General features: G+C 42.8%; 46 protein-coding genes and 2 tRNA genes (1 of these 48 running past the window's edge). 20 read left to right on the forward strand and 28 right to left on the reverse strand.

Annotated elements, in window-relative coordinates; all coding sequences use genetic code 11:
• Positions 1-113: 113 nt before the first annotated feature.
• The 3 genes from A4S05_RS03065 to A4S05_RS03075 form a co-directional block, all read right to left on the reverse strand.
• The gene (locus A4S05_RS03065; protein ID WP_069068355.1) at positions 114-1,238 is read right to left on the reverse strand and encodes a site-2 protease family protein; all 1,125 of its coding nucleotides are present in this window, start codon (positions 1,236-1,238) and stop codon (positions 114-116) included.
• Positions 1,239-1,399: 161 nt separating this feature from the next.
• Positions 1,400-2,239 carry a sulfurtransferase gene (locus A4S05_RS03070; RefSeq protein ID WP_069068356.1) on the reverse strand — a complete coding sequence of 280 codons (840 nt, stop codon included), beginning with the start codon at positions 2,237-2,239 and terminating at the stop codon, positions 1,400-1,402.
• Positions 2,240-2,295: 56 nt separating this feature from the next.
• The gene (locus tag A4S05_RS03075) at positions 2,296-2,715 is read right to left on the reverse strand and encodes a DUF6220 domain-containing protein (RefSeq protein ID WP_069068403.1); all 420 of its coding nucleotides are present in this window, start codon (positions 2,713-2,715) and stop codon (positions 2,296-2,298) included.
• 606 nt (positions 2,716-3,321) lie between these two features.
• On the opposite strand from A4S05_RS03075, the gene A4S05_RS03080 reads away from it, so the two are divergent.
• Positions 3,322-3,984, forward strand: coding sequence for a LuxR C-terminal-related transcriptional regulator (locus tag A4S05_RS03080; RefSeq protein WP_069068357.1), 663 nt, complete (start codon positions 3,322-3,324; stop codon positions 3,982-3,984).
• Positions 3,985-4,434: 450 nt separating this feature from the next.
• Here the strand turns inward: A4S05_RS03080 and A4S05_RS03085 are convergent, their stop codons facing one another.
• From A4S05_RS03085 to A4S05_RS42950, 3 genes are all read right to left on the reverse strand, one after another.
• Positions 4,435-6,147: a putative bifunctional diguanylate cyclase/phosphodiesterase gene (locus tag A4S05_RS03085; RefSeq protein WP_069068358.1), complete on the reverse strand. Its 1,713-nt coding sequence runs from the start codon at positions 6,145-6,147 to the stop codon at positions 4,435-4,437.
• 384 nt (positions 6,148-6,531) lie between these two features.
• Positions 6,532-7,230: a 5'-methylthioadenosine/S-adenosylhomocysteine nucleosidase family protein gene (locus A4S05_RS03095; protein WP_069068360.1), complete on the reverse strand. Its 699-nt coding sequence runs from the start codon at positions 7,228-7,230 to the stop codon at positions 6,532-6,534.
• Between the two features lie 112 nt (positions 7,231-7,342).
• Positions 7,343-7,465 (reverse strand): hypothetical protein, encoded by a 123-nt coding sequence (locus tag A4S05_RS42950; protein ID WP_256090806.1) that lies wholly within the window; start codon positions 7,463-7,465, stop codon positions 7,343-7,345.
• Here A4S05_RS42950 and A4S05_RS03100 point away from each other — a divergent pair.
• The 10 genes from A4S05_RS03100 to A4S05_RS03145 all read left to right on the forward strand — a co-directional run bounded on the left by A4S05_RS03100 (position 7,435) and on the right by A4S05_RS03145 (position 18,719).
• Positions 7,435-10,209: an efflux RND transporter permease subunit gene (locus tag A4S05_RS03100; protein WP_069068361.1), complete on the forward strand. Its 2,775-nt coding sequence runs from the start codon at positions 7,435-7,437 to the stop codon at positions 10,207-10,209. The genes A4S05_RS42950 and A4S05_RS03100 overlap by 31 nt on opposite strands.
• Positions 10,209-11,192 carry a hopanoid-associated sugar epimerase gene (gene hpnA, locus A4S05_RS03105; protein ID WP_069068362.1) on the forward strand — a complete coding sequence of 328 codons (984 nt, stop codon included), beginning with the start codon at positions 10,209-10,211 and terminating at the stop codon, positions 11,190-11,192. Before A4S05_RS03100 ends, hpnA begins: the two co-directional genes overlap by 1 nt.
• 310 nt (positions 11,193-11,502) lie before the next feature.
• Complete coding sequence (hpnH, locus tag A4S05_RS03110; RefSeq protein WP_069068363.1) at positions 11,503-12,522, forward strand: adenosyl-hopene transferase HpnH; 1,020 nt, start codon at positions 11,503-11,505, stop codon at positions 12,520-12,522.
• A 1,024-nt stretch (positions 12,523-13,546) separates the two neighbouring features.
• Positions 13,547-14,068, forward strand: a complete 522-nt coding sequence (locus tag A4S05_RS03115) for a phycocyanin subunit beta (RefSeq protein WP_069068364.1) — start codon at positions 13,547-13,549, stop codon at positions 14,066-14,068.
• 93 nt (positions 14,069-14,161) lie between these two features.
• Positions 14,162-14,653 carry a phycocyanin subunit alpha gene (gene cpcA, locus A4S05_RS03120; protein WP_012411562.1) on the forward strand — a complete coding sequence of 164 codons (492 nt, stop codon included), beginning with the start codon at positions 14,162-14,164 and terminating at the stop codon, positions 14,651-14,653.
• Between the two features lie 163 nt (positions 14,654-14,816).
• On the forward strand, positions 14,817-15,629 hold the full coding sequence (locus A4S05_RS03125) for a phycobilisome linker polypeptide (protein WP_069068365.1): 813 nt from the start codon (positions 14,817-14,819) through the stop codon (positions 15,627-15,629).
• A 151-nt stretch (positions 15,630-15,780) separates the two neighbouring features.
• Entirely contained in the window at positions 15,781-16,650 is an 870-nt protein-coding gene (locus A4S05_RS03130; RefSeq protein ID WP_069068366.1) for a phycobilisome linker polypeptide, read from the forward strand.
• A 67-nt stretch (positions 16,651-16,717) separates the two neighbouring features.
• Positions 16,718-16,975 (forward strand): phycobilisome linker polypeptide, encoded by a 258-nt coding sequence (locus A4S05_RS03135; RefSeq protein WP_069068367.1) that lies wholly within the window; start codon positions 16,718-16,720, stop codon positions 16,973-16,975.
• A gap of 2 nt (positions 16,976-16,977) precedes the next feature.
• Complete coding sequence (locus tag A4S05_RS03140) at positions 16,978-17,823, forward strand: HEAT repeat domain-containing protein (protein WP_069068368.1); 846 nt, start codon at positions 16,978-16,980, stop codon at positions 17,821-17,823.
• Positions 17,824-17,993: 170 nt separating this feature from the next.
• Positions 17,994-18,719, forward strand: coding sequence for a HEAT repeat domain-containing protein (locus A4S05_RS03145; protein ID WP_069068369.1), 726 nt, complete (start codon positions 17,994-17,996; stop codon positions 18,717-18,719).
• A 118-nt stretch (positions 18,720-18,837) separates the two neighbouring features.
• Here the strand turns inward: A4S05_RS03145 and A4S05_RS03150 are convergent, their stop codons facing one another.
• On the reverse strand, positions 18,838-19,560 hold the full coding sequence (locus A4S05_RS03150; RefSeq protein ID WP_069068370.1) for a nuclease-related domain-containing protein: 723 nt from the start codon (positions 19,558-19,560) through the stop codon (positions 18,838-18,840).
• A 116-nt stretch (positions 19,561-19,676) separates the two neighbouring features.
• Positions 19,677-20,327, reverse strand: a complete 651-nt coding sequence (locus A4S05_RS03155; RefSeq protein WP_069068371.1) for an HD domain-containing protein — start codon at positions 20,325-20,327, stop codon at positions 19,677-19,679.
• 295 nt (positions 20,328-20,622) lie between these two features.
• On the opposite strand from A4S05_RS03155, the gene pruA reads away from it, so the two are divergent.
• Both pruA and A4S05_RS03165 read left to right on the forward strand, forming a co-directional pair.
• Positions 20,623-23,616 (forward strand): L-glutamate gamma-semialdehyde dehydrogenase, encoded by a 2,994-nt coding sequence (pruA, locus tag A4S05_RS03160; protein ID WP_069068372.1) that lies wholly within the window; start codon positions 20,623-20,625, stop codon positions 23,614-23,616.
• Between the two features lie 680 nt (positions 23,617-24,296).
• Positions 24,297-24,569: a hypothetical protein gene (locus tag A4S05_RS03165; protein ID WP_069068373.1), complete on the forward strand. Its 273-nt coding sequence runs from the start codon at positions 24,297-24,299 to the stop codon at positions 24,567-24,569.
• A gap of 222 nt (positions 24,570-24,791) precedes the next feature.
• Here the strand turns inward: A4S05_RS03165 and A4S05_RS03170 are convergent, their stop codons facing one another.
• The 5 genes from A4S05_RS03170 to A4S05_RS03190 form a co-directional block, all read right to left on the reverse strand.
• Entirely contained in the window at positions 24,792-25,001 is a 210-nt protein-coding gene (locus A4S05_RS03170) for a ribbon-helix-helix domain-containing protein (RefSeq protein ID WP_069068374.1), read from the reverse strand.
• Between the two features lie 621 nt (positions 25,002-25,622).
• A tRNA-Pro gene (locus A4S05_RS03175) sits at positions 25,623-25,696 on the reverse strand.
• Between the two features lie 50 nt (positions 25,697-25,746).
• A complete protein-coding gene (locus A4S05_RS03180; protein ID WP_069068375.1) occupies positions 25,747-26,112 on the reverse strand; it encodes a DUF1818 family protein in 366 nt (121 codons plus the stop codon).
• A 28-nt stretch (positions 26,113-26,140) separates the two neighbouring features.
• Positions 26,141-26,761, reverse strand: coding sequence for a hypothetical protein (locus A4S05_RS03185; protein WP_176726901.1), 621 nt, complete (start codon positions 26,759-26,761; stop codon positions 26,141-26,143).
• A 102-nt stretch (positions 26,762-26,863) separates the two neighbouring features.
• Positions 26,864-27,100, reverse strand: a complete 237-nt coding sequence (locus A4S05_RS03190; RefSeq protein WP_069068377.1) for a DNA-directed RNA polymerase subunit omega — start codon at positions 27,098-27,100, stop codon at positions 26,864-26,866.
• Between the two features lie 161 nt (positions 27,101-27,261).
• On the opposite strand from A4S05_RS03190, the gene A4S05_RS03195 reads away from it, so the two are divergent.
• The gene (locus tag A4S05_RS03195; protein ID WP_069068378.1) at positions 27,262-27,681 is read left to right on the forward strand and encodes a fasciclin domain-containing protein; all 420 of its coding nucleotides are present in this window, start codon (positions 27,262-27,264) and stop codon (positions 27,679-27,681) included.
• Between the two features lie 363 nt (positions 27,682-28,044).
• On the opposite strand, the gene A4S05_RS03200 is transcribed toward A4S05_RS03195, so the two are convergent.
• The gene (locus tag A4S05_RS03200; RefSeq protein ID WP_069068379.1) at positions 28,045-29,508 is read right to left on the reverse strand and encodes a glycoside hydrolase family 13 protein; all 1,464 of its coding nucleotides are present in this window, start codon (positions 29,506-29,508) and stop codon (positions 28,045-28,047) included.
• Between the two features lie 523 nt (positions 29,509-30,031).
• On the opposite strand from A4S05_RS03200, the gene A4S05_RS03205 reads away from it, so the two are divergent.
• The 5 genes from A4S05_RS03205 to A4S05_RS03225 all read left to right on the forward strand — a co-directional run bounded on the left by A4S05_RS03205 (position 30,032) and on the right by A4S05_RS03225 (position 35,410).
• Entirely contained in the window at positions 30,032-31,759 is a 1,728-nt protein-coding gene (locus A4S05_RS03205) for a S8 family peptidase (protein WP_069068380.1), read from the forward strand.
• 115 nt (positions 31,760-31,874) lie between these two features.
• Positions 31,875-32,174, forward strand: coding sequence for a hypothetical protein (locus tag A4S05_RS03210; RefSeq protein ID WP_069068381.1), 300 nt, complete (start codon positions 31,875-31,877; stop codon positions 32,172-32,174).
• Positions 32,175-32,400: 226 nt separating this feature from the next.
• Positions 32,401-33,690, forward strand: coding sequence for a glucose-1-phosphate adenylyltransferase (locus A4S05_RS03215; RefSeq protein WP_069068382.1), 1,290 nt, complete (start codon positions 32,401-32,403; stop codon positions 33,688-33,690).
• A gap of 83 nt (positions 33,691-33,773) precedes the next feature.
• Positions 33,774-34,283, forward strand: coding sequence for an AAA family ATPase (locus tag A4S05_RS03220; protein WP_069068383.1), 510 nt, complete (start codon positions 33,774-33,776; stop codon positions 34,281-34,283).
• Between the two features lie 119 nt (positions 34,284-34,402).
• The gene (locus tag A4S05_RS03225; protein WP_069068384.1) at positions 34,403-35,410 is read left to right on the forward strand and encodes a DnaJ C-terminal domain-containing protein; all 1,008 of its coding nucleotides are present in this window, start codon (positions 34,403-34,405) and stop codon (positions 35,408-35,410) included.
• 73 nt (positions 35,411-35,483) lie between these two features.
• Here the strand turns inward: A4S05_RS03225 and A4S05_RS03230 are convergent, their stop codons facing one another.
• The 3 genes from A4S05_RS03230 to A4S05_RS03240 form a co-directional block, all read right to left on the reverse strand.
• The gene (locus A4S05_RS03230) at positions 35,484-36,149 is read right to left on the reverse strand and encodes a glutathione S-transferase family protein (protein ID WP_069068385.1); all 666 of its coding nucleotides are present in this window, start codon (positions 36,147-36,149) and stop codon (positions 35,484-35,486) included.
• 182 nt (positions 36,150-36,331) lie between these two features.
• Positions 36,332-36,868 carry a peroxiredoxin family protein gene (locus tag A4S05_RS03235; RefSeq protein ID WP_069068386.1) on the reverse strand — a complete coding sequence of 179 codons (537 nt, stop codon included), beginning with the start codon at positions 36,866-36,868 and terminating at the stop codon, positions 36,332-36,334.
• Positions 36,869-37,070: 202 nt separating this feature from the next.
• Positions 37,071-37,682, reverse strand: coding sequence for a peroxiredoxin (locus tag A4S05_RS03240; RefSeq protein ID WP_069068387.1), 612 nt, complete (start codon positions 37,680-37,682; stop codon positions 37,071-37,073).
• Positions 37,683-37,813: 131 nt separating this feature from the next.
• On the opposite strand from A4S05_RS03240, the gene A4S05_RS03245 reads away from it, so the two are divergent.
• Positions 37,814-39,982 (forward strand): amylo-alpha-1,6-glucosidase, encoded by a 2,169-nt coding sequence (locus tag A4S05_RS03245; protein ID WP_069068388.1) that lies wholly within the window; start codon positions 37,814-37,816, stop codon positions 39,980-39,982.
• 69 nt (positions 39,983-40,051) lie between these two features.
• Here the strand turns inward: A4S05_RS03245 and A4S05_RS03250 are convergent.
• The 11 genes from A4S05_RS03250 to A4S05_RS03300 all read right to left on the reverse strand — a co-directional run.
• Positions 40,052-40,125, reverse strand: a tRNA-Met gene (locus A4S05_RS03250).
• A 166-nt stretch (positions 40,126-40,291) separates the two neighbouring features.
• Positions 40,292-42,586, reverse strand: coding sequence for a peptidoglycan DD-metalloendopeptidase family protein (locus A4S05_RS03255; RefSeq protein ID WP_069068389.1), 2,295 nt, complete (start codon positions 42,584-42,586; stop codon positions 40,292-40,294).
• Between the two features lie 800 nt (positions 42,587-43,386).
• Entirely contained in the window at positions 43,387-43,848 is a 462-nt protein-coding gene (locus A4S05_RS03260; RefSeq protein WP_069068390.1) for a tRNA (cytidine(34)-2'-O)-methyltransferase, read from the reverse strand.
• A gap of 419 nt (positions 43,849-44,267) precedes the next feature.
• Entirely contained in the window at positions 44,268-45,407 is a 1,140-nt protein-coding gene (gshA, locus tag A4S05_RS03265) for a glutamate--cysteine ligase (RefSeq protein WP_069068391.1), read from the reverse strand.
• 285 nt (positions 45,408-45,692) lie between these two features.
• Complete coding sequence (locus A4S05_RS03270) at positions 45,693-47,579, reverse strand: phospholipase D-like domain-containing protein (protein ID WP_256090805.1); 1,887 nt, start codon at positions 47,577-47,579, stop codon at positions 45,693-45,695.
• Positions 47,580-47,586: 7 nt separating this feature from the next.
• Complete coding sequence (locus A4S05_RS03275) at positions 47,587-48,465, reverse strand: bile acid:sodium symporter family protein (protein WP_069068393.1); 879 nt, start codon at positions 48,463-48,465, stop codon at positions 47,587-47,589.
• 55 nt (positions 48,466-48,520) lie between these two features.
• Positions 48,521-51,160 (reverse strand): carboxypeptidase-like regulatory domain-containing protein, encoded by a 2,640-nt coding sequence (locus A4S05_RS03280; protein ID WP_069068394.1) that lies wholly within the window; start codon positions 51,158-51,160, stop codon positions 48,521-48,523.
• Between the two features lie 204 nt (positions 51,161-51,364).
• The gene (locus tag A4S05_RS03285) at positions 51,365-52,192 is read right to left on the reverse strand and encodes a fimbrial biogenesis chaperone (RefSeq protein ID WP_069068395.1); all 828 of its coding nucleotides are present in this window, start codon (positions 52,190-52,192) and stop codon (positions 51,365-51,367) included.
• Positions 52,193-52,373: 181 nt separating this feature from the next.
• Complete coding sequence (locus A4S05_RS03290) at positions 52,374-52,847, reverse strand: hypothetical protein (protein ID WP_069068396.1); 474 nt, start codon at positions 52,845-52,847, stop codon at positions 52,374-52,376.
• A 60-nt stretch (positions 52,848-52,907) separates the two neighbouring features.
• A complete protein-coding gene (locus tag A4S05_RS03295; RefSeq protein ID WP_069068397.1) occupies positions 52,908-53,402 on the reverse strand; it encodes a hypothetical protein in 495 nt (164 codons plus the stop codon).
• A 424-nt stretch (positions 53,403-53,826) separates the two neighbouring features.
• Positions 53,827-57,671: the 3' portion of a translation initiation factor IF-2 N-terminal domain-containing protein gene (locus tag A4S05_RS03300; RefSeq protein ID WP_084226964.1), read on the reverse strand. 661 nt of this gene lie beyond the right edge of the window; the window shows 3,845 of its 4,506 coding nt (coding positions 662-4,506); the start codon falls outside the window, past its right edge — the gene reads right to left on this strand; its stop codon occupies positions 53,827-53,829.

A 57,671-nucleotide genomic window follows, 5' to 3' on the forward strand; every position in this document is an offset into this window, starting at 1 on the left:
ACCCTATACAAATCATTATTATTTTTCTCTCGTTGTATGAAACCACCCTGCCCTCCTCGCTTGCGGGGAGGGGGTGGGGTTCTTGTACCTCACTTAACCGAGAACTGCTATAACTATGCAGGGTTGGGTTGAGTTCGGTTTTGAAGTAGCTGGATAATTGCAGCTTTTTCTAAAATTCCAACTAGAACGCCATTTTCACGAATTACGGGAAGTACAGATAGCTTTTGTTGTTCGAGTAGTTGCATGACTTCCAGCAGAGGTTGATCGGATTGAACTGTGGTAGATTCAGTAATTGGTCGCATGACTTCCTTAACTTGAGTTTCTGACCACATTACTGTTGGGATGCTTCGTAAATTATCAACTGCGATCGCACCTACTAATTGTCCATCATCATCAGTCACTAAGAATCGATGCCAGTTTTGCCCACTGATGACTCGCTCATCGGCAAATTCTCTTAAGCTAAGACTACCAGATACAATCGGGCTGTCATGAGTTACAGCATCTTCGGCTGTCAAACCTGTGAGTTTTTCTTGCACTCTGGCAAATTGAGCCGCATTACCAGCATTTTGCAACAAGAAGAAGCCAATTAACAAATTCCAGATGTTACCGAAGTTGCCAAACAATAGTAGGGGAACTATACCTGAAAGAATTGCTACCCAACCAAAGATTTGCCCAACTCGACTAGCAAAGGTGACACCTTTATAAGGATTACCTGTAATTTTCCAAACGATGGCTTTCAGTATATTTCCGCCATCTAAAGGTAAGCCAGGAATCAGGTTAAATAGAGCTAATGCCAAGTTAACAGAAGCTAGAACACCAAGAATTGCAGCTAACGGCCCTGATGCAGTAGTAGTAACACCAATCGCTGTAACGATACCGCATAATAGTAAACTTACTAGAGGCCCTGCGATCGCAACCCAGAAAGCCTCACCTGGGGTTTTCGACTCTTTTTCTAAGCTCGCCAAACCGCCAAATATAAACAGTGTGATGGATTTGACATCAATACCCTGACGAATAGCAACGAAACTGTGGCCTAATTCATGGGCGACGACAGAGGCAAATAACATCAGCGCTGTCATCAATCCTAGTAGCAAAGCTAATCCCGCAGATAATTGGGGAAATTGTGCCGCCAGTCCACCGCTATAACTCCAAGTTACTAAACCCAGAACTAAAAACCAGGACGGATGGATATAGAAGGGAATTCCGAAGAGATTGCCAACGCGAATTGTGCCATTCATGTCGTTCACCTTTGATTTCAGCTTTGAGAAGTTCGTTTTCGTTCTTCTCGATGTCTCTAGTGTAACGAAAGGTTAAGATATTTTAATCTTCGTGACGGTAGTGGTGTCCGTCTGTAAAGGTGCGGTTATTGGTAATATTGGGATCATCCAACTAACTCTCACTACCTCTCGATCGCTACACCAGGCAGGCGACTCCACTCATTCCAAGAGCCATCGTAATTCCGAACATTCGGATAGCCCAATAAATACTTTAAGACAAACCAGGTATATCCAGAACGCCCGCCGATGGCACAGTAGGGAAACACTTCTTTATCAGCCGTAATCCCCTTACTGTGATAAAGATTTTTCAATTCGTTGAATGATTTAAAAGTTCCATCCTCGTTGAGAGTTAAGATATGCTCAAGATGGACTGCACCTGGAATATGTCCAGTACGTTCACCTTCTTTTGGTGGTTGATCGAAAAACCACTCACCACAGTATTCTTGAAGTGTTCGGACATCTAACAACACGCAATCGCTTCGACCAATTGATGCTTTAACTTCATCATGTAATACTCTCAGACTAGGATCAGTAGCTTTGGCACGGTAATCAGTAGCAGAAAACGTGGATAACTCAGTTGCTAGCGGACGACTTTCTGACTTCCATTTCTGATAGCCGCCATTGAAAACTTTTACATTTTTATGCCCAAAGACTTGTAACAACCAGAAAATCCAGGCTCCGGTTCCAGGATAACTGCCATAGGCAATCACTGTAGTGTCATTGGTGATGCCTGAACGTGCCATTAGCCTCTCAAAAGCGATCGCATCCCAATTCACCTTCAAATCAGGCAATAGTAAATCTCTAAAGAAGTTCCAGAAGACAGCACCAGGTATGTGAGCATTTTTGTATGGCTTTGGGCTGATATCCACTTCAATAATACGGACATTTGGATCGTGGAGATGATTTGCAAGCCACTGGGTATCAACGAGAACAGATGAAGATGAATCAGCGTATTGAGACACTTGTATTTCTCCTGTAATAGTGCGAAAAGAATTGAAAGTTATATTTACTCAGTAATTTATTCTTGGTTCTGGTTGGGAAATACGACGTGGGATGTTCGATGAATTAAGGTTATGGAAATAGAGAATAAGGAAAAGCCGATGAGTGGGTGAAACACTGCTAAAGGAAAAGAAGTCTTCAAGTGAATTGTGAGAAATTGCAGTCCCAGCAGTACTGGGATACTTGCTGTAAGGCTCTGGACTCTTGGGGGAAAGGGAATCAAAAACACCCATACCAACAAAATTAGCGAGAGTCCGCTATATCCTCGCACGAGCCAAATATGTAGATTCCACCAATCAGAGTTGTAAAAGTAAGCCATTCCAACACTGAATACTTGGGTTGCTAAACAGAGATTGAAAAACACTGCTGCGATCAAAAAACTGATTTGAATCCAGCGCCCGGATATCTGTGTATCATCAATGCCAGAATTTACAGTCATGGTTAAGTAATCCAAAAAAGCAAACAAATAGTCATTGGTCATTGATAAATGGCACTAAGTAAAGATACAGCCCTTGCTCTAACTGGTTCCCAGCCTAGAGGCCTACGGTGTACACACAAGTCCTAAAAACCTAGCTTGATAAGCATTTCCTCGTTCCCAGTCTCCGACTGGGAATGCATTCATTGAGTCTCTGACTCAATATCTGACTAGAGGCAGAGCCTCTAATCAGGCATTCCTATGCAGAGCATAGGAACGAGATAAACGAGATAAACGAGATAAACGAGAGAACAATGATGAGAAATTGATCTTTTTTCGACTTGTGTGTACACCGTAAGTCTAGAGGCTGGGAAACCATTCTGGGAGGCTCTGCCTCCAGTAGCTTGACAAGAGGCAGAGCCTCTTTAAATGCATTCCCAGCCTCCAGGCTGGGAACAAGACGACACAAGCCTTTGGGCTTTTCTTAGTGCTATTCGGTCATTGATAAAGAGTTTGTTAGTACATACCTCGCAAGAGAGTGGCCAAAAAACTAATGACCAATGACAAAAGCTAGGATAAGTCTGGTTGTTATACTGCGCCTAGACCTCGAAAGGGTACAATTTGCCAATCATGATTGCATTACAAACTCTATTTCATGCAATTGCTCAAGCTAAAGATGAACAGACATTGCGATCGCATATATCCACAGAAATGAGTGAGTATTTTTCAGCTACACGATGTGGGCTGTTTTTCTTTGCCCAAATTTCTCAAATTGACAGCAAGATTCAAAAAACACTGCAAATTGCATTATCACCGCAATACAATCCAGTTGCACGCTACTTGCTAGAACGCCATGCCCCTGTTCATGAAGCTTTGGTAGTAGAACCTAAAACATGGAAATTGATTTGTCCTCGTACCGATCACTGGCACGTCATGGCAGGGCCAATTGTCAGTAATGGTGAGTTAGTAGGTGTGGTAGGTTTGACGCGTCAGCAAGGAATGCCTGCATTTGATTCACAAAATCTCACGGATTTGAGTGCGCTTTGTCTGCACATTTCTACTTGGGTAGCAATGGCGCAATCGCAACAACCACTATTACAGACAAAGCGTTTAACGCCTCGTGAAATGCAAATTGCTTCCTTGGTGGCTCAAGGACTAACTAATGCAGAAATTAGTGTTGAACTTTGGATTACTGAAAACTCTGTCAAGCAAGCCTTAAAAAGGATGTTTCGCAAGCTTGAGGTTTCATCTCGTGCTCACATGGTTGCAAAGCTTTCCACCGTTTCAAAATAAATGACCTTTTATTCGCTTCATTGAATGCCGAATTTCTCACCTCATTTCCCCCTGTTGAAGAAGAATTCAGGAGTCAGAATTCAGAAGTCAGAATTCAGGAGTCAGAATCAAGACGCTCCTGCGTCGCTAACGCTTCTCTACGAGACGCAACGCGAACGCTATCAGTCGGGGATTCAGACCGGCGCAGGTCTTGTTGACCACCAAATTGGAAATTTGGTGGGGGTGCAAAAACGCCGATTATTCAGACGCTCAATTACTCGCTCTAAGCGAAGCATCCCGAAGGGTATACGCTGCGCTATCCGCCAGTCGCACAAAATTCATTCTGTTAGCGGTAGCGGGGCGTTTAGCCCATTCTGGCTCCTGACTCCTGAATTCTGTTCGATAACCATTTATTATCAAAATTCAACTGAAACGCTATCAGGGGAGAGATTTTTTGGCTTAAGCATTCACTTATGCTGCAATTGTCTCCATCTGCTGAGAACTTTTCTGCAACATCTGGACAATTATATCAGCGGGCACAGGACAACTGAAGTAGTAACCCTGACCTTCATCACATCCCTGCATTTTCAGGTAGTCAAGCTGTTCTTGAGTTTCCACACCCTCTGCCGTGATTTTCAACCGGAGGCTCTTTGCGAGGGCAATAATGGCATCAGTGACGGCGGCGCTATCAGGATTGGACATGACATCTTGTACAAATGACTGATCAATCTTCAGCATATTCACGGGAAAGCGCTTCAAGTAGTTGAGGGAAGAATAACCAGTGCCGAAGTCGTCTAAAGCCAACCATATACCCAGTTCTCGTAATTCTTTTAAAGTTTTAACTGATCGCTCCATGTCGGCCATCAAGAAGCTTTCTGTCACTTCCAGTTCCAGGCAAGATGCTGAGAGTCCAGTCTCCTGAAGAACTTGGCTGACGATCTCAACTAGATTCGGTTGTTCAAACTGTCGAGCTGACAGATTCACAGATATCCGAATTGGGGTAAATCCAGCAAGTTGCCAAGCACGGTTTTGGGCACAAGCAGTTCGCAAAACCCATTCATCAATTGGCACGATCAAACCATTGGCTTCTGCGATCGGAATAAACTTTGCCGGAGAAACTAAACCTAATGTAGGATGCTGCCAACGAACCAATGCTTCCATCGCTGTAATTTGTCTGCTGTGTAAATCAATCAGAGGTTGATAATAAACCAGCAGTTCATTACGCTCAAGCGCACCATATAATTCATTTTCTAAACTTAGTCGCTCCTGCAACTGAGCATTAATTTCCGGCGAATAAAATTGGTACTGGCTACGTCTTTGCTGCTTCGATTGATACAGTGCTATATGAGCCTGTTGCAATAGCTCATCTACGCTATTACGATCATTTAATCCATTGATTGTAATGCCGATGCTGGCGGTGATATGAATCAAGTTACCCTCTAGAGAAAAAGGTTTACTCATGGTACTTAATATCATCTGAGATAGCTTAATCACACTTTCAAAAGAAACAATTTCTATGCGGGCGATGGCAAATTCATCTCCACTTAAATGGGCAAGAATATCTGTTTGTGCCATGCAGGTTGATAATCTCTGAGCAACTGCTCTTAATAACAAATTTGTTGTCTGAGGTTCCAACCCATGACTCATCCCAGTGAAATCATCAATACTCAGCAAAAAGACAGCGACAAGGCGCTGGTTGTTTTCAGGTTGAGATAGAGTTTGATAGAGGCGATCGCGAAATAAATCACGATTGGGCAATCCAGTTAGATCGTCATAATTACTGATGTGGTGAATTAATTCATCTAATTTGTGAAGAGTTTGTGAGGTATCCGTCATCAATGTACCCGCTTCATCAGCAAATTCTGTAGGCAATTCAGGTAGGGTTTTGGTGTTCAGATAGTTTTGCAATGCAGCAGATGTCAAAATAACCGGTTTGAGAAGGTGGTGTATTGCGTAGAGGGTGGCAGCTGTACCTGCTAATGTCGCCAATAGAGCAACAATCATAACTCGCGCTGCCATCTCTAAGGAGTAAGAGTTTGAGATAACGAAACTGAAAAGTAAGGTCAAAAGTGGTACGTGAGTGCCCAAAAATGCCACCAACATAATTTTAGCGGTGTAACTTTTCTTGAGCCATCCAAAATTAGCTAGGAACGAGTACAGGTAGAGGTTGTGATTGAGCTTCATAAATTCTGTTTGATAGTTGGTAAATTAGTTCCGAGCTATGCTGACAAAAGAGGATTTTTGATTAATAATCCAGTGGAATTAGCTCTCATGGAACCCAACCCTGATCAGGTCATATATTATGCTTCCCAATATCGCTTTCTATTTGATATGTATAACGATAAAGTTTCTGTAAAACTTATTCCAAAAGTGATTTCACAATCAATACCAAAATTATATTGATTGTTACGCTATTAATATTTATTAATTTGTCTTAATGTGATATGCCAGCCCTAAATAATTCGTGATAAACAAGATTCCCGATTTCTTAATAGAAGTCAGGAATCTGCGGGTTGCAACCTTATCTAATTGGTGAAAAATAATTTTTTATAACAAAGACGCAACAGATTATTTATAGCCATAGCCTGAAAAGAGCAGATTTGTAACTTGCTCTAACACCTTTAATGCTGTTAATGAACCTCGAACCAGCCGAGCAGCAGCAACGGGTTGTTGAAGCATTCCCATCGCTAAAGGAAAAGGGTTTAGGGAGCCATCAGAATTAATTGCTGGTGTGAGATCGGGGATATTATGCTGACAATCATCGCTAACTACTCGCAGTATTGCTACGTCTACCCCAGCGGCATTGAAAAACTCTAGGGCGGTAAATCCTTCCATATCAACAACATCAGCCGCTAAAGTCTCACCCAAATGACGTTTTTCGGCAGCAGACCAAATCACGCGATCGCTTGTCAGTGACTTGACTAAATTTAGTGCTGAGTGCTGAGTGCTGAGTGCTGAGTGCAATTGTGCTGTGAAAGTGCGATCGCATTCTTGCAGTTTCCCCTGATAAATACAATCTTGATACAGCACAATATCACCAACTGTGTGGCGATCGCTTAGGCTGCCACATATACCCATAATCAGTACTCTGGATTTTGGAGCTATCAATTGGGATTGTTGCAGATATTTAAGCAAAGGCTTCATCCCAACAGGTATAGCAACTACTGTTGGGATGAAGCCAGTAACGCCGCTTAATCCGCGACACACAGCTTTATATTCTGCTCCTTGAGGCACCAGAATTGTGTTGATAAGTGGAAAATTAGACATTAGCGCTCTTGACAGTCTGAGTTTGCGTCTGAATTTTTATGCTCAACAGAGCTAATTTTGTCTTTAAAGTTCGATTAAATATTGGTTCATATTTGAGTGAAAATAAGTAATATTACTGCTTGGTGAGGATCAAAACTCGCAAACCAAAGCCGATTGCTGTAGCATGACTAAATAATTGTGTCACCCACACGATAATTTTCCAAGATGGTAAAGCTTCGTAACTCAAAATCCGCACGAGAACTCTTCAATATCTCCAAATTGGCGATTCAATTTTCGTGGCTGACGGTGAGTTTTTGGATTGCCGTAACGGTAGCTGGTGTTCTGGCTTTCAGTTCTCTCAAATATGCTTTGTTTCCAGATATTACCTTTCCAGTGGTGGTTGTAAATGCTACAGCCCCCCTGGCAACTGCCCTGGATACAGAGGCGAAGCTCACCCAACCCCTAGAAGAACGCCTCCGTTCCCTAGAAGGACTGGAGAATATCCGCTCATCTACTTATCCTAGTCAAACAGCCGTTGCCCTCTCTTTTGCCGTTGGAACGAATTTAGAAACATCAACTAAAGAAGTTGAAACTGCTCTCAAGCAGTTGACTCTACCTCAAGGAGCAACTTCCAAAATTATTCCCCTAAATCTAAACGAGTCAGCTGCCATTAGCTATGCCATTGAGAGTCCCACGCGGAATCTCACAGATTTGACAAAATTGGCGCAAGATGAAATTGTCAGTGCGATCGCTAAACTACCAGGAGTTCTAAAAGTATCACTACTAGGCGCTGCAACTGCAACTCCTCCGGTAAATCCAGCGAATGCGAGTGCAGCGGCTCTACCTCAGGGTGGCGCAACATTAGTCAGGTTTAATGGCCAAGATGCACTGGCATTTCAGGTAATCAAACGCGGTAGCGCTAACACCTTAGAAGTAGTGAGTTTAGTTGAAAAAGAAGTTCAAAGGCTACGCTCTACCCTCAAGGATGTTAACCTCACCTTAGCTGCCACCCAAGCAGAATATATCCGCCAAGCCACTCAGTCAACAATCGATGCGCTGATGGAAGCCGTTGTCTTGTCGATAGTGGTAATTTTTCCTTTTTTATGGAATTGGCGGGCAACTCTCATCTCTGCCTTGGCGATTCCGACATCTTTGTTGGCGACGTTTATCGTCATGGCAATTTTTGGCTTCAACCTAGAAACGATTACATTGTTGGCTTTGGCCTTAGTTATTGGCAGTGTAATTGATGATGCGATTATCGATGTCGAAAACATCATGCGGCACATTGATGACGGGGAAACTCCTCGCCAAGCCGCCTTTTCCGCTACAGATGAAATTGGCTTAACAGTCATTGCCACCACTGCTACAGCAGTAGCAGTTTTTTTGCCCATTGGTTTGATGGGAGGAGTCATCGGACAGTTCTTCAAGCCATTCGGAATCACAGTTTCGGCAGCCATGATTGCTTCGACATTGGTTGCCCGTACATTGTCACCAGCCTTAGCTACTTATTGGTTAAAACCTGCTAATTCAAATCCCCAACGCCGCCAGGAAGGAAACATCTGGGCGAATTTTACCCGATTTTATAGAAACTTACTCCACTGGTCTTTAAACCACCGCAAGACAGTTGTCGCATTAGCCATACTTAGTTTTATTGCAGGTATGGCACTGAGTCTACTAATTCCCAAAGGATTTATCCCGAAATTAGATCGCGGCGAGTTCAATATTACTTACACCGCCCCCTTGCCGAGTATTCCTGGTAGAGGAGAGGGACAGGAGGGCAGAGGGGCAGGGGAGCAGGGGAGCAGGGGAGAAATTTCAATCCCTAATTCCCAATCCCCAGTTCCCAATCCCCAGTCCCCAATCCCCAATCCCCCATTCCCCATCCCCAACCCCTTAAACGATTCCCTAGAGGTTGCTAAGAAACTAGAAGATGTGGTGAGAAAATCTCCAGTAGTGGAAACAGTTTTTACTACTGTTGGTTCTCGTGAAGGTGAGCCAAATAAAGGTACGCTTTATGTGAAGCTCAAAGAAGACCGCAACATCAAGACTGCGGAAGTACAAGACCAATTACGCTCGTCTTTGCCTAATCTCCCCGGTGTGAGTACCAGTGTGGAAGATATTCAATTTGTTGACACTGGTGGACAAAAACCCTTACAAGCATCGCTACGAGGCGATAATCTCCAAAGCCTTAGCAAAGCTGCCCAGGCAATTAAAGAGCGCATCGAGAAACTACCGGGATTTGCTGATGTCACTGTAACAAGTGAAACCAATCCACAGGGTACAGTTTTTCAAATTGAGCGGCTAAACAATCAAAGGGTCGCCTATATAAGTGCCAATTTGGGTAGAGATTTGTCTTTAGGTAGTGCCACAGACCAATTGGTAGCGGAAGCCAAAGCAGTTTTACCTGCTGGTGTAACTTTAGACTTGGGAGGAGATTCTGCCCGCCAAGGTGAAGTATTTGCTAGTTTTGGCACTACTTTGGTATTATCAGCACTCTGTATTGTTGTGGTGCTGATTTTGCTATTCAAAAGCTGGATAGACCCAGTAGTTATTGGTGTTTCTTTACCCTTATCAATTGTCGGTGCCATGCTGGCCTTACTCTTCACTAAGAGTGACTTTGGCATGATCTCGCTGATTGGTTTTGTCTTTTTGTTGGGACTAGCAAACAAAAATGCCATCTTACTGGTAGATTACATCAACCAACTCCGTAAATCTGGCTTAGACCGCACAGAGGCGATCCTCAGAGCAGGGCCAGTGCGCCTCAGACCAATTATGATGACCACAGCCTCCACCCTCTTAGGAATGCTACCGATCGCATTGGGTTTTGGTGCTGGTTCGGAATTGCGATCGCCAATGGCTGTTGCGATCGCAGGTGGACTCGTAACTTCAACTATCCTCAGTTTAATTGTCGTGCCAGTCGTCTACAGCATTTTGGATGATTGGTTTCCCCGATTTCAGAAGCAGGGGAGCAGGGGAGCAGGGGAGCAGGGGGGAAGTTGATGCAAGTCTTTGTCACGGGGGGTACGGGTTTTATTGGCGCTCACTTGGTAAGGTTGCTTTTGCAACAGGGATATGCAGTAAAAGCGCTGGTACGCTCAAGCAGTAATTTGGAGAATCTACGCGGTTTGGATGTGGAAATTGTCAAAGGCGATTTGAATGATCCAAATCTCTGGCAACAGATGCTTGGTTGTAAATACCTATTTCATGTGGCAGCCCATTATTCTCTGTGGCAAACAGACCGAGAGTTACTCCACCGTCATAATGTCCTGGGTACGCGCAATGTTTTGGCAGCAGCTCGTAAAGCTAACATTGAGCGCACCGTCTACACCAGTTCAGTGGCAGCAATTGGGGTAGGATCATCTGGGGAGGTTGTGAATGAAACACATCAGAGTCCCTTAGAAAAGTTGGTGGGTAACTACAAAAAGTCTAAGTTTCTGGCGGAACTTGAAGCCATGCAAGCCGTTGCTACAGGTCAGGAGGTAGTTATAGTCAATCCCAGTAGCCCTATTGGCTCGTTGGATATTAAACCTACCCCGACGGGTGATATAATCCTGCGATTTTTGCGGCGACAAATGCCCTTTTACTTAGATACTGGTCTAAATTTTATCGATGTGCAAGATGTGGCATGGGGGCATTTACTGGCTTTGCAGCGGGGTAAATCAGGCGATCGCTATATCTTAGGTCATCAAAACCTCAGTCTAAAGCAACTACTTGAACAACTCGCCGATATCACCGGTCTAATAGCACCTCAACGAACCGTACCCGCTTGGTTGCCCCTTAGCGTTGCCTGGGTTGATGAAAAGATTCTCGCACCACTAGGAAAATTGCCCTCAGTGCCATTGGATGGCGTGCGGATGGCGAAACAACCTATGTATTACGATGCTGCAAAAGCTGTCCGAGAGTTGGGTCTACCTCAATCTTCGCTGAATGGGGCACTCAAAGAAGCTGTAGATTGGTTTGTTGCTCAGGGGTATGTCAAATGAGAAATATAGGGATTCATATATGGATGCAATACGCAGTAGGGGCGCACAGATGTCACAAGTGTCAACTTAAAGTAAAAACCAGTCTAGAACAAGCTTTTAGCAGATTGTCTCGTGTCTCGTTCCCAGTCTCAGACTGGGAATGCACGTCGTTGAGGCTCCGCCTCACTTGCTGGTGGCTCTGCCGCCAGGAGCAGCATTCCATTCTTTGGCTGGAAACGAGAGTTTTAAAGGAATTTTGACACCAACGCACAGATGTGCGCCCCTACAGTGGTGTTTTTGATATATATCTAAAAGAGGAGCGATCGCAACAATGGCAGTTAATCTACAACAAGCTATGGATATCGGGAAGTATCTTGTTACGCAGCGTTTGAAAGGACGTAAACGCTTCCCCTTAGTATTGATGTTGGAACCTCTTTTTCGGTGTAATCTCGCTTGTACGGGTTGTGGTAAAATCCAACATCCCAAAGAAATTTTAAAGCAAAATCTCACCCCAGAACAGTGCTTTACCGCAGTGGAAGAGTGCGGCGCACCAGTTGTCTCAATTCCTGGGGGAGAACCTCTGCTACATCCTCAGATTGATGAGATTGTTCAGGGATTAATTGAGCGCAAGAAATATATTTACTTGTGTACTAATGGTTTGCTGTTAGAAAAGAATCTAGATAAGTTTCAACCTTCCCCTTATCTAACTTTCAGCGTGCATTTAGATGGAATGCGAGAGTTGCACGATCAGTGCGTTGATCGTCAAGGTGTTTTTGATATTGCTGTCAAAGCCATTCGCGCCGCTAAAGCTAAAGGCTTTCGTGTTACAACTAACACCACTATATTTGAGGGGACTAAACCCCAAGATATGCAAGAGTTCTTCAACTTTCTGGAAACACTAAATACTGACGGGATGATGATTTCTCCCGGCTATAGTTACGAGTGGGCACCAGATCAAGATCATTTTCTCCACCGTGAACAAACCCGCGCCCTTTTTCGAGAAATTCTAGCTCCATACAAAAGTGGTGAGAAAAACTGGAACTTCAATCACAATCCGCTGTTCCTAGATTTTCTCACTGGTGAGAAGGACTACGAATGTACGCCTTGGGGTAGCCCTAGTTATAGCGTTCTCGGTTGGCAAAAACCTTGCTATCTGCTGAACGAAGGTTATTACTCTACCTTCAAGGAATTACTGGCACAAACTGACTGGAGTCAATACGGCCAGAAGAGTGGTAATCCCAAGTGTGCCGATTGTATGGTTCACTGCGGCTACGAACCCACCGCCGCAATGGATGCAATGCAACCGCAAAATATGGCACGCGCCCTTGGCAGTGTGTTTGGCAGGAATTAGTAGGTATTAATAGTAACGTGAGTTCGACAAATCTTATTTGACCTCTCCCCCAACCCCTCTCCGACACGGAGAGGGGAGCAAAAAGCTGAATTTTTCGTTGCTCCTCCCTTTCCGTTTCGGAGAGGGAGAGGTTCAGACGAATCTAGTCGCCAAGTTGGGCATCTTCGGCAGCTTGAGGCTCGTGCTACTCACTATACCTATAATCGACTTTCTCAGCTGCATCTTCCCGTTTATATCTGCGGTGGTCGTTACGATCGCATATCTCCTCCTGCTAACATTAAAACAATGTATAAACAGATACTAAAATACGTATCTAGAGTTCTTTAAGGGTGGTCATCGCTTTCTTTACCAAGATACCCAAGCATTTAAGCGAATCATAGCCTTCCTGCAAGATAAATTCGATTAGGTAATTGTACGATCGCATGATTGACCCCGGCGATGAATCTACGGTTGCAGTGTCGTTGTTAGAAGCGAGTAATTAGTTAATTACACCAATTTAGGGTGCGATGCCTATTCTTTAAGGGATTTTCCGTAACATTAGGTTGTGATTGCCCTTCTTTTTATGTGCGCTCAAAGATTCTCGTATCAGCATACATACTTAGTTCCAGAAAGCAGAAGAGTACTGCTTATTTCATCAGCTTTTTAGTTTTTTTCAAGTGGAGAGTGATCTTTGTCATCTTGTACTAACCTCTCATAAACTAAAGAGATAAAGTGTTAACTTATGTAAATCAAATTAACAAACATAACAATAATTTGTAATAAATTATGATGCGGCAGCATTGTATAAAGAGAACTTGGAAGTAAAAAACAACATCTTAATCAGGTTTTCCAGTCGTTCGCAGAAGTTTGAAGTTTTCTAACAAAAGTTTTAATCTGAAAGCCTGGAGATCGTAAACTTATTCCTTGGATGTCTGTTTTAAACCTTTCGTAACTCGTCAGGCAGTGCTGACATCGGAAAATAAACTGAACCATTCAGTTTTGAGTCCAATTATTCTTAACCGAGCAAATTAGGAGATTTAACGCAATGGTTTTAGATGCATTTGCAAAAGTAGTTTCCCAAGCTGATACACGTGGGGAATATCTCTCCGATGCACAATTGGATGCATTGAGCGAACTAGTCAAAGATGGTAACAAGCGTGCAGATGCTGTTAACCGTATTACCAGCAATGCGTCAGCTCTTGTTGCTGCTGCGGCTCGTGATTTGTGGGCAGAACAACCCCAATTGATCACTCCCGGTGGTAATGCTTACACCAGCCGTCGTGCAGCTGCTTGTATCAGAGACTTGGACATCATTCTTCGCTATATCACCTACGCTATCTTTGCTGGCGATTCCAGTGTGCTAGATGACCGCGCCCTCAATGGCTTGCGTGAAACCTACTTAGCATTGGGAACCCCAGGAGCTTCAGTTGCTGTTGGTATTCAAAAGCTGAAAGCAGCTTCTTTGGCAATTGTTAACGATACAAACAACATCACCAGAGGCGATTGCAGTGCTTTGGCATCTGAAATAGCTAGCTATTTTGATCGTGCTGCTGCTGCTGTTGCTTAAGCAAAGCTTGCATTGCTGAATGTTGACTAAATAATTGTCCATAGGACAAAACAAAATTTCAACCATAACGTTTGTAAAAGGGAAATACCAAAAATGACAAAAACACCTCTAACTGAAGCAATTGCATCAGCAGATTCTCAAGGTCGCTACCTCAGCAGCACCGAAATTCAAGTTGCTTTTGGTCGCTTCCGCCAAGCACCAGCTAGCTTACAAGCAGCAAAAGCATTGAGCGCTAATGCTCAACGTTTGACCGAAGGTGCTGCTCAAGCAGTGTATAACAAATTCCCTTACACCACTCAACAACAAGGTCCTAACTTCGCGTCTGATGCACGCGGTAAAGGCAAGTGTGTACGTGATGTCGGCTACTACTTGCGGATTATCACATACGCTTTAGTTGTTGGTGGCACAGGCCCCTTGGATGATTTCTTGATTTCTGGCTTGGCTGAAATCAACCGGACTTTTGACCTGTCTCCTAGCTGGTACATTGAAGCTCTCAAGTACATCAAAGCTAACCACGGTCTAAGCGGCGACCCAGCTGTTGAAGCCAATTCTTACATCGACTATGTAATCAATACTCTAAGCTAGAGTGTTCTTTAGCCCGGAGAGGAAATCAGCTCTTATGACAAGTAAGTTCTATGAGTTGTTTACTTCTCCGGGCAGTTTTATTTTCAAAAGACTGTTAAAAGACTAGAAAAAAAATTTTTCTAAAAAGTTTTCAGTTTTGCAGTTAAAACTGAGGAGGTTAAGGATGGCGGCTTTGGGACAAGCAGCAAGATTAGGGATTGGAGCATTTGAAAACTCAGCACTGGTAGAACTACGTCCCGATAGAACAGAAGCGGATGTGGCAGTGGTTATCCGGGCGGCTTACCGTCAGGTTTTGGGTAATGCATATCTACTAGAAGGAGACCGTCTAGAGAGTGCAGAATCACTGTTGCAGCAAGGTGCAATCTCCGTCCGGGGATTTGTGCAAGCTATTGCTCAATCGGAACTCTATCGGGATAAGTTTTTCCACTCCAATTCCCAAACTCGGTTTATCGAGTTGAATTATAAGCATTTATTGGGGCGTGCCCCGGAAGATGAGTCAGAGATTTCATACCATGTTGAGCTTTACAACTCAGAAGGTTATGAAGCTGAGATTAATTCCTACATTGACTCACTAGAATATCAAGAAAGTTTTGGCGAGAACATTGTACCCTACTATCGAGGCTTTAAAAGTCAAGTAGGACTGAAAAACGTTGGATTTGGCCGACTGTTCCAACTGTATCGGGGTTATGCCAATAGCGATCGCGCTCAAGGGCAAAAACAAGGACGGCTAACCTGGGAAGTCGCTAAGAATCTAGCTTCACCCATTTATCCAGTCTCCGCCGGAGCCTTAACAGGACTCTCTACAGGTGGTCGCGGGGCAACATACCGCATCAGAGTGCTACAAGCAGCTTCCCCGAACTCAACAGTAGTGCGGCGCGGTACTGCGGAATTGATCGTACCCTACGAGCAACTGTCTAGTAAATTGCAGCAGTTGAATCGCAAGGGCAGTAAGGTTATTAGCATTACAGCCGTATAAATAGGGACTGGGGACTGGGGACTGGAGACTAGGAACTAGGAATTGGGGACAAGGAGGACAAAGGGGATAACCAAATACCCAATACCTAATACCCAATACCCGATCCCTAATTCCCAGTCCCCAACTATTAATTACAAAAGGAAAATTACCAATGGCTATTACAACAGCAGCTTCCCGTCTGGGAACAGAACCTTTTAGTGACCAGTCTCCTGTGGAATTGCGTCCTAATGCAACCAAAGAAGACATTGAGAAAGTAATTGCTGCGGTCTATCGTCAGGTGTTGGGCAACAACTACATATTGACATCTGACCGCCTCACAAGTGCTGAATCTATCCTGCGCGATGGAAAAAGTACAGTACAAGAGTTTGTACGTCAAGTAGCTAAATCAGAACTATACAAATCCAAGTTTTTCTACGACAACTTCCAAACTCGCGTCATCGAACTGAACTATAAACATTTGTTGGGTCGTGCCCCTTATGATGAGTCTGAAGTGGTTTATCACTTGGACTTGTACCAAAACAAGGGATATGAAGCCGACATTGATTCTTATATTGATTCACCAGAGTATCAATCTAGTTTTGGTGAAAATATAGTCCCTTACTATCGCGGTTTTCAAACCCAAACAGGACAGAAAACTGTAGGATTTAGCCGGATATTCCAACTTTATCGCGGCTATGCCAGTAGCGATACCTCCCAACTTAAAGGGAAATCTTCTCGCCTTGCTAGCGAACTAGGTCGCAATAGTGCATCCATCGTTGTTCCCCCCTCCGGTGGCCCCTCTGGCTTTTCATACGTTGCTTCTGAAAAAGGCGTTACCCCCAACAGTACTTTTGGTGGTGCGGGAACTTTTGGCAAAGAAGGCAGACTCTATCGCATTGAAGTGGCAGGCGTTTTTGGTGCCGGATATCCTAGCACACGCCGTGTAAATCAAGCGGTGATCATACCTTATGAAGAACTATCTACTTACTTCCAGAGAGTGGTAAAACAAGGTGGTAAAATAGCGAGTGTGAAACCACTTTAGGATCATTTGTCAATAGTCATTAATAATGACTATTGAAAACTTAAAACTTAAAATTTGGAAGTGATTTATGGTTGGACAAATTGGTAGTAGAAGTAGTAGTCGTTACTTTCGATATGAAGTAGTGGGTCTGCGCCAAAGCGAAGAAACCGAAAAAACTAATTATCCCATTCGTTCTAGTGCCACTGTGTTTTTCACAGTACCAGAGAACCGGATGAATCAAGAAATGCAGCGGATTACTCGCTTGGGTGGCAAAATAGTCAGCATTCAGCCATTAAATGCTGAAGCTAAAACAGATAGCGAACAAAGCGATCCTCCTTCTTCATAATAATGAATTTCAGTCCGCAGAAATTTGAAGATTTGTCACCGGCAGCTAACTCTGGCGATGGTGAATCTTTGACAGTAGAGCAAGCGATCGCTAATCTTGAGAGTGCAGATTTAGGTCTGCGCTTTTATGCTGCTTGGTGGTTGGGTAGGTTTCGGATATGTGAAGCAGTTGCGGTGACAAAATTGATCGCAGCTTTAGAGGATGAAGCCGATCGGACACCAGAAGGCGGATATCCTCTGCGACGGAATGCAGCTAGGGCTTTAGGAAAACTAGGCGATCGCCAGGCAGTCTCACCTTTAATTGCGTGTTTAGACTGCTCAGATTTTTATGTGCGGGAAGCAGCAGCACAATCTTTAGAAATGCTGGGCGATCCGGTTTGCATTCCCTCCCTGATTAAGCTATTACAAGTAGGCTTGCAGGGAGAGCAGCTGATATCAAAGCAGCCTGATTTATCTCAACCCTATGAGGCCATTTTAGAAGCCTTGGGAACCTTGAAGGCAACTGAGTCTACCCCTTTGGTAAAGCCATTCTTAGAGCATCCAATTGAATTGGTGCAATATGCTGCTGCGAGAGCAATGTATCAATTAACCCAAGAACCAGTTTATGGAGAACGGTTAGTAAAAGCTTTGGCAGGTGAAAGATTGCAATTGCGCCGAGCAGTGTTAGCAGACTTGGGAGCAATTGGATATCTACCCGCAGCAGATGCGATCGCACAGACACTTGCCGAAAATAGTCTGAAACTAATCTCTCTTAAAGGATTACTAGAACATCAAGTTAATCACACAACAGCAAGCACTTTGTCAGCGGGTGCGATTAAAGTGATGAATTTGATGGACTCGCTGTTGTAGTCCTAAGCTCTAGATAATGAGTTTTCATTAATACGTTTAAACCAAATGTTTAGCACACATAAACCCCCAACCCAACTGCAAAATCAGGGCTAGGGGGTTTATGTATGGTGTTAACTACGGAGAACTTAAGCTACAATTGGCTGACCACTAATGACTCATGAAAAATTATTATGAATAACAGTGACCTTGCCCAAATATTGATTCGTGCTGTGGAAGAAGCAGACTCCTCAGATCGCTTATTAGACGCAGTTCAGGTGTTAGCAGCAGCCGGTATAGAGGAATCTGTTCCTACTTTGATTGCAGCTTTGGGCTACAACAATCCAGGGGCGGCGGTGGCGGCAGTAGATGGACTAATTGCGATCGGGGAAGCCGCAGTACCATCACTATTGGAACTAATTGATGACTACAACTACAGTGCTAGAGCTTGGGCTATTCGTGCCTTAGCGGGAATTGGCGATGTCCGGGCGCTAGATACCTTGTTTGAGGCAGCAAAAAACGATTTTTCCTTGAGTGTGCGGCGAGCAGCTGCTAGAGGATTAGGCACTTTGCGCTGGCATCAAGTACCGCCTGAGAAACTAGAATCTGTTCAGACTCAGGTATTAGAGGCGCTATTACTAATTTCTCAAGATCCAGAGTGGGTAGTGCGCTATGCAGCAGTGACGAGTTTAGAAACACTAGCTATTTCAATAGCAGTCACCTTACCTGATCAAGCCTCACGGATTACAAATCAACTTCAGCAAATGCTTGATGCAGATGCCGATCTGGGAGTTCGCACCCGTGTAAAGTTTGCACAGGAAAAAATTCAGCAGCAACAGCATCAAGAAGTGTTTGCACCGAAAAGAAAGCTACAAGAGACTGAAGTTGAAGTGCCTCATCGTGGCGGTGGCAGACGTTAACTAAGGGATTTCCAGCAAATTTATAAGTGATACCAGAGGGAGAAGGCAGCGACTATTGGTATATTGCCTATACATCAATGGCCAAGTTTTCTGCCTAACCCTCGCCCACTTAATAAACTCAAATTATAGGATTCTGGCGCTTAACAGGTTTGGGCTTAGGAATCGGTTTAGTGTTTGTAGGCAGTATCAAGTTTTCAACAGCTTGGGCAATTGCCTGCACTTGCATTGGAGTTAAACAATCAGGAGAACTATTTATCATCTGTAACAGTGCAGGGATACCTTGTAAAACTGGAACTGAGCAATCATTTGCTCCTATCCATGTAGCAATTGGGAAGACTACTGGAGCCGCAACAAACCCATTAGGAAGGTTAGGCATTACTGAAGTAATCCATTGATTAAACATTTTTTGATGGTAAATACTTTGAGAAGTCGGACTATTGTCAACTGCTACCCAATTGTTACCTTCACGCCGTTTCCATTTATCTTTATAAGCGCTAAATGAACCTTTCCAGGTTTTTACCTCTACTAAAAAAACACCACTTTCACCAATAATTAAATGGTCTATTTCCGTTAGAGAGCCTGAGTTAGTGGGGATTAAAGCATTATTAAATATCACCCATGTATCGGGGAAAGATTGCAAAAGTAGTGATACTCCCCATTCCCCCATATTGCCTTTGAATTTATTTTTTGCTTGCTTAAATTCAAACATGAATGAACCCAAGCCACCTAAAAAGCCATCACCTAATCTTTCATGAATTTCTTGGTGTTTGGTAGATTTTTTGGTGTCGATTTTTTGTTGGAATACTGCCCTGAGTGAGGGTGATTGTTGAAGAGTTCTCATCAAAATTGTAGTAATGTTTGTCAGTAACCGCCATTTTTAGAGTTCCCAGAATTGGAGGGAAATCGCTCTCCCCTAATTCATAGAGAAAAAATTTTATGCTACTAACAGTGATAAAGCTAAGGAGACAACAAAGATTCAATTTCTCCCTGGATATTGCCACGGGCAGATGGTTCGGCGAACTCTAACATTAAAGGCGTAAAGTAGATACGCGATCGCTTTAAAAATCGTTCTAAAACCTGCTGACGACCTGTGATATACTCTGCCTCTGACACCCAGCTATATTCCTGGCGAATGGCATGGGTGTATTCTCCATACTCCACTTGGTTAGTAGCCAAAATCGCTAAATCTGCATCAAGTAAAACTTGGCTATCACAATCATCTACCGCAGCTTGGTGGTCTTTAGTGTTCAGAATAAGACGGGTGACAGTAGCTATGGTACTTTCTGGAATACCCAAATTACTCAGCAATTCCAAAGCATAGTCTGCACTTCGTTCTTCATTATCTAGAGCTTCAGTGTCATATACTACATCGTGGAACCAGGCAGCTAGTTGAACAGCAGCTAGGTTGTTGGTGTAGCCTTGTAAAATCTGAATTGTGCTGAGGACGTGATCAATGTGTTTCAGTGTATGGTAATAGCGACCAGGGGTAGAGTAAGCTGCAACCAAAGAATAAAAGGCTTTATCAGCCGCTACCTGGTCAACGCCAAAGGGTTGGAGTGTGTGTTGCCAGTTAGAAAATAAAATATGCGTAAGGTTTTCTGTAGGCATAAATGTAGTATTCACACTCTTAGTATGACTTAGCTAATCTTTTGTGTTGCAACATCTGTCAATCAAGTTAGAAATAGATCAACAAAAGGATAACACTTGTTATTCAATTGGGCATTGGAATTAGGGGAGAGGATACAGGTGAGAGGTTATAGGGAATAATCTGTACCCTGTAACCTGTAACCTATTCCCTTCTTTACTCCCCACTAAATATGGTGACAGCTAAATGAAAGCGTCAAAATAGAAGACACAGGCTTTGTACAAAAAGCCTTGCCTTGATTAACGGAGTTTACTATCAGTGGTATTACAAGTACAAACAAGCACCTACGAAGCTAAAACCCAAGAAATTGCTAAACAACTTCTCGCCGCAACGCAGGAAAATCGTTCGTTTTTTTCTTCCCTGCGGGATCAAATGCGCTGGGATGATAAATTACTAGCTTGGGCGATGAGTAATCCTGGATTGCGGGTGCAACTATTTCGCTTTATAGATACATTACCTGCTTTGCACAGTAAATCAGAAATTGCCTCACATTTACAAGAATATTTAGGAGATGAATCTGTAGAATTACCGGCAGCTTTGAAGGGAATGCTAAACTTTGCTAATCCCGATTCGATGCCAGGACAAGTTGCTGCTACAACTGTTGGTACAGCGGTTGAGACTCTTGCCCATAAATATATTTCTGGGGAAAATATTAAACAAGTCATCAAAACAGTTGAACGACTGCGAAAAGAAAAAATGGCTTTCACCATCGACTTACTTGGTGAAGCCGTAATTACCGAAGCGGAAGCGCAGTCTTATCTAGAACGCTATCTAGAATTAATGCAACAATTGGTGGAAGCATCGAAGAACTGGTCAGCTATCCCGGCTATTGATGAGGCTGATGGCGAAACTATACCAAAAGTTCAGGTTTCTGTTAAGTTAACGGCGTTTTATTCCCAATTTGATCCTCTGGATGCTAAAGGTAGTGAGGAGCGAGTTAGCGATCGCATTCGTATTCTCTTACGTCGTGCTAAAGAGTTGGGCGCAGCTGTGCATTTTGATATGGAACAGTATGCTTATAAAGATATAACTCTCAGCATCCTGAAAAAACTCTTACTAGAAGAAGAATTTCGGCAACGCACAGATATCGGGATGACAATTCAAGCATATCTGCGTGATAGTGAGCAAGATACCAAAGACCTAATTTCTTGGTTGAAAGAACGTGGTTATCCCCTGACAATCCGCTTGGTGAAAGGCGCATATTGGGATCAGGAAACTATCAAAGCAGCGCAGAAGCATTGGCCACAGCCAGTTTACAACGACAAAGCGGCAACTGATGCTAACTTTGAAATTATCACTCAGCTGTTGTTAGAAAATCATCAATATGTGTATTCTGCCATTGGTAGCCATAATGTGCGATCGCACTCTCGCGCCATTGCCATAGCTGAAAGTTTAAATGTCCCCCGCCGCCGCTTTGAATTACAAGTCCTCTACGGTATGGGTGATAAAGTTGCAAAGGCTTTGGTTGATAGGGGTTATCGAGTCAGAGTTTACTGTCCCTACGGTGAGTTATTACCTGGAATGGCGTATTTAATTCGCCGATTGTTGGAAAATACCGCTAATAGTTCTTTTTTACGGCAGAATCTCGAAAATCGACCAATTGAGGAATTATTAGCGCCGCCGATTGTCAAAGAAGAAAAAAACTCTTTAACTCCTAACTCCTCACTCCTAACTCCTAACTCTCATTTCCTCGGTGCTGCTGATACCGATTACGCAGAAGAAGAGGTGAGAACGAAAGCGGCGCAAGCTTTCCAAAATGTTCGCCAACAGTTGGGTAAAACTTATTTACCGCTGATTAATGGCGAATATGTCAATACACCGGAATATGTTGATTCTCTCAATCCTTCTAATTTCAGTGAAGTAATTGGTAAAGTTGGGTTGATTAGCGTTGAACAGGCTGAACAGGCGATGCAAGCTGCAAAAGCGGCGTTTCCTGGATGGAGGAAAACACCAGCTAAACAACGCGCTGATATTTTGCGGAAAGCGGGTGATTTGATGGAACTCCGCCGAGCCGAACTTTCAGCTTGGATAGTTTTGGAAGTTGGGAAACCAGTTAAGGAAGCCGATGGAGAGGTTTCGGAAGCGATAGACTTTTGTCGTTACTACGCTGATGAGATTGAACGGCTAGATCAAGGTGTGAATTATGACATCCCTGGTGAAACCAATCGTTATATTTACCAGCCACGCGGTATTGCTGTAGTAATTTCTCCCTGGAATTTCCCGCTAGCGATCGCTTGTGGTATGACAGTCGCAGCTTTGGTTTCCGGGAATTGTACTCTCCTTAAACCTGCGGAAACATCTTCTGTAATTACAGCAAAACTCACAGAAATCTTAATCGAGGCTGGTTTCCCCAAAGGTGTATTTCAATACGTACCTGGCAAAGGTTCGCAAGTCGGCGCTTATTTGGTAAATCATCCAGATACTCATGTAATTGCTTTTACAGGTTCCCAGGAAGTCGGCTGTCGAATTTACGCAGAAGCGGCGACTTTGAAACCCGGACAAAAGCACATGAAACGGGTGATTGCTGAAATGGGTGGCAAGAATGCCATTATTGTCGATGAAAGTGCTGATTTAGATCAAGCTGTTGTAGGGGTTGTGCAATCGGCATTTGGTTACAGCGGCCAAAAATGTTCTGCCGCCTCTAGGGTGATTGTGCTGGAACCAATTTATGATGTCTTTGTGCAGCGATTGGTAGAAGCGACAAAATCCTTGAACATTGGGGAAGCAGAGTTACCGAGTACCCAAGTTGGCCCAGTAATTGATGCTAATGCCCGCGATCGCATCCGCGAGTATATTGAGAAGGGTAAGGCAGAAGCACAACTAGCCTTGGAGTTGTCAGCACCCGAACAAGGATATTTTATCGGGCCTGTGATCTTTAGTGAAGTATCGCCAAATGCGGTAATTTCCCAGGAAGAAATTTTTGGCCCTGTGCTGGCGGTAATTCGGGTAAAAGATTTCCAGGAAGCGTTAGCAGTCGCCAATGGTACAAACTACGCCTTGACTGGCGGACTTTATTCTAGAACGCCTTCCCACATTCAGCAGGCGCAGACAGAATTTGAAGTCGGTAATTTGTACATCAATCGCAATATTACCGGAGCGATCGTTGGACGGCAACCCTTTGGTGGATTCAAACTTTCTGGAGTAGGTTCTAAAGCAGGCGGACCTGATTACCTGCTGCAATTTTTGGAACCACGTGCGGTAACAGAAAATATTCAGCGCCAAGGTTTTGCACCAATTGAAGGTGCAGATTAAACTACAAAAGTAGTAGAGTATATGCCAATACGGTTCGGATAAGTACTCTTCACTTTCCTTATGATCTGGGAATTGGTTTTGGGGTAAGGGGTAAAGCTTGTAAATACATCCTTTACCCTTTTCCCTTTAACTGAAATATGCCCTACCTATAGGACTCATATTTGATTTCTGAAAAAACTCACTACAACTAAGAAGCCTTCTTTCCTGTTGCCTATTGACTATTGCCTATTGCCTGTCTACGCAAATTCGTTCAGAAATCAAAGCGGATTCCTATATTTGATACAATTGCTCCAACGTGCATTAATGCGATAACAAATATATTGGCAGTTTTCGTGTGACTATGCCTCTCGATATAGTCATATATGAATATGCTTTACCGCTCGAATCTCAGCAATTAGATGCTTGGAAATAGACTTGCTTAAATGTTTTAATGTTATTAAATAATCTAAAATTATTAGAAGCTGTTTGAAAAGTGGTTAACTGTGATTTCAGGAACTTATTGATCCCTCTGAGAAATCCTTCAAAAAGGGTAACGGAATCAAATTTACGGGGAATTGAGGGATATATAAGTTTTACTACTGATGAGATGACTTTTAAAACATCCTCTGCTCAATTGCTCAATAAGCCATCCGGTAATTTTTTTAGATTAATAACCTTTAGCTCAGTGGCAAGTTTAAATAATGGAAAATACATTAGTTGATAAAACCTTCCGTGACAGCAATGGCAATATTGTTTTGGCACAGATGCCAAATTTACCGCTTATTGTTTGGGTAGTATCTAGTTTACTAGCTCTAATTGTTACAAGTGGCAAAATTAATACAGTATTAGAAGTACTGGCAAATGGCTCCTTATTTACTTGGGCGTGGCTGGAATTATTTCAAGGCGTTAATTATTTTCGGAGAGCGCTAGGTCTTGCCGTATTTATTGGTATTATCGTATCAAAAATTCAGTAGTTATAAGGGACTAAGTAACTAAGCCAAATTATTGATATATGTATAGGAATCCGATTTGATTCCTGAACTTACTTGCGTAGGAACAGGAATGCCTAACTATATTACAAACCAAGATGGATGGATTATTGAATGCCAGATTGGAACAGACAACTCGATTTGGTCATAATTTTGCCAATATTTCGCGTAATCAAAAAAACGACCGTCCAGAATATTCATCTTGACTCATTTTTGAAGCCTAGCTAATTCTGAAACTTCAGAATATGGTGACTTTTCAGATACTTCCGCATTCTGAACCTCTAAAGAACGCAGCAATTCCCGAATCACATCAGTAGCGGGTCTTCCTGTTTTTGCACAGTATTCTTCTAGTTTCTGCGCTTCTGTTGACGTGAGATTTACTGTCAGTCGTTTGACAGCCCATTTTTTATTGACCATTTACTTTTACTATTGCTATATTGCTCCTCGTAGAGAAAATTATACCTTTGTTTCTAAGTCTATCCTAATGTGGGTTTTAGCCTATTTAGAGGGCATCAATCTGGATTCCCAGATAATTGACGAAACTTCGACCTTCAACTATTGTTTGTAGTTTCTACACTGTTTTTTCTAGCCGTTTCCCCGTTATTTGCTATTGTTACTGAATTACACAAATCGTGGTGACAACCTCTCTCTTCAGATGTTATTCCAGAAGCCCAGCGGTGAAAGCAGAATTATTAGAAGATCGTTTGCAGATATGAGTACGCCCCACAGAACTTACAACTACCTCAAGTTCAGATAAATACATTTGCGATCGCACCACTAATCTTACTCGATCACCTGCTTTATCTGTGGTGCTTTTCCAGTACTAAGTCGGTGGGCGTGCTAGCGTATGAGTAAGTTAGGGTTATCGCGATCGCTTTTGTTGGAGTGGCTAACAAAAGTAACCTACAAGGTAAATGAAGGATGTTATATTTTGTGTAGCAAGTAATTGGTATGGTTATATCAAGTTTTTCAGCTAAAAAGCCATGAAAAAACCCGCCAGTTCTTTTAAAAAGACTAGCAGGTATGGCTTATCATCAATCGGAGCGGCGGGATTCGAACCCACGACCTCCACTACCCCAAAGTGGCGCGCTACCAAGCTGCGCTACGCCCCGGTCAGAATTACTATCATACAGCAAAACTCCAGGATAATCAAGAGGTAAATTTAAAAAACCTTCAGTATCCCAGTAGCTTGCAGTAAATCTGGAACAGCAGAAGCATCCCATTTACCCTCTACACATCGCCCTGTATTCAAGATGAAGCGCAAACTGTAAGCATGAGGAAAGCCTTCTACCTCCATCCATAATAAATCGCTTTCGGCTTCGCAAGCAATTTTTTCCTCCTCCATTAATTCAGTTGCGAGTTGCTTCATAGTGTCTGCTAGCTGGGCTAATAGACGGCAAAAATCATTCAACTCAGCTTCGCTTAACTCAATTGCCCAATCATCTGTACCGACTAAACCTTTAAATTCAAATGCATCAGGGTTCCAGCCAATGCGCCAACCAAATCCGCTTTTGACAACGCGTTCCATAAAAAGTTAGGAATTAATAACTCTCTCGTTATCTTAGTAAGTCGGCACCTCCCCCTTGGGATGGCTGTGGGGTAGTTGATCTACTAGGACTCGGTGCGATATTGGGGCTAGGAGATAGGGTATTTTGGGCAGTAGGATTAAATATATTCACTAATACTTGTATTAGAGCATCTCGCTGGCTGCGAGTGAGACTTGTGATGGTTTTGCGATCGCCTTCTAGAGGATTTTCCCGCAGTGAATCATTCCCTGGATAGCTAGCATCATACATAATTTCATTCGCACCCAGGTAATCAGCTAAAGTCAGCTTCCAATCGAAACGATAAATTGGGGCCCGCCCTTTGGTATAAATATGATATCTAATCAGGCGATTTACCAGGGTGTTGTTTTCGGCAACTTTCCCATTTTCTTTGCTGATATACTTATTTTCCCGTGGGAAATCTGGCAATTGCTGATATACCACCTGCCAAACATCGCTAGGAGTGATTCTCTGCGCGTATGCAGGTTGGATACTAAATAAATTTCTATGTATTGATTTGCCCGTTCCTGAACCCAAAAAAATTACACCTACTACCATTAAGGCAAACAGTAGTGAATGCGGAGTTCCAAGTTTTGAGAGTATTGATCTAGGTAGAAGTTTTTTCTTTTTCATAAAACGATATTTTGAAATGAGAGTGCTATCTCACTGCATTTTCACTCAGCACTGGCTCAACCCTAGCTATTCGCTAACAGCACTCTCAACTCAGAACTATTTTTATAGTTCGCCGATAATTTCTGGCTGAGTCAATTCATCGGACATTTCAATAATTGCCCTTAGCACTGGCTTCATCATCGCATCTTCGTTACTCTCAAAGTCTTCATAACGCCGACGTTTAGCACGATTTGCCACCTGAACCGTAATGCGGTAACGATTTGAGGCTGCACTAATCAGATCCTCAGAACGGTGCATAATCTGAGATTGAGTTGTCTCGAACTTAGAACGCTTTAGCATAATCAGTGGTTTTTGGGGTCATTCCCCAGTGTAGCAGTACTGATAAATCTACTGCTGTGTGTTTAATTGCTAGCAACCTCTCTCTTGATAGAGGTTGAGAGTGTTTTTGTCACTATAAATTACTTATAAATAATATTACCCGACTAAAGTCACACATCCTTATGGCTGACCTTGTAGAAACTGCTGTTAACGCGGGAAACTTCAATACCCTGGTGAAGGCTGCTAAAGCTGCAAATCTCATAGAAATTTTGAAAAGTCCTGGTTCTTTCACACTATTTGCACCAACTGACGAAGCCTTTGCCAAGCTGCCAAAGGGAACTTTAGATTCGTTACTACAAGATATCCCCAAGCTAAAGAAAATTGTGGCGTATCACATCGTTAGTGGGGATGTTCGCTCTGATGACTTAGTACAGATTAATGAGGCAGAGACACTTGAAGGGTCAATTGTAGCGATTGAATCTGCCGACGGTAAATTTAAGGTGAATAACGCCAATGTCCTCAAAACAGATATTCTGACAGACAATGGCGTGATCCATATTATTGATGCGGTGTTGATGCCTGCAATGGTAGCAGGGAAGTAAGGGCATTGGGATTGGGCATTGGTTATTATCAGAAAAATGGGTTTAAAACCCCGTGTTTCCAGCACGGCTTTAAAGTAATGAGTAAGGAGTAATGAGTAATGAGTGGATGAAAAATGAGTAATGAGTGGATGAAAAATGGGTATTTACTCATTACTTATTACTTATTACTCATTACTCCTTCTTAAGAGTGCGTTCACGGCGGTGAGGATGTCAACCTCATCCCAATACGGTTCGGTTAAGGTTTTTTGATGAAAATTCTAGATCCAAAGACGCGATAAATCGCCGTCTCTACAAGGATCAATTCTTTCGTCTTGACGGCGATTTATCGCGTCTCTTGCCTTAACCGAACCGTATTTCCCCTCATCACCCTACTCTCAGGATGCACCCACTGCGTGCAGGAACAGTCAATGACAACTGCTGAGTTTCTCCTTCACTATTCCACTCAACTTCAGCAGTGCCATATAACAGTTTGTTGGGTTGAGTACGCAAACTGGCGATATCTGCATTTGCTGTTGCCGAACTTGTGCCAGCGTTGACGGCAATTATCAACTCCTCTGTCTCTAAAGTTCGCGCAAAGATATAAAGTTGTCCTTGAGCATGGAGGACTTGGTAATCACCTGTACGTAGGGCTGGGTAAGTGTGGCGGAGGGCAATTAATTGACGATGAGTATTAAAAATTTCTTGATCCCATTTACTCTCTAAAGGAAAGCCACGCCGTGAGTCGGGATCTATGCCACCAGGTAAACCAACTTCATCACCATAGTAAATACTAGGGGCACCGGGAAAGGTGAGTAGCAATAGAGTTGACAGTTCCACACTGGCTATATCGTCGCCTGCAATGGTCATCAATCGGGCTGTATCGTGACTAGCGAGTAAATTGAGTTGAGTTAGCTGAATTTCCCACGGGTAAAGTTGCAGTACTTCCTGAATCTTGGTGGCGTACTCGGCGGCAAATAAGGGTGGATAAGGTTGATAGTCACGGCTTTGGACTTGTTCTAAGACTACGCGATCGCCAGCTGTAAAGGCAATTGTTGGCCCGGTAAATAGATAATTCATCACCCCGTCAAATTGTGTCCCATCCAACCACTGGCGGGAATCTCCCCACACTTCGCCCACAATGTAAGCTTCGGGATTGATGGCTTTAGTGCGATCGCGAAATTCCTGCCAAAAACCAGGAGTTTTTATTTCAAATGGTACATCCAACCGCCAACCATCGATGCCGAATTTAATCCAATATTCGGCAATCTCCATAATGTATTCCCGCACTTCTGGATTGTCGTGGTTAAATTCTGGTAAAGCACGATTTCCAGCCCAACCCCCGTAATTGGCAGGTAAATCACCAGTGTACGGTGCTAAAGGCCAGCCTTCAATTTTGAACCAATTTACCCAAGGGGAATGGGGCCCATTCTCTAAAACGTCATGGAAAAAGAAAAACCCCCGGCTGGAATGGTTAAACACCCCATCCAGAACGACTTTGATATTCCGTTGATGGGCTGCATCGAGCAATTCTTTAAAAGCTTCGTTGCCCCCTAACATCGGGTCAACTTGGTAATAATCGTGGGTATGATAGCGATGATTGCTGGCGGATTGAAAAATGGGTGTGAAGTAAATCGCGTTAACCCCCAAATCCTGGATGTAGTCTAAACCCTCCATGATGCCCCATAAATCGCCGCCTTTATAACCCTGGAGGGTTGGCATAGCGTCCCAATCTTCCCAACGGGCTTCGTGCAATAGCCGTTTGCGCGGCTTTTTGCTTCTGGCAAAGCGATCTGGGAAGATTTGGTAGAAAACAGCGTGCTTTACCCAGTCTGGTGTTTGAATTTGCATGAATAACTTTTTGTACGTTCAGAAGCGATCGTTGCAAATATTAGCTTCTTTATGGCTCTTACTTATGATAGAGAATCTGTAATTTGTCATTTGTCATTTGTCATTTGTCATTAAAAAAAAATTGACATACTGCACCTCCCATGCACCATTCCCCATTCCCCTTTTTATTTTCTTCACTTTGTCCGTAATGATTTAGGCAGACCTTGGATTAGTTTAATAGCTTCATACAAATTACCTGTTACCCCAGTTTTGGGTAATTCTTAGATGCAGCTGCTCAAAGATGTCTCACGAGCCACAGCAAATCATTATCAAGGAGACATAATTTAGGAATATGAGTTATTAATTAGCAATTGTCTTAGGAAGAACTTACCGCCTCCTAAGCTTATTTGATGTTATCTATGAAAAAAAATAGATAACTATAGTCGCATCAAATAATCAAGTCCAAAAAACTACGATCTAGAGCGGCTGGTCTTACTAAAATCACTACTTTGCTTTCAGTAAATAAATTTAATTTGAGGTAACAATGAGACACGAAAAACTTTCTCCCGGTCTACTGTTGGCATTTCAAGACTATCAACATGAAGGAAATCAAGCTTTAGTTACACACAAGCGATCGCTCGGCATCATTGCCCACAAAAGTCCAGTCAAACCCACTAAGAGCGTCGTTTTTATCTACTGCGACCCTGATGCAGACTTAAGTTACTTATCACAATATAATATAGAAGTCAATCAAAATTCTGGAAGTGTGCGAACAGCTTTCTTACCATTAGATAGTTTAGATGTCTTATCTGAAGAAGATGTGATTCAGCGAATTAAGCCATCACGCAAACTTCATTTGAGGATGGACACTGCACTAGAAAAAGTCAAACTACCGGAGTTCAAAAATCAAACTGGATTGACTGGTAAAGGAGTAATCATCGGCATTATAGACAGTGGCATTGATCCGAAACACCCCGCATTTGCTGGACGAATTTTACATATTTGGGATCAAACACTGCCAGGCCCAGGAGTCACAGAGGGCGGCTATGGGGCTGAATTTACGGGAGCGCAACTGACAGTTTCTCAGGATACTAGCGGTCATGGTACTCACGTTGCTGGAATTGCCGCCGGTGCGGATGCTAGCTATGGCGGTGTCGCACCAGAAGCGGAATTAGTTGTCGTCAGGTCAGATTTACAGGATGCCCACATTGCTGATGGCGTGCGTTACATTTTCCGAATTGCTAGAGAGTTGGGACGCCCAGCAGTAGTAAATCTCAGCTTGGGTGGACACGCTGATGCCCATGACGGTAGTGATTCACTCTCAAAAGTCATTGACGCTGAAACTGGCCCTGGAAAAATTGTTTGCTGTGCTGCGGGTAATGAAGGAAACGATAACATTCATGGACAAGCGACGATACCCAGTGGACGCACCCGTGGTATCCGCTTTAATGTTCCTTTGAATCAAGTAGGCATAGTTTGGTTAAATGCTTGGTATGCCAAAGACAGCGAATTGGAAGTGTCTGTGCGGAGTCCTAACGGTTTTGTCACCCCCTTCCAAAAAATCATTGCTGACGGTAATGCCGCCCAAGATTATCAGTTACCAGATGCACGGGTACAATTAGCGACACCAGGGCCAGATCAAGCCAACAGCGACCATAATTTCTTTGTGCAAATACGCGGTATTGGCCCCTCGCAAGTAATGGGAGGTGTTTGGCAGCTACGAGTCCGCAACACTTCTTCAACTGATGCACGTTTAGATGTGTGGACACTAGATGACACTTCGTCAGTGTTTTTCACAGGTAAAAGCGTCAAGGATGCGGTAAAAATTGGTTCACCAGGAGCCGCCAGCAGTGCAATTACAGTTGCGGCCTATACAACTAAAACCAGATACACAGATATTGATAACCAAGTGCGAGAAATGGGCTTAGAATTACATACTATTTCGGAATTTAGTAGTGAAGGCCCACTACGGAATGATGGACAAAAGCCCGATGTAGCAGCACCAGGAGCAATGATTATTTCTACGCTTTCCGCCGATGCAAATTTTGACCGCTCATCGATGATTAATTCCAAGTTTGTGGTGCAGGCTGGTACGAGTATGGCGACACCATTTGTTAGTGGGTTAGTGGCACTGCTGTTGCAGCGCGATCCCAAACTCGATCCGGCTACTGTAAAAGACTTGCTACGTAAAAATAGTGCCATTCCCGGAAAACCCCCAGGCACATTTGATGACAAATGGGGTTATGGAGTGATTAACGCTTTAAATCTGTAATTAGACTGAGGAAGGTGGATATTATTTCTGTACAAGGATAGGCAACAATAACCTATAAATTTGATAGGTTAAGGTAGGCAATTTTATGCCTACCCTCTTTACTAAGGAGTTGCTGATGAATTATCAGAAACTAGATGCCGCTCTTGCTACAGCGCTGAATGATGTTCAAGACCCAGAAGAGACTAGTTTAGGGGTTTTCATCCATACTGAACCAATTTTAGATTCTGCTGCGATCGCTGTTTTAGAAAGTTTGGGCGTTAATGATGTTACTAGTGGCAAAGATATTTTCACAGCAACACTGTCAGCAAATGCTATTTCCCAGTTGTCAGAGGAATCTTGGGTGAAGTATTTGAAGCGATCGCAGCAATTGCGTTTGGTAAGTGCGAGGAAAAGTTTCGGTAGTTTCAATGTTTGATAACAATTCTTTGTTTATTTGTCGGGTGTAGCTTTTATCGGAGGTGTTGGCGCTGCGATCGCCCCAATTCTTTATCCCAATGAATACAAATGTTCTATATTTCTACTTATTACACTACCAGCATTCTGTAAAATTCATTCCAAAGAATCAGATGATCCCCCTTACCTGTGGTGGCAGACAGTCCTAAACTGAGAGTGAGAGTTGAAAGGCAGCTGGGAGAAATTTTGTGAAAAAAGTTTTATCGATCATTCTTGGTGGTGGCGCGGGTACTCGACTTTACCCACTAACCAAACTCCGCGCTAAACCGGCAGTACCAGTGGCGGGGAAGTACCGCTTAATCGATATCCCTGTCAGTAATTGCATAAATTCCGAAATATTCAAAATCTACGTCCTGACACAATTCAACTCAGCTTCCCTGAATCGCCATATCGCCCGTACCTACAACTTTACTGGCTTTAATGAGGGGTTTGTGGAAGTGTTGGCTGCACAGCAAACACCAGAAAACCCTAATTGGTTCCAAGGGACTGCGGATGCTGTACGTCAGTACCTATGGTTAATGGAAGAATGGGATGCAGAGGAATATCTGATCCTCTCTGGTGATCACCTCTACCGCATGGACTATCGCCAGTTTATCCAACGTCATAGAGAGACGGGGGCTGATATTACTCTCTCAGTTATCCCCATAGACGAGCGCCGCGCCTCAGATTTTGGTTTGATGAAAATCGATGACTCCGGTAGGATCATTGACTTTAGCGAAAAACCCAAAGGTGAAGCTTTAATCAAAATGCGCGTTGATACAAGCGTACTGGGATTATCAAAAGAACAAGCCCAGCAACAGCCTTACATTGCCTCAATGGGGATTTATGTCTTTAAAAAAGAGGTTTTGTTCAAGTTATTAAGAGAGGCTGTAGAAAGAACTGATTTCGGCAAAGAAATTATTCCTGATGCCTCTAAAGATTACAATGTTCAAGCTTATCTATTTGATGACTACTGGGAAGATATTGGAACAATTGAGGCATTTTATCATGCTAACTTAGCGCTGACTCAGCAACCCCAGCCACCATTTAGTTTCTACGATGAAAAAGCACCAATTTATACCCGCGCTCGTTATTTACCTCCAAGTAAACTTTTAGATTGTCAGGTAACAGAATCAATTATCGGCGAAGGTTGCATTTTGAAAAATTGCCGCATTCAACATTCAGTATTGGGAGTGCGATCGCGGATTGAATCTGGCTGCGTCATCGAAGAGTCTTTGCTCATGGGTGCAGATTTTTACCAAGCTTCTGTGGAACGCCAATGCAACGTGGAAAAAGGTGACATTCCTGTAGGTATTGGTACTGACTCGATTATTCGCGGTGCGATCATCGATAAAAACGCCAGTATCGGTCACGATGTCAAAATTATCAATAAAGATAACGTGCAAGAAGCTGACCGCGAAGGTCAAGGTTTCTACATCCGCAGTGGCATCGTCGTCGTGCTGAAAAATGCTGTAATTCCCGATGGAACAATCATTTAGTCATTAGTCATTAGTCATTAGTCATTAGTCATTAGTCATTAGTTACAAGCAACAAAGAACAAAGGACAAAGGACAAAGGACAAATGACTAAACTTTTTTTGTTGATTGGTCTTCCAGGTAGCGGTAAGTCAACTTTGACAAAACAATTACTGGCAGAATGCCCCCAGATGTCGCTGATTTCTACGGATGTCATCCGGGGGCAATTGTTTGGTTCCCAAGCGGTTCAGGGACCGTGGCTGCTGATTTGGCGCGAAATTGAGCGGCAATTCCAGCAAGCTATTTCCACCGAGAATACAGCTATTTTCGACGCCACCAATGCCCAGCGCCGCCATCGTCGTGAGGTCATTGCTTTAGCTCGTAATTTGGGCTTTAGCCAGATTACGGGAATTTGGGTTGACACGCCAGTTTGGCTGTGTTTGGCACGTAATAAAAGGCGATCGCGCCGGGTTCCAGAAGAAATTATTTTGCGGATGCACCGCCAACTCCGGGATGCTCCCCCAAGCCTAGAAGAAGGACTAGATAACCTGATCCGCTTATCAGAAAAATCAGAGTACGGAAATTGCGATCGCTTGATGAGCGAGAACCACACTTGATTTTATATATTTTTTGTTAATTTAAAATCAGATTCTTTTGTTTGGCACTATACCAGACAAATTAAACGTCTCTCATCTTAAAAAAAAACATAACGGGAATTTCTATAGGAGGCTGGTAGATGGCTGCAACCGACTTCAAGGACTATTACGCTATTTTGGGAGTTAGTAAAACTGCCAGTCCAGAGGAAATTAAACAAGCTTTTCGTAAACTAGCCCGCAAATATCACCCTGATGTCAACCCAAACAACAAACAGGCAGAAGCACGCTTCAAAGAAGTTAGCGAAGCCTACGAAGTTGTATCAGACGCAGATAAACGCAAAAAATACGACCAATTCGGTCAATATTGGAAACAAGCTGGTGAAGGTTTCCCATCTGGCGGTGTTGGTGCCGATATGGGTAACTTTGACTTCAGTCAATACGGTAATTTTGATGAGTTCATTAATGAGTTGCTAGGACGCTTTGGTGGTGCAGCCCCTCGTGGTGGAAGACAAAGTAACTCACAAAGTTACTCTTACCGCACTTCTACGGGTGCGCCAAGTGGTTTTGGCGGCTTTAACGATTTTGGGTTTCAAGATGCAGGTGCAGGTACTAACCAGGATAGTGAAGCTGCGATCGCTCTCACTTTTGCTGAAGCATTTAATGGTGTGCAAAAGCGGTTCAGTTTAGGTAACGAAACAATAGATGTCCGCATCCCATCCGGTTCTAAAACTGGTACTCGCCTGCGCGTGCGGGGCAAAGGTCAAATCAACCCCATGACTCAACAACGCGGGGATTTATACTTAAAAGTTGAACTTCAGCCGCACTCGTTCTTCCAAATGGAAGGCGATAACTTGATGTGCGAAGTGGCAATCACACCAGATGAAGCTACTTTGGGAGCATCTATTGATGTACCCACTCCCGATGGTTCAGTTAATGTCAAGCTACCAGCAGGGGTGCGTTCTGGTCAATCTCTGCGTTTACGTGGCAAAGGTTGGCCTCTGGCCAAGGGTGGACGCGGCGATCAGTTGGTGAAGGTGGCGATCGTTCCACCAAAAGACCTCAGCCAACAAGAACGGGAATATTATGAAAAAATCCGCGCTATACGTACTTATAATCCCCGTAGTCATTTGAACCAAGTCAGGCTGTGAATATTTTGGATTTGTAGGGACGCATTAGTAAAGCAGCAGGAAGTGCAGCTTCGCGTCTCTACTGCTGATGAATTCACCCTGAATTTTGCTGCGCTATTCTCGCCGCCATGACAGACTTAAAAGCTTCCATTGCTTCCGGTGTAGTCTCGGTAGTTTGCCATGATGGACGCACAATTAAGCGATCGCGCCAAGCCTTTAATTTTGGATATTCACTCAAAGATATGCCTACCATTGGCATCAAAGGTACTACAGTCCCAGCCACAACTTCGGTGAGAGTGAGGTTTTGACTACCAAAGTAAGGGCGATCATCTAATAAATTTTCAAAAAACTTCAGCACGGTTGAAATTTTCTGCTTCGCTTGCTCAATTTTTTCTGGATCTGCTCCAGGAAATCCTAATATTTGAGGTAAAAACGTGGTGGTTGCTGGCAAAAGCTCATTCACTGTTACCAGTTGTACCATGCGTGCGATCGCTAAATCCTTGGCATCTTTAGGCAACATCACAGGTGTAGGGTATTTTGCCTCTAAATAGTCCAGAATTGCTAAAGATTCTACTACATTAAAGCCATCATCTACCAAAACTGGAATGTGATGGAAAGGGTTAATTGCTAAAAAATCTGGTTTAAATTGCTCCCCATTCAGTTTTATCTCTACCAATTCAAACTCAAGTCCTTTTTCCAGCAGAGTAATCCAGACGCGGCGCGAGTTGGGAGAAATTGGCGCGTGATAAAGTGTCAGCATTAGAAAACCTCACAGCTTTATAAGTAGGCCGAACATTGCCAATCTTACACCTTATACTCCAATACGGTTCGGTTAAGGTTGTTTAATGAAAATTTTAGATCCCAAAGACACGATAAATCGCCGCCAAGACAAAAGATTGATTATTGTAGAGACGGCGATTCATCGCGTCTCTTACCTTAGATTCAATTAAATTGTTCTAACAATGTCTCAACGCTAGCATTGTGATCCAAAAAAGAAAATAAATGCCAGTAACGGAGTTTTCCATCTTTATCTAATACAAACTGTGCTGGCAAAGGCGCTCCCAGTGCTTGTCCTACTTGATAAGTACGAAATACTCGACAGCTAGGATCACTCAATAACGGCATTTTTAAGCCTAAATCTTTCACAACTATTTGACTCTGCCGTTCATCGGTACTAGTAATCATTAAAACTTCGATGCCGCGATTTTTGAATTGTTCGTAGTTTTCATTTAAAGCTTTAATGTGAGGAAAACAAAAGGGACAATACTGTTTTTCAGTAAAGATGCGAGTAAAGGCAATTAACACTGGTTGCTTGCCTTTATAATCAGACAATTTTACTAATGTCCCATTGGTAATATCTGGCAATTGAAAGTCTGGTGTTCCTACTCCCAATCTGAGTTGATTTGTCGCTGGAATTGGTAAAAAATTACGAAAAAATCGCTCATTTAATAAGCCGCTAAAATCAGTTGAGGTAAGCATAATAAGATTTTGAATGTTGAATTTTGGATTCTTAAAAAAGAATTTAACAAAAACTTATTCAATTAAAAAGTATTTTATGAAAAAACCACAGATAGATACGGAGGTTGACATTTTTTAATGTATATCTCTGTTTATCTGTGGTTTTCATTGGTTTCGCTCTCAACTCCAAAAGGCTAGATTAGAGTTTGCTAGCTAGGGAAATTTAGACAGCAGAGAAGTAAACTTTAGACTTCACTGGGTCAGGGTTCATTGTCTTGTCACCAGGCTGCCAACCAGCTGGGCAAACTTCATCGGGGTGAGACTGAACATACTGAATTGCTTGTAATGTCCGCAGGGTTTCATCAACGCTGCGACCAAAAGCTAGGTTGTTGATGGTGGCGTGCTGTATGATACCATCTTTATCGATGATGAACAGACCACGCAAGGCAATGCCAGCAGCAGGGTCAAGAACGTTGTAAGCGGCGCTAATCTCTTTCTTGATGTCGGAGACTAGAGGATAATTTAGGTCGCCGACGCCACCAGACTTACGATCAGTTTGAATCCAAGCGAGGTGGGAGAATTCACTGTCAACGGAAGCCCCAAGGACTTCTGTATTGATTTTCTTGAATTCTTCGTAGCGATCGCTAAATGCTGTGATTTCAGTGGGACAAACAAAGGTAAAGTCTAGTGGGTAGAAAAACAGGACGACATACTTACCGCGATAATCGGAAAGTTTGATTGTCTTAAATTCCTGGTCTACCACAGCCGTTGCTGTGAAATCGGGAGCTTGCTGACCAACGCGGAGGCTTCCTTCGGTTCCGTAAGTAAGGGACATTAACCTAATTCTCCTTTATCGGTTTAGTAGCGTTGGAATTTGGGTTAAGTAAAACTCACCCATCCACGCTCTCACAGTTTAATTACGATCTGTTACGACTATATCATACTCATAACGATTTTGAGTAGCAAATGTCTGATTTAGATACAAGAGAATGGTTGCTCACCAATGGCTTGGGAAGTTTTGCCAGTGGTACGGTTTCTGGTGTCCGCACCCGCACTTATCATGGTTGGCTGTTTGCCGCTACAAATCCACCCTCTGGGCGGACTCTGTTGTTTTCGCACCTAGAAGCTAGCTTAGAAGTATTAGGGAAAGTTGTGGCACTGGGGACAAATTTTTGGGGTAACGGTCAGATTGAGCCGACAGGCTACAAACTGCTACGCTGCTTTGATACTAACCCAGTTCCAAAATGGACTTGGGGACAAGATAACTGGCAGTTAACCAGACAATTGCTGATGCCCTATGGCTTGGTGGGGACTGGGGACTGGGGAAGAAGCAAGGGAGCAGGGAGCAGAGAGCAGGGTGAAAATTTCTCTCCTCAGCACCCCACACCCCGCCCCTCTAATGCCCAATGCCCAATGCCCAATGCCGCCCATGCCCAATTTTGCCATAGGACTTTAATCCAGTATCGCTACGATGGAACTGAAACAGCGATTTTACGGTTGCGACTATTGATAGCAGAACGTGACTTTCACCACCAGCAGACTGCTAGTGAAGAATTAAAGTTTTCACAATTGCTAGGGCAACAGCAAGTCTGTCTACAAGCAATCAATTCTGGGCGCTTCGGTATACCTTGGCACTTGCGCTGGACACAAGGAAATTATCAACCAGATGCCGTTTGGTATTGGCATTATGGATTGTCTGAGGAGACGAAACGGGGATTAGGCGACAAGGAAGACCTTTATAGTCCTGGTTACTTGATAGTCACACTCCAACCAGGAGATGCTGTGACTCTAGAAGCACGAGTAGGTTTTCCTGACTCGGGGTCAGGCGTTCTCACCCCCAAAACCTTTGCAGAAGCTGTAGAGGCAGAACAAGAACGGCTCTCACAGATTTTTGGATGGAGTGAGGGAGGGACTGGGGTAAAGTTTTCCAGTACTCAATCCCCAATCCCTAATCCCCAGTCCCCAGTCCCCAATACCCACTCCCCAATCTGGCAAAAACTACTCAAAGCAAGCGATCAGTTTATCGTCTATCGAGCCTCAATTGCAGGTCCCACAGTAATTACTGGTTATCACTGGTTTAATGACTGGGGACGCAACACATTAATCTCCTTACCGGGGTTAGCACTAGTTCCCCAGCGCTTTGATTTGGCAAAAGGAATATTGCGGACTTTTGGGCATTATTGTCGCCAAGGTTTGATTCCTAATGTATTTCCTGATATCAATGGTGAACCAATTTATAACAGTATCGATGCGGCGTTGTGGTGGGTTGAAACTTTAGGACTTTATTTAGAAGCCACCCAAGACTGGGAATTTTTGGCAGAGCAATTCCCCGTAGTACAGCAAATCTACAAAGCATTTGTTGGTGGGACACATTTTCATATCCAAGTTGATGCTACTGATGGGCTAATTAATTGGGATGCTCGTGGTGTAGCCCTCACTTGGATGGATGTGGTAATCGATTCACACCCCGTCACTCACCGTCACGGGAAGCCAGTGGAAATCAATGCGCTGTGGTATTCTGCTTTATGTTGGCTGAGTCATTGGGCAGAGCGCTTGAGCCAACTTGATTTTGGTGAGCCAGTGCGTCTCACCAAGCAAGCACAGCGTTATGCTCAACAAGCGCAACACGTGAAAACCTCGCTGCAAAAGTTCTGGAATCCTCAGTTGGGCTATTTGTACGATACTATTGAGCCGGACGATCGCCGGAATTTTCAAGTTCGTCCCAATGCCGTTTTGGCGCTGTCGCTCCACCATTGCGCCTTTTCTGCACAACAAGGGTGTCAAGTACTAGATTTGGCAACTATCAGCTTACTCACCCCCTATGGTCTTCGCAGCCTCGATCCAGGAGATCCCGAATACAAGGGGAGATATGAAGGTAATCAAGAGCAACGCGATCGCGCTTATCATCAAGGCACTGTTTGGACTTGGCTAATTGGGCCATATATTCGGGCTTGGCAACGTTTTTACCCGCAACAATCGCTGCCTTTTGATTGGCAACCTCTGCTAGAGCATTTCTTATATGACGCTTGTCTTGGTTCTATTTCTGAGATTTTTGATGGCGATTTACCTCACACACCCAGAGGTGCGATCGCTCAAGCTTGGTCAGTTGCCGAAGTAATCCGCCACATTAAATAATGCTAGGTTCTGAGTGCTGACTATAAAAAATAGCTATAGTTCACGACTCATTACTTATAAATTTTTAAATGGCTCAGGTCGGAGTTGAACCAACGACCCCAGGCTTATGAGTCCCGTGCTCTAACCAACTGAGCTACTGAGCCAGATTCATTCAAGTCATTTACTAATATAGCATACAACCTTGCTCAAGACTAGACCCTTTTGCAATTTTGTTAGAACTTCCATTCTGGTTGAGGTCATACAAAGCAAAAGAGGGAGTTTACCTCCCTCAACTAACAAGGCAATAATTTAGTTACAGACAGCCAAGATTTACAGGCGATCCGGTAACATAGCGATTGGGTTAACAGCACCCTTGCCTGATTTATGGATTTCAAAGTGGGTGTGTGGGCCAGTACTATGACCAGTGCTACCCATTAAAGCAATTGTTTCTCCTTGATTCACCTGCTGACCTGCTTGCACCAGAATTTTGCTGTTATGAGCATAGCGAGTCGTGCTGCCATCAGGATGGCGGATTTCGACAAGGTTGCCGTAACCACCTTTGTTCCAACCAGCTTTTTCTATTGTCCCCTCAGCTGAGGCGACAACTGGCGTACCAGTGGAGTTTGCAACGTCAATTCCTTTGTGCATTCTACCCCAACGCCAGCCATAACCAGAGGTGAGAGTACCCTTTGCTGGCCATGTGTAAGCTATGGTTGAGGAAGATGGAGGAGGAGTGAGTTCGTCAATGGGTCTGGGCAGATATTGATCCACTGCTGCCAAAGGCGGTAGTATCTGTGGAGAAACGGTGGTTCCCCGCATCTTTCCTAAGGAGTCAGAGGAATTTATTCTTCCAGCAGGCGTTGCAACTCTTGTTGGAGATGGAGTGCGAGTGGGAGTCCACTGGCTAGCAGAACCTAGATTAGGCAAGAACTCAGGGTTTACTGCCTCGTTAGGGCGTACAGTAGTCCGGAATTGGGTCTTGATTGGTTGAGCGCTATAGTTAGCCCGAATCGGTGTCGGAACTGGAATTGGTATCGCTACATTATTCGGTCGAGGAGCAGAGTTCGGTACGGGGAAATTATTGGGGGTAGAAATAGGAGTGAGCATCGCAGCATTATTAGTTTCGGTAGCTGCTGCTGGCACAACTAAGTTTCCAGACTGTTGAGCGCGATATTTCTGCTGTAACCTCTGGATTTCCGCTTGTAAGCCCCGCAAACGATCATTATTGCTATTGTTTCCCCTTGCTACCCTATTTGCTGCTGTTTTAGGCTGTTGCATTTCGGCAAAAGCCTGTGGCACTGGAATGTCACCACCAACGCCATAAGAGCTAACAGTGGGGGGTGCTGTTTCTAATTCGGTCGCACTATTTGCCTGAATCTGAACAGTTACCGGTGTAGGGACGGCAACGCTACTGTTGTCGGCAATGGTTGGCGATGGTGAACTAGGTAGGTATGAGTTGGCACTACCAATATTCACAGGGGAGCTAGCTACTTTTGGAGTTTTGCTGGACTCTACAAAAGTGGGCTTAGTGGCTACAGTTGCTTCAACTTGAACAGCAGGAATAACTAGTTTTTGACTAATTTGCAGTTCATTTGGATTATTAAGGTTATTTGCCTTAACTATTTCTGATACTGAAGTGTTGTATCTGCTGGCGATCGCTGCTAGTGTATCTCCAGGCTTCACTTCGTAAGCAGTTCGAGGCGAAGATGCAATAACTGTTGGTGTAACTGGTACTGGTACACTTGCACTAGTTTGTGTCTTCTGTTTTAACCTCGATATCAGGTTCGCTTTGCTGGTATCGTCAGAAGTATCCGATTGGGCTAATACAGTCTTCTCAACCACAGTTGTTGGCTGCGCTAATTCTATATCAGCTTGTGATAAATTTTCGCTTTCCCCAGACCGCAACTGTGCCAGACTCTTTCTTAAACGGTTCGATTTTTCTTGTAATCGATTTAGTGCGAACTCTTGTTGTGCCTTAAGTTGTGCATTTATTTCACTGTTGACTGCGCCATCTGTTGCCACTGTTTGTGGCTCGGCAGTTAGTGATGCATTTGTACTACCAAAACCATCAGTACTAGAGTCAGACAGATTATTAACTGTTGGGAAACTAGTTTCGGCTAAGGTATTGTTCAATCCCTGTGCCACTTGAGGCTTCAGGTAAGGGGAATTTTTATAATCAGCTGTTGCTTGGGAAAACGTTTCTGATGCAGGAACTTGCAAAGACATTCCACTTGCGGCAACTTGCCATTTAGCTTCAAGCCCAGGCACTTGTGAGACTGCCGTTGGTTCCACGATTACAGGACTTTCCGGCACGCTCGCTGATGAGACTGCTTGGGACTCCAGCTTTGTGGAGGCGAATTTCACCTCAGTGTCAGGAACAACAGGAATAGCTGAGGTTGCCTTTTGGCTGCCTACTGGCACTGCTGCTTGGGCTTGATCGCTTTGTCGAGTCACCAAAAGGCTGGTTGCTCCCATCGAGATTGCCAAGCCAATCATGGCGGCTTTTGTCCGCACCCGGCGGTTAACTTTTGGATTCATCACATTTAGCAGTTCTACCGGGGCATCATCGCTGTTGGGGGTATTGTTCAACACAGCTTTTACTCTCTTTTTTAATGCTCGTTTCAAAGACGACCTCCTATGATCACTAGCGCTTAACTGACCTCGATTTTTCAGTTGGATACTAGTCAATGATTTAGATCACAACAAATGATAGATCAAGATCACATTCACCAGAGATGCTTACGCAAGATTAACCTGCTTCTCTGATTTAGACAAGTTTACACGTGTTAGCAAAACTTAAAATTTGCTGTGTTTACTTGTCCGAACCACTCCTAACACCACTTAGGACGTTTTACTCCTTACCATTGTCCGCGCTTGTCTTGCGTCAATCGCGGGGACTGGACAAACAAACTATTTGCCAAGTCCATAGTCGCTGCTGAGAATCAAATTGCTGCCTGCGACTTCTGGAAAATTGATGCCCCCTGCTGTAGATATCTTCAAGATATTTCTACCCAATCCGTCTTCTCAACACGAGACTTTACGTTGATTATTCCCTAAAAAACAACCGTATTAACTATCGGCTACTTTTTGGCTGCTTTCTGCCGTTCACTGAGCCAAAATAGCTCAAATGTAAGACATGACTGGATTTTAGCGCATTTGTTCCCAAATTTAGGATGTTTCAAATTCATCAAAATCTATCATTCAAATTTGGCAATACCCCAAGTTTTATATACAAATTTCTTATAATAACCTTCCTTTGTTTGTAAGTATCTTCCACTACATTTTGGTAATAAACCTAATTTTCGGTATATTGTTTTACATATTATTACAGTAAACAAGAAAATTTTTGCCGCCAATAATAAATCGTCTAATAGATTCCGGGACGGATTCTAAGTAAATATACTTACGAATATAAAGGTAATCAACTATTGTAAATAGCCTAACTGACGACGGGTTTCAAATAAGCCAATTGCCACACTTACCGACAGATTCAAGCTGCGAACCCCCGGTTGGCTCATGGGAATATACAGAGTAGCATCGCAATCTGACAGAATTGCTGGTGGTAAACCCGTGGTTTCACTACCAAACAACAGCCAATCATCAGCTTGAAACTGAAAGTTTACATAATTACAACTTCCACCAACTGTATAACCCAGCCATCTACCTCCACGCTCCTGATGTAATGTTTTAAAGGCTTCTAGGGATTCGTGATAGTGTAGCTTGACATAAGGCCAGTAATCTAAGCCCGCTCTTTTGAGGTAGCGATCGCTAATTTCAAATCCCAAAGGCCCCACCAAATGCAATTCTGTACCTGTAGCTGCACAAGTACGGGCAATATTACCTGTATTAGGAGGGATTTGGGGGTTAACTAAAACTACCTGAGGCATTGTCCGTATAATTTACGTATTGTATAAAACAATCTATTGTCAATGTTAAATCTACCAAAAGGTAGAGGTGATTCATAGGTTTTGTTAATAATAATCAAGCATCATCCATCGATTAGATTTTTAAAACGAAGGGCAAACCCTCCCAGAGCAATGCCTGAGAGGATATTTGGCTAAAATCAGTAAATGTTAAGTTTTGTGTAGAAAAAGTAAGTATTTGTGTCTTTTAGGGCTGGTAGTCTCTCCAAAAGAATCTACCATTTGTATGAAGACGGGAGTGGGGAGTGGGGAGTAAGGGATTGGGGACTGGGGAGATGAGGGGGACAAGGAGAAATTATTGAATCAGTCTCTTCTCTTCCTTGTCTCCCCCCTCCTCTTTTCTGTGCCCAATGCCCCATACCCAATGCCCGATATCTCTTAGATTAAGCCAGTAGTGACGAACACAATTTGTCTTCGAGTTCGATTTCGCGCTCTTGAGTGGCGATAATAGCCTGAGTGATGACGCGTTGGCTATCAAAACCGACTGCGTGTAATTGCAACCACTGTTGAGCTTCATTACCTTCGCGGAGGATTTTGTGCAAAGGGGAAAGGAAACAGCTAAAGCCTCGTTGTTTGGCGATCGCCCAAACATCTTGGTACATTTCAGAAATCCAATCTCTGGCTAGGATATTTCTGCCATCTTGCCAATGCCTCAACTGAGCATCAAGACTACCAGCAGCAGATGCAGCTTCGTTCTCAGCAGTCAAGGTGACGAGTTCTTCAGCAGAAAAGGTACTTTGGATTAATGGATCGATACTAGGATTTTCGATTACTTGCAACAAACGCGCTTCTAATAAAGCAGTAATCGCTAGCAAGGCAATGGGATCTGTGACTAAATCACAAATTCGCAATTCTAGGCGATTCAAGTCGTGGGGACGGCGATCGCCATTTGGCCGTACTGATGCCCACAAATGCCGCACATTTTGCATGGTTCCGGCAACGAGTTGATCTTCCACCCACTGAATATGATCGGCGTGGCTGGCAAATAACGGCACATGGCTAGGCGTTTGTGGGAAGACGCCCCAACGGGTGGAGTGATAGCCAGTAGCTTTGCCATCAAGGAAGGGAGATGAGGCGCTGAGGGCGAGAAATAGAGGTGCTTCCATGCGGATCACGCGACACGCCCGCATTAATACTTCTGGATCGCTGATGCCTATATTGATGTGTACGCTAGCGGTAACTACTTTCGTCCCGTAGGTGTTCTCAATGTAGTCATGATAGGGGTTTGCTGGATCGGAACGGAGAAAGCGATCGCTCCCACCCAAAGATAAAGTACTCCCTGGTATTAAGGTGTAATCGCCCAAACGATTGAGGTAGTTTCGTAACTCCCGCCGAGGACGCAGCAAGGCACACAATAAATTTTCGTAATTATGGGATGGTTGGGTTATATACTCGACGTTGCGGCTATCTGGTTCGCGCATAAATCCATCCAAAGCCGCAACAATTTTGTCGGAGAGACCGACGATTTCACCTTGAGGCGTGCCAGTGTACATCTCAATCTCAAAGCCTTTTAATAAGACCACCTTGTTCTCCTCGGCTCTCTCTACCTATAAATTGTATCGAATAAGACGAATCTCTGGATCTATCTTTCAGTTAATCAAAGGTTAAGAATCATTTAATTGCCAACTCAGGCCAAATCAGGATGACAGATTTCTGGGCTGTCTTCCGAATTATTACTATTTAAGTATGAAAAATATCCTAGTACAACACGGCAGAAATAAACCAATCATTCCCGAAACACTTATGCTGTATTCATTTTTAATTTTTAATTTTTAATTTTTAATTCCGCCTTGCGGTACTAGTGTGGGTTAAGGGCGGTACAAAATAAAATCATTGCGTGAATCACTCTCTTGAACAATCTTGAGACGTATAAACTGCGCCCATACTTCATCAGTAAGTAAATTTAAAGCAGTTTTGGGATTGTTAATTGCGATCGCGCTGATAACTTTCCGCCATCCCTGTTGCAATTGCTCAAGAAAAGTCTCTTCTATAGAAACTTGACTCAGCAACGAAAGTGCAGTTTTAAAACTTGCTGAATCATCTGATAAATTTTTCAACTTTAATCCCTGTAGTGCTAGATTCAACCATACAGGCAAAAGTTCAAACCAATTATTTTTCTGTATCTCTTTGAGTGCAATATCTTCCATACCTAGCGCACCCCACACACATAAAGTCTCTACAGCCAGTTGATAATCGCGGTTTTCTAGAGCATTTTGCCATAAATTTTGAGCGTGATTTTGGAAGCGATTCGCGAGAAATTCATACGCTTCTTGGACTTGATGGGGAATTGTAACTTTATAAACTGACTCGCCTCGTGGTAAATAATCGCCGCGATAAGATAGCCAGTTATGAGATCCGCAAAGATGGATTTCTTTATCAACTATTACTTCTTTAACATGGGAATCTCCCAACAAAAAAACCTGTACGGATGGTAAACCATCAGGTGTTTTGATCGCTCGAAGTTTTTTCTCTACTTCTGGTGGAATTGGTTTATCTTCATCTTGTCGCCGCGCAATTCCATGTCCAATTAAAATCCAAACTCCGCGATTAGCTAATTTCTGTAACAGAGTTAAAAATTTTTCATTGACGACTGTCTGATTCACCCAAGGAGAATAGATTATAACTTGACTTTTAGCCGAATTTAAAACTTCTGAAAAAACTTGGCTAATTTGTCCATCGCGTAACTGTACGGCTTCACCTAGCACTTTAGATTTATCTATTTTATCACTAGCTTTAGCAGCAATCTCTAGCGCTTTTTTACGAATATTTTCGAGTCTAGCCTCTATTTCAGTATTTTTCTGCTTAAGAATGGCTTCACGTTCAAAATTTATGGCTTCCGTTGACAATTTACATAATGCTTGCAAAGATATTTTGCCTTCATTATGTAGCACTTCTAACCAATTGGATGCTGACTCTAAAATTTGCTTTCCGTTTCTTATTTGAATGCTCAATTTATCTTCAAGGGCATCGAAGATAACGAAAAGCGATATCTTTCTCCAAATTTTTTGAGTCGAAGCAAGCACTTTACAGGAAGTGACGATTTTTCCCTCTTCTGGTAAATGAAGTGCTAAACCTGAAGCTTGAATATTTTTTTGTATTTTCTCAAGTGGTAAGGAAGCAATATCAGCAATTGTATTATCAATAGTTATAAAGTCTGCCAAATCAGGCAAATTTATCACTGTTTCATTTAAAGATTCAGATTGAAAGGTAATCTTGTCGCTTAAAGGGTCTGTAATGGCGTTGATTTGTATAGGATATGGTGGCTGTGGCACAGATCCTTTTTCATAAAATGAGCGACCTTCAGGAGTAACTGTTAGTGGCGATGTTGGTGATAAAGTTTGTAATGAACGAAGAGTTGCAGTAGTAGTTTTAATAAATACAGAATCAAGCCCAAGTACAGAGGCTAATTCATCTTCTGTTGGTGGAGGTTGGAATTCAATAGCAGCGCGGATGATAAATTCTTCGAGGACGTTAAACTGGCGGGGTTCCTTGATATTTAGTTCTACAGGAGTTTGACGTAAGCTATAACGAAATTGACGCGCTGTTAAAACTGACAAACTAGGACTTTGCGCTTCAATTTCATCTACAAAATTCTTGAGATTGTCGTCAATCGGTTTAGCAGAAGAGGCGAAAAACATCAACGTAACAAGATGGGATAATTTAATTTGTACAAATACTTGTAACCCATGAGGCAAAATACTTTTATGCTTTCAACAAGGCTTGGCGACGACTAGCCCACCAAGCAAATCCAGCACCAGTGAAAAACATTAGCAGACCATAAATTGCCCCAGGAATGGCCATTGTGGGAGTATTCAGCAGCGTAGGTGTAGAAGCGATCGCGATCGCCAGTGTCCCATTTTGAATTCCTACTTCTACTGTAATTGCCGTAACGCGTTTTTCTCCTAATCGGGTTAAAGTAGCGATCGCAAAACCTAAAGCCATTGCAACCACATTCAAAACCAGAGTTGCCAAGCCTACATCTATTACGTAAGAAACAAAATTATTCCGTTCTCGCAGCAGCACTCCAGTAATTACCACCGCCAGGAAAAATAAAGACAGCCACTTCACAGGTTTATCTGCCTTGTCTGCCAGCCCCGGTGCATATCGCTTGGCTATCATCCCAATTGCTATAGGTAGAAGTGTAATCACCGCAATCTGCAAAACAGTGTTTAAGAAAGGTAACTGTAGTGTTGTTCCTTCCCCCAAAAATCTCTGCATGGACAAATTTACTACCAGAGGAATCGTAAAAACAGTAATGAAACTACTAATAGCTGTTAGCGTCACAGAAAGAGCAACATCACCCCCGGCTAAAAACGTAATCATATTAGAAGTAGCGCCACCGGGACAGGCTGCTAAAATCATCACACCTACTGCTAATTGTGGTTCAAGGGGAAACACCGACGCAATGCCAAAGCCCACAATCGGCAACATGATCAACTGCGCCACCAAGCCAATCACCACCGCTTTGGGATAGATTACAACTCGCTTGAAGTCCTCTAGGGTCAAGGTTAACCCCATGCCTAACATGATAATAAATAGAGCTAGGGGCAGAAAAACAGCCGTCAGAAAATTTGCTTCCATCCGTAACCCGCGTTGGTAACAATAAAAGTGCCTCTGGATTGTACCGTGTTTCCCCTTAGGGAATTGATGGCTGTTGCAAATTAAGCTCTTGAAATGGTTCAGAAGACTCTTCTAATTTCAAGCTACCGGCAGATTTACCGTTGATTTGTAGAGTGTATTTACCCTGCGGCAAGCCTTCTAAATAATAGACTCCAGCACCGTTGGTAACAGAAAAACGCCGAGTCCCCTCATCTGGTTGTATGGCTTCTACCCGTGCGCCTACGATCGCTTGACCTTGAGTATCGGTGACTACCCCCGATCGCGTGTAAGAACGAATGAGCGGAATCATCACAGAGGTGTAACTACCAGCAATCACATCAACGGCTAAAGACTCAACCGCAGCCTGCCAATCAGGCGGTAAACCTGCTGGATCGAGATCGAGGCGATAAACGCCAGGAGACATCCTTACTAAAGTGCGATCGCCTTGAATTTGTGGTAAAAACGACTTCAGAGGTTTATTGTTCAAAGTCAACAATAAATCAGCGTTATCTGTATAAACTTCTTCCCCTCCATCTTGTTTGCCGTTATTATTCCGGTCAAAAAATGGCTTAATTGACAGTCCACCTTGTGTACGGAAGTAATTAGAACGGCGATCGCCTGGACTAATACCCCCTTGTAAATTCAGGCTAGAAGCTAAATCTATGCTGAAAGTTGCTTCATCGGAACTTGCCGATACTCCTTGATAACGCGCCCGTAATAGCAAACCTGGTAAAACTGTTGTTGATAATGTCGCTAACAGTCCGCTACCCTGAGAACCAGTTCCATAACCCAACTGTATTTCCCACCTATAAATACCATCAATCGCCTGTTGTTGTGAACGATACCGCCAACTCACACTTAACAAGCTGTCGCTACGATTTTGATTCTGTGTTTCATAATTTAATAGCAGTGAATTGCCACTATTAGAAAAACTATTTTTAGAAAATTTGTAAGTCAATTCCGACAAACTGCCAATTTCATTACCGCGTTGCGTTAATTCTAGTCTCCCAAGACGTTGCAGCAAATTCCAGCGCAGACGGTTTTTAGTATCTAAGCTGACACGGGCAAAGGTAAAGGCATCTTTGCCACTCAAGTTAATTTGCATTCCGCCAGATGTTGCATCAGCTGTGTCAGTACTAGTGAATAAGGTGAATTGAGGTAAAACTCGCCAATCTAGATTAAAACGGCTAGACAAGCGATCGCTAATAAATGCAGCACTCAAGCTAGAAGATGGATTATAGCGAATATCTGTATTGACATCCCACTTATTACCCGTCAGTGCCGAAACTGCTACCTGCAAAGGTAACTTGCCCGGACGCCAAAATAATTCTGCTAAGGCTCTAGGCGATTCGTCATACACTCCACCTAAGCCTACTGTCAGATTTTCCGATAAACCCCAACGCCCAGCAATTCCGCCCCGAAAGTCAGAAAAGTTACCCAACAAACTTTGATTTCCCACAAAATCCCGTCGTAAGCCACCAGAAACGATTAATGCTGAAGCACCTGCTGGTAATTGTCCTGGGACTGTAGAAAAAGTAGCCTGTTGAATTTCTGGTTGTGCGGTGAGTCGTCCTTGGGGATAAAGCAAGACGCGATAATTGTTGCCTAAAAATTGATTTTGGCTTTTAATATTTTCAAAGCGGTAAATGCCAGAAGAATCAACTAAAATTTCGGCAATCACGCGATCGCCAAAACCTTGTACCAACCGCACTAATGTACCTGGTTCAGCCTTACCAGAAATTGTCCGTCCAATAGCATCTGCTTGTAAACGTTGGCGAGGATCGGAAGAACCGCCACTGAATGGTTGAGGTGGTACAAACCCCTGTCGTTGAATAGATGTAAAACCCCAATAGTCTCCTGTTCCTTGAGTCTGCCAAAAGGTTGGCTGGGAACCCATAAAATAATCGGCTGAATTAGTTTGTCGGAGAAACTGCGCTTCGGCAATATTCCAAGTTTGTGGATTTTGTAAATTTGGTTGATCAGTGCGGATGAACCATGAACCACCAAAAGCACTACCAACAGCCAGGAAATCACCTCTATAATTTGTTGATCTGGTAGCGCTACCGCTAGCATTTACCTTTTGTTCAATTGCGGCGACACTAAACTTTTGAGGTGCAATGTGTGGTAATCCTTCTAGTTGAATTGGAGTTTCCGTTTCTGCCAGTTTGCCACTAGATTGATCTAATACTGGAACATCTAAAACTATGGCGTATTCATTGATATCAAATTTCGCAGTTACGCCAAATAGAGTTTGTAAATCTTGAATTGTAAAGACTAATCCTAATTCTGGATCAGTACGAAGTTTTTTTGGATCAATGCGAGTCACAACACCAGGCGATCGCACTTCTAATTGCCCATCAGGTAAAGTGGTAATATTTAATTTCAACCCTTGAATTACAGCATCATAGGGTAACAGCCAATTTGCAAAATCAATTGCTTCAGAACCATCTTCTTGACCACGCACTAAAACGCTAGGATTGACATTGCGGTTCCCTACATTCAATCCTACGGGAAAAACTTTAAATTCAGAATTCTGAGCTAATTGGGTACTTATAGGCGTTTGTGGATTTGAAATCGCAGGTATATCTGCCTTCGCTGGGGCGATCGTAATTTGACAGATAAGAGCGATCGCAGCTAGCAGAGATTTTCCTCTACTAGTTAATAATCGAAATTGCACAAATTTTTTAGTTCTCAGTCAAATCTCTTATAAAAATAGAGACATTGCAATGCGATGTCTCTACAACATATAATTCCCAAGCAGCAGGCAAAATTATCGATATTAATCCTGTATTTTACAGCAAGACTAATTCTCGGAAATCAGGCTACAGATGCCAGATTTAATTTTAATTTATTAATTACGAATTACGAATTTTTACACAAACTATTTATTTTGTAATGTAGCTGCTTGTGTAGGAATAGTAATATTTAGATTGAAAGGCAACTTACTTTTTTTACTGTCTTCACCCCAAAACAACTCACCACTAAGCTGATATTGACCGGGTTTGAGGGCTGGTTGGCCTTTGCTGGGGTAATTTAATAAGAAATTGCGATCGCTATTTGCCACCACAGCATTAGCATCTACCTGTCCAGTTTTGACAACAGTTTGCCCTTGACGTAAAGTCCAATTTAAGCTAGGTAAAACAGTTGCTTGACCGTTATTGCGAACTAAAATTTGAATTTGTTTTTGCTCTGGGTTAAAGCTGGCACTATCAATTGCTAATTGTGGAGAAAGATTGCCTTTTCTAACATAGAATGTAACGCCAATTCGTGCCACTAAAGTAACGTTATTACCAGCAGCATCTTTTGATTCAGTGAGAGTTTCATTAAACACTACCGCACGATATTCCCCGTCAGGTAAATTAGGAGCCAAGCGGCTAATGAGGCGTACCCGCCGAACTTCTCCTGGTTTGACAGTCAACTCACGCGGTGAAAATTGTAGATATTTTGTCAGGTCACTGGGGCTAGAGGATAAGGTTTGAAACCCTGCATCACGGCTATATGTGAAAGGTTGAGCATAGATCCGAATCCGAGAAGGAGTCTTACTGGTATTGGAAATTGTAATCATTCCTTGGGCTTGTCCGCGTTCTGCCTTGGCTTCAATCACCAGAGGAGAAACACTCATTTGTGCTTTAGCTGCAACAGGAAACAAAATTAGGGCGAATAAGCCAGCACTAACAGCAGCTAGAGAGCGCCAATTGTTATTGAGCATATTTATAAATATGGCAGGATTGTCGATTTAATTCCTGATTTATAATTCCCAAAAGCAGACTTATTTTATCTCTGGGTAATCAGAAAAATATCTTGTCGCTTGAAGATTTATTCTCTAGCGACAAGATATTCAGCAATTATTTTTCTCAATCAATCTGAAGGGAAACTGGAAAAATTTTAGACTATGGCACGATAGTCAAGGTTGTCACATAGCTGTAGCTTCCAGGAACAAGAGGACTGCCTTTATCTACAATCATGTCTATATCCAAAGGTAAACCGCTACCTCCTGGCAGGAATACAGGATTATTATTCTGAGAATCCGTATAGCCAAAAGATGAGTTGATTATCCCAACAGAGTGAATGGGTGTAAAGCTAGGGCCCCCAGTCTGCTGTGGTTTAGATATACTCACTCTGGCACCTTGGTTACAGCTAACAAAAACTTTACCAAATTGGCCTCCGGCAAATCCACCCGCTAGTGTAGTTGGATTAGTCGGCTGGTTGAGTCCCAATTTACCAGGAATAATTTGATCGAAGTTGCAGACACCACCGACATTTGCTGTAAAGGGAACATCAGCAGTTTGTGCCATTGTTTTGGGTGCAACAGCAACAGAACCAACAATTATCAAAGCAGCGGTTAATAAAGAACGACGAATCATTTTTAAATCCTTCTCAAATGAATTAGAGTTCAATCAAACGAAGTCTCAACAAAAAAGCAGTTATGGTGCGATGGTTAAGGTGACAATGTAGCTATAAATTCCTGGCGTAAATGCTACTGGTCGTTCTACTAATAAATTCACCTCTAGATTGGTATTACCTGCTGGCAAAGTTGCGCTTCCACCACCAACATCACTGCGAACATTGGTAGAACCAAATTTTAAAAAGCCAATGTGCGTTGTCCCAGATGGATCGGCACTAGGACCAGATACAAGCCTGGGGGGAGAAACAGTAACGGTTGCAGATGTGCTGTTTTGTACACCTATAGTGGCGGGAGTTTGTGATTCCAACTTTGTCGAAATTCCACTAGAATTGCCAGAAATAGTTGCTTCAGCAGTACCAGGGGCAGAAGAACTAAAGCTAGCTTCAGCTGGAACTGTTCCACTGAAAGGAACATCTGCACTTTGAGCTAGCACAGCTTGATCTAGAACGAATGCCTGCACGCTTAATGCACTTGCCAGCACCAGGCTAGAGGTTAACGCTAGACGGTAAAGCATAAAGAAGTTAACTAATTACTTAGCGTTGTCTTATCTCAGTGCTTCTATTAAATTAACTATCAAATACTACGTTATCGACCGCATAAATACGATACTTGTATCTTTAGAAGCAAATTCCGTTAAGATACTTAGCCCAAGTTACGTTTATGAAATTTAGGTTTTCTGCATCTGTCGATTGATGTCATGCTTACGCACGCTACTTTACAGAGTGGTTCAGAACCGAGATTTAGTAGCGAAAAATGCTAGTTCTGGTGAGGTTATACCAATTCAATTGATGATTGTAAAATATCCTTGGCTAAAGACGCGGTGAATTGCGTTTCTATAGATGTTTACTTGTCGCATTCTTTTTTAAAATTAGTATTAGTTTGACTAGGCGATCGCCTCAACTTTATCTACCCAATTTTTGAGATTGTCATTAATAGGTTTAGCTGAAGAGGCGAGAAACATCAACGAAACCTCCATGAAGACTTACAATATTTGAAACTTCAGAATACATACTTCCGACTTTACCTGATTGATGGGTAAATAAATTATGACAACCCACAATTATCAGGAGTTCTTGAGCGCGAGAAAATGCAACATTTACTCGTTCTGGCTTCTTAGCAAAACCTACATCTCCTTTGCTATTGTTGCGAACCATACTCACAATTACAACGGGTCTTTCCATGCCTTGAAATCTGTCTACTGTACCAGTACGAATTTCTAGGGAGGGGAAAAGTTCAGATTGCAGACGTTCATCAATTTTTCGTAATTGAGCGCCATAAAACGTAATTACAGCAATTTCCTTTCTTGGTTCACCATTAGCAACTTTAGAAGCCCAAGTAGTCTCAAATTGGTGACACAGACGTTCAATCGCATCAATTTCTGGAGTGTTAAAGTAGGAAGTTCCATTTCGTTGCTCTAAAAACTGATTTTCTATCGGCGTTTTTACCCAAAGAAGATGCTGAGATTCTTGGAGAATTTCACCTGCTAGATGATGTGCGCGTTTTGTATCCGGTTCCAAAATCCCAGATTCTAGTTTGCCATCATAAAACTGATTGATTGCACCCATAATAAATGGATGCATTCGATATTGTGTAGTTAGCATTTGTTTGATGCTTTCATCAGCAGATTCAAACTGACTTTTAAACAGTGATTCTTCTAAGAATTGTAGTTCGTCTCGTGTATTACCCATTGTTTGAGCAACTTCTTCTACAGTGCTAGTATCAAGCATGGGTGGTAATTGCCGATGATCGCCTACCATGACTAACTTTTTGCCTTTCAATGCTGGGATTAGTAACTCTGGTGGAGTACATTTACTAACTTCATCAATGATGACGACATCAAAGGATTTGAATTCTTCCGAAAAACCTCTGCTTGCAGCTTGAACACAGGTGATACCGACGACGTTAGCATTATCTAAATAAATGCGTCTTAAATCGTCGCGTAGGCGTAGCCCGCCGCAGGCATCGCGTTCAGTTGGCTGTCTTAATTTTCCTATCCAATCTTGTACATAATTCTGATACTTATTGATATAGGTTTCATCTTTTTGCAGTTGGTGTTGCCAAGATTCAAACTGAACATTGATTTTGCGTAAAAATTCTAGATTAAATAAGTTCCCATGAGAGTTTTCGAGCTTAAATTTATCAGGTATTGTTTGCCATTCTGTCAACCACCAGTTTCTTTCTACTATTAAATTTTCTGATGGTTGTGGTTGTGATTTTTGTTCTATTTCGCGTAGATTAGTTTGTAGTTGTTGAAGCTGCTGTAGGGAAACTTCAGTTTCTTGCTTTAGTTTTGAGAGATGCTCGTGTAGAGAATTTTGAATCGTCTCCAGCACAGAAAAAGGTTCTAGTGATGAGATTAAGCTTTCAAGCTGAATAATACAAGTTCCCCAAGAATTCACTTGATTTGAGAATTCTTGCGGCTGCTCCCAAATATTTGATTGTGTTGTGAGATATTTTTCAATTAAAATGCGTAATTGAGCAGGTATATTTGGCTGTTGATTAATTTCTTGCAAGATATTAATCACTCGTCCAAGCTGCAAATTAGCATCTTGCTGTGCTTTTTCAGCCTCAGCTTGAGTAATAGATATTTGCTGTTGGCTAACTTCATTTTTCTGAAGTTCATTTAATTGTCGTTGCAAATGCTGAAGCTGTTGTTCAGTTTCCGTTTTGACTTTTAAAACGCATTGACGCGCATTTGCCAGGATAATTTCTAGCAATTCTTGTGTAATGCGGCTGAGAGTAGAGTCAAGATTATTCCACTCCCATGATGCGCCATAAGTTCGTTGCATTCTAATTAAGAAAACCTGGGTATTCTCAACTAGTAACTTTCGCTGTTTGGGGTTGAGTAGCTGATAATTGTTAAACTGTTGATAGGTTTCTTGCCATTGGGTGCGATCGCTCTTTGATAGCACCATTGGAATTTGACTAAAATTTTCTTGTAAAAAATAGCTAAAATTATGCTGTTTACCCCGTCTGTCAGTAAATCCTCCGTCTATTTCATAAGCGATCGCCTTTGTCAATAACTCCCATTCTGGTAGGTTAATTTTGTATACTTTTGGTACTATTGGTAATTTTAATGTATTAGCAAACATCAACAAACCTAGCGGCAAGTCCACTAAATTCTCTGTTAGTGGTAAACCTGATTGCTGACAATCTTTTAAGGTTTGATACAGATAAGAAGGTGCTGTAGATTTCCATTCTTTCACTGCTGAGATAATATAATCTATTTCCCGTTTACGGTTTTCCCATATCTGGATTGTTTGCTGTAGATTTTGCAGCTTGGTAAGATATTGCTGATAATCTGGTTGTAGCTGATTTAATGAGGCGAAATTTTGTTTGACAACCTGCACTGAAACCGCAACTTCTGATATAGCTTTACTTGCTTCTTGAGCATAAGTTAAAGCAGTTTTAAATTCAGAAATTTCTATTGCTACAGTTTCACGCAACCAAGCCGCTAAACCAAAAGCGCCAAGCGCCGGACGCAAAAAGCCAAGTTCATTAGTATATTTGATGGTTTGACGAACATTTGCTAAAAATTCTTCTACTAAACTGTTACCTTCTGTGTATGGCTTAAGAAGTGGCAAAAAATCTGTGACTTCTGGAGCTTCCCAGTTGATATTTGGTGCAGTATTTAGTATATTTTCTAACCCTGAAATTAGAGATTCAACTTCGCTCTGTTTTCCTAGAGTTTCGTTGTAAGATGTTTCTTGGTTTTTAAAGTTAGCCTCTAGCTTTAACTTATCTTTATTGAATTTAGTTTGTTGCTGATTAAATTCTTCTTCTACTTGTAAGTAAGCTGTAAATCTTGCTGATGATGCCAGTAATTGACTAAAAATTTGGATATTTTCGAGGCGTTGAATCAGATTATTTTCACAGTCAGTTGCAGTATTTTCTAGCCATCTACCAATCACTTGGTCTTCTAAAAATGGCTGTCCTTCGTCGCCAACTTTCTCGGCTCTACCCTTGCGTACAGCCCGAATCACTGGGTTGTGAACTAATCGACTGAGGGCGTTATCTACTGCTAAATTGGCTTGAGAAGCAATTAGAGTTCGTCCACCACGAAGGGCAATTTGATAGCAAATCTCGGCAATTACGGTAGTTTTACCAGTACCCGGTGGCCCTTGAATAAGAACAAGATCCTTAGCGGCAAGTACCTTTTCTACTGCTGCTTTCTGACCAGGATTAGCAGAAGATAACAACAAATCTTGTGGCTGAAGTTCAACAGTTGTTTTGATTTGTCGAGCCTGAGAAGCATCGAATAAAAAGTTACCCAAATAAGGATTTTGGGTGTAACCATTATTCAAATCATCTAAAGCTTTTTTCTTGCGCTGAATCTGCTGAATATCACCAACTGCTTCAAAACATAAAAATCCTGTATCTGGCAACTTATAACGCTCTGTTGCCATATATTCAGCTAAATCGCGTTCTAATCTGAGGCTGATAATACAACGGTTGGGGTCAACTTCCTCAACAGTCCCTAATTGACGACCGCTAATCCAATTTTTACCGACGGGTGCAGTTTCAAAAAGCTTTAAATCTTCGTTTTTTGTGCGTCTTGCTCGTTCCCAAAAATTGTCAACATCAAGGGAATTTTGATAAAACCCGTCAAGGGTGGCTGAGGCTACATCTATTTCAAAACTTATCCGTCTTTTGAAATTATAGTTATGACTTACATAACGCACACAAAATTGACGCGCTTTAGCAATTTTTTCTTCAATCTGCAAAAAGGCTTTCCAAGCTTTCAGCTGATCTTCTGTAGGCACATGATCGCCACAAACTGGCG

Origin of the sequence: Nostoc sp. KVJ20, from assembly GCF_001712795.1 — a bacterium.
In the GTDB taxonomy this organism is placed as follows: domain Bacteria; phylum Cyanobacteriota; class Cyanobacteriia; order Cyanobacteriales; family Nostocaceae; genus Nostoc.

What these genes read in the sequence shown, in the direction of transcription:
- A4S05_RS03275 (WP_069068393.1), bottom strand. Translation starts at nt 48,465, where the DNA reads ATGGAAGCAAATTTTCTGACGGCTGTTTTTCTGCCCCTAGCTCTATTT.
- A4S05_RS03135 (WP_069068367.1), top strand. Translation starts at nt 16,718, where the DNA reads ATGGTTGGACAAATTGGTAGTAGAAGTAGTAGTCGTTACTTTCGATAT.
- A4S05_RS03290 (WP_069068396.1), bottom strand. Translation starts at nt 52,847, where the DNA reads ATGATTCGTCGTTCTTTATTAACCGCTGCTTTGATAATTGTTGGTTCT.
- A4S05_RS03085 (WP_069068358.1), bottom strand. Translation starts at nt 6,147, where the DNA reads ATGAAGCTCAATCACAACCTCTACCTGTACTCGTTCCTAGCTAATTTT.
- A4S05_RS03200 (WP_069068379.1), bottom strand. Translation starts at nt 29,508, where the DNA reads ATGCAAATTCAAACACCAGACTGGGTAAAGCACGCTGTTTTCTACCAA.
- A4S05_RS03260 (WP_069068390.1), bottom strand. Translation starts at nt 43,848, where the DNA reads ATGCCTCAGGTAGTTTTAGTTAACCCCCAAATCCCTCCTAATACAGGT.
- A4S05_RS03075 (WP_069068403.1), bottom strand. Translation starts at nt 2,715, where the DNA reads ATGACTGTAAATTCTGGCATTGATGATACACAGATATCCGGGCGCTGG.
- A4S05_RS03195 (WP_069068378.1), top strand. Translation starts at nt 27,262, where the DNA reads ATGGCTGACCTTGTAGAAACTGCTGTTAACGCGGGAAACTTCAATACC.
- A4S05_RS03170 (WP_069068374.1), bottom strand. Translation starts at nt 25,001, where the DNA reads ATGGTCAATAAAAAATGGGCTGTCAAACGACTGACAGTAAATCTCACG.
- A4S05_RS03100 (WP_069068361.1), top strand. Translation starts at nt 7,435, where the DNA reads ATGGTAAAGCTTCGTAACTCAAAATCCGCACGAGAACTCTTCAATATC.
- A4S05_RS03180 (WP_069068375.1), bottom strand. Translation starts at nt 26,112, where the DNA reads ATGGAACGCGTTGTCAAAAGCGGATTTGGTTGGCGCATTGGCTGGAAC.
- A4S05_RS03065 (WP_069068355.1), bottom strand. Translation starts at nt 1,238, where the DNA reads ATGAATGGCACAATTCGCGTTGGCAATCTCTTCGGAATTCCCTTCTAT.
- A4S05_RS03155 (WP_069068371.1), bottom strand. Translation starts at nt 20,327, where the DNA reads ATGCCTACAGAAAACCTTACGCATATTTTATTTTCTAACTGGCAACAC.
- A4S05_RS03230 (WP_069068385.1), bottom strand. Translation starts at nt 36,149, where the DNA reads ATGCTGACACTTTATCACGCGCCAATTTCTCCCAACTCGCGCCGCGTC.
- A4S05_RS03210 (WP_069068381.1), top strand. Translation starts at nt 31,875, where the DNA reads ATGAATTATCAGAAACTAGATGCCGCTCTTGCTACAGCGCTGAATGAT.
- A4S05_RS03185 (WP_176726901.1), bottom strand. Translation starts at nt 26,761, where the DNA reads ATGAAAAAGAAAAAACTTCTACCTAGATCAATACTCTCAAAACTTGGA.
- A4S05_RS03130 (WP_069068366.1), top strand. Translation starts at nt 15,781, where the DNA reads ATGGCTATTACAACAGCAGCTTCCCGTCTGGGAACAGAACCTTTTAGT.
- A4S05_RS03095 (WP_069068360.1), bottom strand. Translation starts at nt 7,230, where the DNA reads ATGTCTAATTTTCCACTTATCAACACAATTCTGGTGCCTCAAGGAGCA.
- A4S05_RS03295 (WP_069068397.1), bottom strand. Translation starts at nt 53,402, where the DNA reads ATGCTTTACCGTCTAGCGTTAACCTCTAGCCTGGTGCTGGCAAGTGCA.
- A4S05_RS03150 (WP_069068370.1), bottom strand. Translation starts at nt 19,560, where the DNA reads ATGAGAACTCTTCAACAATCACCCTCACTCAGGGCAGTATTCCAACAA.
- A4S05_RS03245 (WP_069068388.1), top strand. Translation starts at nt 37,814, where the DNA reads ATGTCTGATTTAGATACAAGAGAATGGTTGCTCACCAATGGCTTGGGA.
- A4S05_RS03080 (WP_069068357.1), top strand. Translation starts at nt 3,322, where the DNA reads ATGATTGCATTACAAACTCTATTTCATGCAATTGCTCAAGCTAAAGAT.
- A4S05_RS03145 (WP_069068369.1), top strand. Translation starts at nt 17,994, where the DNA reads ATGAATAACAGTGACCTTGCCCAAATATTGATTCGTGCTGTGGAAGAA.
- A4S05_RS03190 (WP_069068377.1), bottom strand. Translation starts at nt 27,100, where the DNA reads ATGCTAAAGCGTTCTAAGTTCGAGACAACTCAATCTCAGATTATGCAC.
- A4S05_RS03220 (WP_069068383.1), top strand. Translation starts at nt 33,774, where the DNA reads ATGACTAAACTTTTTTTGTTGATTGGTCTTCCAGGTAGCGGTAAGTCA.
- A4S05_RS03125 (WP_069068365.1), top strand. Translation starts at nt 14,817, where the DNA reads ATGGCGGCTTTGGGACAAGCAGCAAGATTAGGGATTGGAGCATTTGAA.
- A4S05_RS03165 (WP_069068373.1), top strand. Translation starts at nt 24,297, where the DNA reads ATGGAAAATACATTAGTTGATAAAACCTTCCGTGACAGCAATGGCAAT.
- A4S05_RS03235 (WP_069068386.1), bottom strand. Translation starts at nt 36,868, where the DNA reads ATGCTTACCTCAACTGATTTTAGCGGCTTATTAAATGAGCGATTTTTT.
- A4S05_RS03225 (WP_069068384.1), top strand. Translation starts at nt 34,403, where the DNA reads ATGGCTGCAACCGACTTCAAGGACTATTACGCTATTTTGGGAGTTAGT.
- A4S05_RS03140 (WP_069068368.1), top strand. Translation starts at nt 16,978, where the DNA reads ATGAATTTCAGTCCGCAGAAATTTGAAGATTTGTCACCGGCAGCTAAC.
- A4S05_RS03115 (WP_069068364.1), top strand. Translation starts at nt 13,547, where the DNA reads ATGGTTTTAGATGCATTTGCAAAAGTAGTTTCCCAAGCTGATACACGT.
- A4S05_RS03285 (WP_069068395.1), bottom strand. Translation starts at nt 52,192, where the DNA reads ATGCTCAATAACAATTGGCGCTCTCTAGCTGCTGTTAGTGCTGGCTTA.
- hpnH (WP_069068363.1), top strand. Translation starts at nt 11,503, where the DNA reads ATGGCAGTTAATCTACAACAAGCTATGGATATCGGGAAGTATCTTGTT.
- hpnA (WP_069068362.1), top strand. Translation starts at nt 10,209, where the DNA reads ATGCAAGTCTTTGTCACGGGGGGTACGGGTTTTATTGGCGCTCACTTG.
- A4S05_RS03205 (WP_069068380.1), top strand. Translation starts at nt 30,032, where the DNA reads ATGAGACACGAAAAACTTTCTCCCGGTCTACTGTTGGCATTTCAAGAC.
- A4S05_RS03240 (WP_069068387.1), bottom strand. Translation starts at nt 37,682, where the DNA reads ATGTCCCTTACTTACGGAACCGAAGGAAGCCTCCGCGTTGGTCAGCAA.
- cpcA (WP_012411562.1), top strand. Translation starts at nt 14,162, where the DNA reads ATGACAAAAACACCTCTAACTGAAGCAATTGCATCAGCAGATTCTCAA.